This window comes from Shewanella indica, from assembly GCF_002836975.1.
Classification (GTDB): Bacteria; Pseudomonadota; Gammaproteobacteria; order Enterobacterales; family Shewanellaceae; genus Shewanella; species Shewanella indica.
Genome location: NZ_NIJK01000032.1, coordinates 1 through 57,671, shown reverse-complemented (window position 1 = coordinate 57,671; position 57,671 = coordinate 1). Strand labels below are relative to the sequence as shown.

Below are 57,671 nucleotides of genomic sequence, written 5' to 3'. Positions count from 1 at the left end.
AGTGGCAGTTGCCAGGCGTCCAGCTATCGCATTTTGGCCGATGTTCCCGCCGGATGGAGTAGTAACAGTCAGGATCTGAACCTGGCTCCGGGAGAGAGCAAAACGGTTTCTGTGACAGTGATTTCTGCTGCTAATGCTGAAGCCGGTGATTATGGGCTGACGTTCAGAGTCTTGGATAATGCTGATAGTGGTTACCAGGCAAGTACTGAAGCCTTGTTTTCAATTGCTGCTCCAGTGAATTCCGCCCCTGAAGCAGTGAATGATAGCGTCAGTATCGCCAGTAAGTCGGCGGTGAGTATCAATGTGCTTGGCAATGACACAGACGCGGATGAAGATGTTTTGCAGGTTACGTCAGTTGGTCGCAGCAGCCTGGGCACGGTCGAGCTGTTGGCTAATGGACAGATAAGTTACACACCGGGTAAACGTTTCAAGAGCACAGATAGTTTCAGCTATACCATTTCTGATGGTAAAGAGAGTGCAACCGCAATTGTGACCATCAGTTTGAGCTCGACAGATTCCGGTAGCAGCCAAGGTGGCAATAAGGGAAAGGGTAAGCACTAGTTGATTTTGGTTTTGTATGACAATCAAACTGGCTGAAGCCAAGAGTGGAAAAGCCAAGGGGTAATACCCTTGGCTTTTTGTATTGGAGAACGCCTGAGCCGGCTAGTTCTCATTGGTGCCGACTTGAATGGTCACATCGGCTGTAGATTCATCTCCTTTACTGTTAACCAGTTTCACTATCACATCACCCAGGAAGACGATAGGGTCTGTGTTTTCCAAACCGGGTTTAAATTCTATGGTAAAGGCACAGAAGTAGTCTTCTGTTCCAGAACCTGTGTAACCAAATGGATGGTTTAATGCACAGGAACCATAGTTGACGCCTTCGAAAGTGCCGCCCGAATTAATCAGTTTGAAACCGGGCATATCGGCACCTGGGAACACATCGACACCTGCAGCGGTGAGCATAGTCAGGTTGGCATTGTTCACGTCGGCATTATGCATACCCAGTACCACCAACATACTGGCGGCAAAGTCCATATCAACTGCGGGTGACCCTGGGGTAAAGGTTACGGTGGCATCATCCATGGCATCCACGGCCTGGCCATCTTCATCTGTACCGTATATGGTTGCCAGATTGGTATGTATATCTGTCCTGTTTCCTTGCACCTGCAGTGTGATGGTACAACTGGCATTGTGACCGGGATCCAGCATTAAACCAGCGAGTGGCGCCGGACCATATGGCAAGCCGTCAACAGTGTCTACTTCACATTTAGCGGTAAGATCACCAAATACAGAGTCATCCAAGGTGTTGAAGGTCACGGTATCAACAGTGTTTTGACCATTGATTTGATCTTTAACACCAAACAGGAAGGTAAACTCCACATCACGGAAGATAGAGAGGTCATCACCTGTTTCCAGTACAGAAGTAGGATCGGCACTCTTATCCAAGGTGATCATGGAAGGAATATCATTGATAACCACTGTGGCTGAGTCGGCAGCCATAGCTTCTATCATCTCATCGTCATAGGCCTTGGCAGTCACAGTATTAGTGTGAGAACCGGCGCCGGTGCCACTGATAAATTCGGTGAAGCTACATTCATAGTAACTACCGTAGGCGATATCGAGATAAGTACTACAACTCCCTTTGCCATTGAGATCACCAAACTTGTCATCTACCAAATAGAAGAGTTCAAGTGGTGAATCATAGGCTTCGGCAGTGTTATTGACCCTGACGGTATAAGTCACGTTTCCGCCTGACTCAGGAACCTGATCCGGGTTTGCAGTTTTCAACACTGTGATGGAGGGGTTCAGGTTTTCAACTTGTACCTGGACCACATTGGAGCAGTGTTCACCGTCTATGCCATTAACCGCAGCGCAGCTGTTGCTGTCGATGACGTCATCGCCGTTTTTGTCTTCCAGCGCCAGTTTAATCAAGTCATCATACAACTCGATATTAGGAGCAAGATCCGGCAAGTCCCTATCGACTATATGAACAGTAAACTGACAGCTATAAGACCCACTTGGCAGAATTTCGCCACCATTCGCCGGTTGAGTACAGTTGGAGGATTTTAGGTATACACCATCACTGGCTCCCACAGGTCCGCCTGCACTCCACAAGTTCAGTGAAGTGTCATAGGTACCATTGGCACCAATATCCACTTCATCGCTTAACGAAGTGATGAATAGTGAAGTTTGGGCATTGGGGTTGTTGAAACTCAACTCAAAAGTGTAAGTGCCTCCGGGTTCATTTTGGGTATTGCTGGTGATGAGTTTTTTATTGATCACAGGTGGGTTGGGTTTGATAAAGACGTCGATATCAAACGCATCGCAACGACACTTGGATGGTGTGCCGGGGGCAGCGGGATTGTTTTCACTGCAATCGGCACCGGTTTTGTTGTGCCAGGCGGCACAGTAATTGAACTCAGCCTTGCCTGAGTTATCATCATCGCGACAGAACAGGGTGATCTGCTCGCCGGCGTAGACATGAGTGGCATCATAACCTGCAGCTTTACTGATATCGGCACAGGCATCGAGGTTTTCTTCCAGGTCAACGCCGGGACCATTGGTACGCCCGAGCAGAATTGAACACTCATTATTGGGATCTGAGTCCTGAGCGCTCCAACTGCCTTCCGGCAGATAGACGGAATAGTCATACCTTTGATTAGCCGTAGTGGTAATGGTCACATCTGCCAGGAAAGTTACATCGTCACCCAGTACGCACTCTACCGGCGTGGTACCATCCAGGTTACGGATATTATCCACCTTACTTACCCTGACATCATTGGCTGTACAATTGAGGGCAAATCCCGCTTGTTCGGCCATACAAGCTTGATCGAACTGTTGCGGGAAGAAGGAGGCGTTGACGGGCGTCAAACTCGAGGCACCGTAAAGCGAGGCGCCGCCAATCAGGACGACACCCAGAGCCCTGATCAGCCAGTTACACTGGAATAGTTTCATCTTGCTATCCCTCCGAAGTTTGTTTGGCCACTGACAGTGGCCGCACATTTTAGTGAGCTTGCTGCAATCGAGTAACATCACCGGTTAAGGCTTCCCAAAGGAATGGCCGGATTCGCACAGCAAATATCCAAACGCCTCCCTGATAAGCAAACGTCATTCCATATAGTTAATATTTTGATTTTTATGTGTTTTCTATTTTTTGTCTGCCAGGTGTAACAGTCTGGGTGTTTCGTCTTTGGAACACTGTGAATGGCTTGCTTTAGAATCAGATGCTTGAGTATGTTTCAGCTTGTATCACTTGTTCAGTAGCTGGCCTGCGTGTAGCGCAGGCCAGTTTGTTTGGAGCTGAGGGGGGAAGTGAGTCGGTGGGATGAGGCGTCAGACTAATTATCCTGCTGTAATTTATCCAAAATGGCACTAAAGGCTTCGTAGGGATGAGCTCCTACCAATAACTTGGGTGTCTGCATCTGGTTATTACTTACTCGACCTATGATAAAACTTGGGGTGCCGGTGACGCCATATTGCTGACCGTACTGGAGATCTGCCATGACACTCGCCTTAATGGCAGGATCATCAAGGCAGGCTTCAAAGTCCGGCAGTTGTAAATCTTGCTGCTTGGCACTACTTAAATAGAGTTCAGGATTGAGCCGGGTAATATTGGCAAAAAGTTGTTCTCGCATTGGCCAGTAACTATCTTGTTTGCCGGCACAGGCTGCTGCAATAGCAGCGCTTTCGGCATTGGCGTGAAAGCTTAGCGGAAAGTTGCGAACCAGGTATCTGACCTTACCTGTATCTATATATTGCTGCTTGAGTTTGGGAAAGCTGAGATCCAAAAAGCGTTTGCAATAGGGACATTGAAAGTCTGAAAACTCCACTATGACGATTGGTGCTTCAGATTGACCCAAGGAGGGTAGCTTGCCTTGATTATCCAGGTCTGCCAAGGGCGGCAACTCTTTGGCTTTAGGGGTTGTTGATGCTGTAGCTATTTCATGGATCTCCTTGATTTGTTTTTCCATTTGGATCAGTTGGAGTTTGATCTCAGCCATAGATTGTTTAAGTTCCTGCTCTGAAGAGGACGGCTGCTGTGGCTGACATCCAGACAGCAACAGTAGTGGAAGCCAGATAAACATCAGCGGATGATTGAACATAGTGAGCTCCTTTAGTGGCTGCCACTGACTCCCTGGCAGCATCAGAGTTGAATTTGACACTTCTTTATCAAGCGATAGAAGGTCGTTCTGGAAATATTGAGTTGTCGGGCCGCAGCAGAGATATTGTGGCGGTTATCGGCAATGGCCTTGAGCAGTACTTCGGCATCCAGGTTATCCCTCTGTTTGGCCAGATCTATATCAGGGTTATGCTCCTTTATTCTATCCAGCCCCAGGGCTTTGGCTGAGATCTCTGTGCCTTCGGCCATGACGGCTGCACGGCGAATACGGTTTTGCAGTTCCCTGACATTACCCGGCCAGTTGTAATTATGAATGGCATTGAGGGCTTCGTTACTGAATACCAGTGAACTGGCATTGCCCGGGATGCTTTGCAAAAAACGTTCAGCCATGGGAATGATATCGATTTTGTACTCCCTCAGGCTGGGGACATGTAGCCGCAATACATTGAGGCGATGATAGAGATCTTCCCGAAATCGACCTTCATCGACGGCGTTTTCAAGGTCCTGATGGGAGGCAAATATCATTCGGCAGTTGACTGTCTGTGGATGGCAGGCGCCTATCCGCATAATTTGTTTGTCATCGAGAAAGTGCAACAGATTCACCTGGAGGTCCAGCGGCAGATCGGCGATTTCATCCAGAAACAGGGTGCCACCATCAGCTTGTTCCAAATGTCCTATATAGCGCTTGTCTGCCCCGGTAAAGGCGCCTTTTTCATGGCCAAACAGCGTTGATTGGATCAGACTTGCGGGCAGGGCGCCGCAGTTGAGGGTAACGAAAGGGCCTTGACGGCGATGGGACAGAAAATGCAACCATTTGGCACAAAGGCCTTTTCCTGAGCCGGTTTCACCGCTGAGAAGTACCGTATCGTCAGATTGTCCCAGTTTTTCCAGATCCCGCCGCAAGGTTTGGATCAGTGGGTGCTTGCCTTCAATCGCGGTCAGCGGGGCGCCATCAATGGCGACGGTGGGATTGTTCCTCGCCAGTTGTGACATACCCCAGGCATGCCCCAGAGAGTCATTGAAGCGGCACCAGCTCAAAGGCTTGTGGTAGTAATCGATAAAGTTTGCCGACAATAGCCAGCTACAACTTGTGTCCAATATGCCATCTGTCACCGCCAACCATTGCAATTTGGGGTGTTTTCTTTGGATCTCGGCTATTTCTCTGGCCTGGCACCTATGGCTACTGGTTTCAATGACGGCAACAATTACCCTGATGTCGTATTGACCCAGTAGGGTCAATGCATCATGGGCTCGCTGTGCCTTGAAGCAATGCCAGCCAAAGGGTGCCAACTCGGCGGCAATATCAGGCAAGCCATCGACAGGATCCAGGACCAATATGTTACGCCGACTGATTCTGGACCCTTTAGAATCGCTTGGAACATCTTGGTTCATGAGCGTTCAGATCCCTGGGCGTATCAGACTTTAAGTTTAGTCAGCTCAGGGAAGAGCCTCAAGTTACCGGGCAGGGTTTTGGTCGTCTGAAACCCCTAAATATAAGGTCTTGACCCAGCGCTCCTTGGGGATGAATTGCCAGCCCCATTCCCGCCATGCTTGGGGCAGTTCCTTGGCCTGCATCTGCTCGAGAGTCATGCCGCGCTGCTTGCCCGCTTTCATCCAATTGATGCAGTCATCCAGCATATGTTTGAACCTCAGGAGATCGGCCTTATTAGCCAGTTCCCCATGACCTGGAATAACCAGGGTATCCTGATCTATGAGTTCAAGCACGGCCGCGACATTGTCTCTGTAGCCGATGACCGAGCCGCCGTGGTCGAGATCGATAAAAGGAAACCTGTCTTTAAAGAAGAGATCGCCCATATGCACCAGTTTGCGATCCTGCCATAGCACCAGGGTGTCACCATCCGTATGCCCTGGGCCTAGGTGAATAAGTTCCAACACCTGGTTGTTGAGGTGAATTTTCAGTCCCTTGTCATAGGTGATAACAGGTAGCGCCTTCTTTTGGGTTGCTTTCTCATTCAAGCGCTTGAGCACATTCTCGTGGGCAAGAATGTTGGCGTTTTGGCCAAAGTACAGATTGCCCCCGGTATGATCGCCGTGAAAATGGGTATTGATGACAAAAGCCGGATGGTCCGGCTTGAGGCCCTGTAATGCCGCAGAAATTTTCTCTGCCAGCGGCGCAAACTGGTCATCTATAATAAGCAGTCCATCCTCCCCGGCGCTGACACCTATGTTGCCGCCAGCGCCGGTCAACATATAGCGACCCGGCAGCAATTCATGAGTGGTTATCTTGACCTCTGCATAGGGATTCTGGGCATAGGAATTGTTTTCCGCCGCGGCAGCCAAGCTGACAAGTGTAAACAGCACGAGTGATGTAAAGCTTTTAAGCAAACCTGGCATGGGAACTCCAACAAATAGTTGAGTGTTGGGATAAAGCTAGTTTGCTATTGATGTCCGGGCAATAAAAAAGCTGCAATGGCAGCTTTTTTATCTGTTCAGCGGCGCTTTTGGGCTCAGGTCCAGGGCAGCAGGCGCTGACTGAGTTTGAGCGATTGCCCGAGCCTGATGGCCGCATTATGACGCAGGCGGAAGAAGGCCTGGTAACACAGGGGCACCAAATAGAGACTGGTCAGGGTGGAGAAACTCAAGCCGCCTATGATGGCAATCGCCATAGGTGAGTATGGCGGGCCACCACCGCCTATCTGAGTGTCTCCCAGCGCCAGCGGAAGCAGGCCCAGAACTGTGGTCCCAACCGTCATCAATACCGGCCGCAAGCGGGTGACACAGACAGAGGCTATGACTTCAGACAACTGCTCCAGTGGCGGCGTCATCTGATTGATTTGATCCACCAGCACTATGCCGTTGTTGACCACTATCCCCATCAGGATCAGTATGCCTATCATGGCCATCACAGACATAGGCGTGCCGCTCAGCCACAGGGCCCAGAATACCCCTGTGATGGAGAAGAGTATGCTGGTAATGATGGCGCTCGGCAGCAGCAGCGACTCAAACAAAGCCGCCATCACTATATAGATCATGGCAATCGCCAACACCATGTTGATCAGCATGACAGACTCTTCCTCGTCCTGACGTTGAAAGCCGCCTCTGAGTGAGTAGTCATAACCATGGGGGAAGTTGACATGCTTGAGCGCCGCCATGATCTGTTTCTGCGCCTCTTCCATACTGAGGTCTTCAAGGTTAGCGCCTATGGAAAGTGCCGTCTGGCGATCATAGTGACGAATGACATCGAATCTGGGGACAATTTCCACCTTGGCCAGACTCTCCAGCGAATAGACCTTGTTGTCCTGCCGCACTATGGGCAATTGTTTTAGCCGCTCCAGCGACTGACGCCAGTCGCGTTCAAAGGCCAGTTCGATTCTGAGCTCACCGCTGGGATCGTGGCGAAATGAACGCAGTGCTGCGCCCCGCAGTGCCAGGGAGATACTGCCGGCAATATCCTTGATGCTCAGCCCCAGGCGGGCGGCCAGCTCTCTGTCTATCTGTACTATCACCTCCTGCTGGGCGCCGTTGAGCTCAGAGCGCACATCATGCAGGCCCTCTATGTTGGAGAGCAAAGGGATCACCTGTTCACTGAGGCGAACAAGCTCTGAGGTGGAGCGCCCGGTCAGTGTGACTCTGACGCCGGACTCATCGCTGCCCCAGCCAAACTGAGGCTTGGCAATGGAGAACTTGGGAAATCCTGCGCGGATCCGCTTTTTCAGCTCGGCGACATCTTCCTCCAGATCCGGCTTCAGCAGTATGGTGGAAGAGGCATCCTCGGGAGAGTAATAGCTGTAGACGGCATCTATGTGGAACTCTTCCTTATGGGCATAGAGGTAGTCTTCCATCTGGCTGACCATGGCCTCGGTGACCGCCAGGCTGTGACGTCCTTGCAACTGGTAGTTGATGTAGAAGCGCTCCTTGCTTTGGCTGTCCTGACTGTCCTGTTTCACCAACGACAGCGGCAGGGCGGTTGACAGTAACATCAGCAGTGCCAGGCAAGTAGCGGTTTTCGGGTGCCGCAGTATCCAGTTGAGACTGGTGTGGTAAGACTTCTGCAGCCGCGACTCTTTCTCGACCCGCTCAAACCTGAGTTGCAGTTTTGACAGCATCAAGGGGATCAGCGTCTTGGCCACCAACAGCGAGGCCGCCAGCGAAATGCAGATGGCGATGGCAACGTGTTCGAGGAAGATGGTCAGCTCCACTTTGACCCCGAAAATATTCGGCAGGAACACTATCGCCGTGGTCAGGGTGCCGGCCAGCACCGCCAGTGCTACCTTGTCGACCCCGTTGAGGATTGCCCGATCGCCAGTGTTGTTGGGGCTGTCATCTGTATTGTTATCGACAGCGCCATGTTGCTGCTCCTGCAACACACTCTCTGTGACCACCACGGCATTATCAATCAGCATACCTATCGCCAGCAGCAGCCCCATCATAGAGAGAATATTGAGGCTGTAGCCGAGAAAGTACATGCCGGCCAATGTCATGCAGATGGAGATGGGCACGGAGGAAACCACCACCAGGGTCATGCGCAGGTTGCGCAGGAACAGATACAGCACGGCAAAGGAGAGCAGGGCGCCCAGCAGACCGGACATCAACAAGTCCTTGAGCGACGATTTCACTCCGTGGGCCTGATCTTCCATGATAAACAGCTTGATCCCCTGAAATTGCTTGTCCTCTCTGGCGGCCTCAATCACTTTAAGCACCCTGGTCGAAACCTCCACCAGATTGGCGCCGGATTCCTTGAACACATCCAGGCCGACGGCATATTTCTTATCCAGATGGCGGCCCTCGGTGGCTTCAGGCAGGGCGAAATTGACTTCGCTGATATCGCCCAGGGTCAAACCCGGCAGCAATACCAGCGCCTTGATCTCTTCGAGATTACGGAACTCGCCCTTGGGAGACACCTGATAGACCCGGCCGTTGTCCCTCAGGTTGCCGCCGCTTATCACAAAGTTTTCTGCCGCCAGACGCTTGTGAATGGCGGGAACACTCATGCCACTGGCGGCCAGGCGCTGGGCATCGAGACGTATCTCTATCTGTTTTTGCTCCACGCCATAGAGGGTGACCTTGGAAACGCCTTCCACCCGCTCCAGTGGCCGTTTGAGCTGTTTCTCCAGCAGATCGAAGGCGCCGGAGAGTTCCCGCTCACTGGAGATCCTGATATTCAGCATAGGCATGTCGGCAGTTGAGAACTGCATGATAAACACCCGATCCACATCGGTTGGCAGCAGATGGCGCACCGCATCCACCTTTTCCCGCGCTTCCAGGCTGCGGGCGGCGACGTTTTCACCCCACTTCATTCTCACTTCTATCTCGCTGCCATCCTGGCTGGAACGTGAGCGCAGCTCATCGAGTCCACCCATGGTGGCGAGCGACTCTTCCAGGACATTGGTGATGTCGCGTTCCACTTCCGCCGGAGAGGAGCCTTTGTAAGGCACCTGGATAAAGATCCGCGGTATCTCTATCCCGGGGAACATCTCCAGCGGCAGCAAGCGGCTGGCGGCCAGACCAAAGAGCAGAATGGCCACAAAGAACATGCTGGTGGTCACCGGGCGCTTGAGCGCCAGTTTGGTCAGATTCATGCGCCTTCTCCCATGGTGGTCGGCTCGGCGTACTGTTTGCGGTCGAACAGGGCATAAAGCACAGGAATAACCACCAGAGTCAGCAGAGTCGACAGGCTGAGGCCGAAAATGACAGTGATCGCCATCGGCGCGCGTACTTCACTGCCGTCCCCTAAGCCTATTGCCATGGGCAGCAGCCCCAGATTGGTGGTCAGTGTGGTCATCAGTATGGGTCTTAAACGCGATGCTGCCGCTTGCTTGATGGCGTCGAGACGTTGTTTGCCGCTTTGCCTGAGCTGATTGATCCTGTCTACCAGTACTATGGCGTTATTGACTACTATCCCGGCCAGCATGATAAGGCCGATAAAGACGATGACAGACAGCTGGGTGCCGGTTATCGCCAGGCCGTAGATACTGCCGCTCAGTGCCATAGGTACAGCCATCAGGATAAGCAAGGGGTGCAGCAATGACTCAAACTGACTGGCCATCACCAGATAAACCAGGAATACCGCCAAGATCAGCGCTATCTTCAGCGATTGGAAAGAATGCTCCATCTCTTCATTCTGACCGCCGAATCGGCTCTGCACCGAGGCGGGTAGTGTCAGTTGGCTGAGAATGTGCTTGGCACTGGCCACAGCCTGATTGAGATCGCCATAGGCCAGATTGGCCGACACTATGGCTACCCGCTGCTGGCTGATGCGATTGATTGCCGAAGGTCCCAGAGTCAGCGAGACATCGGCCACGGCGCTCAAGGGGATGGGCTGCGGGCTGGATGGGTTGATCAGCATGGCATCGATATCGCTTATCTGATTGCGTTCATCCAACTCGCTGCGCACCAGAATATCTATCTTGCGCTCCCTCAGAGTGTATTTGCTGGCTACGGTACCGCCAACCCGCTGGGCTATGCTGGTGGCCACGGTTGGTGCATCCAGGCCAAGGGCGGCCATTCTGGCGTGATCAAAACGGATACTCAGCTCCGGCTGACCGTCACGCAGGCTGCTGCTGACATCGACAAAGCGGGGATCGCCCTCCAGCGCCTTAACCAATGAAGCAGCCGAGGTTTTCAACTGTTCCAGTTCATAGCCGGACAACTCTATCTCCAGCGGAGTCTTGAAGCTGAACAGCTCGGGATATTGGATCTGCGCTTCCAGCTCGGGAATAGTGCGCAACGTGCTGCGCAGCTTGGCGGCAACTTGGTCAAACGCGCGGTGATCGGCCAGCACCACCTGCAGCCGCCCCCAGTTTTCGCCGCCACGCCGGGTATCTGAAGTCATGAGACCACCGCTGCCGGCCTGGCTGTAGGCGTGTTTCACGTCCTCTCTGTCCTTGATAGCCAGTGCCAGACGCTGCAATACGGCATCGGTTTGGCTCACCTCACTGCCGGGAGGCAGCAGGATTTCCACATAGAATTCGCCTTGATTCATCGGTGGGATCAGCTCCATTCCCAGGCGGCTCATCAAGACGCCAGAGATGGCGGTGACCGCAATGGCCAGCGCCAGAGTGATGCCACGGAACTTGAGTGCCAGGTTCAGCAGCGGCCGATAGCCATCGGCCAGCCAGCCGTAGCAAAGGTTAAACAGTCTGGACAGCGGCTTCATCACCAGGGATACCAGCCACACCAGCAGCCGGGTGACGATTAACACCAGCGTCAGCAGCAATCTTGGCAGATAGCTGAGCAGCAACAGGAAAGGGAAGGTAAACACAGTGGCGCTGTAATGCTTGAGTTTGCCAAGCTTACCCGCCGGAGGCTGCGGTTTGTCACGCTTGACCAGTTCCGGCAACATAGTGAAGCCTTCGCGGGAAGCCAGCATAGGAATCGAGGTGAGGGCAACCAGCAAAGAGGCCAGCAGGGCGAAAGTAACGGTCAGGGCCTGATCGGCAAACAGGGCCCCGGCAATGCCGTCGACAAATACCAAGGGCACAAATACCGCCAGCGTGGTTAGGGTAGAGGCAAAAATCGCTCCGGCCACCTCTTTGGTTCCTGTGATGGCGGCCTGACGGCGATCCATCCCCTGAGCCTTGCACCTGTCGATGTTTTCCAGCACCACGATGGCGTTATCCACCAACAGCCCCACCGCCAGCGCGATACCGCCGAGCGACATGATGTTAAGACTGATATCGGCAAAATACATCATGTTAAAGGTGGCTATCACAGAGAAGGGGATAGAGATGGAGATGATCAGGGTCGGGATGATGTCTCGAAGGAACAGGTAGATCACCAGCATTGCCAGCAGACTGCCGATAAGGGCTGATGAGGTCACTTCGCTGACGGCGCTTTCGATAAACTCCGACTGATCGTAAATTATTTCAGGCACTGGCGTGGCGCTGTCTTTGGCCTCGGAGCGCATCTGTTGTAACTGGCTCTTAAGCTTATTGGCTACGGCTACCGTGTTGGCATCGCCCTCCTTATAGATGGCGAGCTCAATGGACTCCTTGCCGCCGATGCGGGTGATATCGCTGCGCTCTTTAAAGGCATCCTTCACTTCGGCTATTTCGCCAAGACGTACCAGGGTATTGCCCTTTTGATAGACAATCACATTGGCCAGCTCATCGAGGGAGTGGAACTGGTTAACGGTGCGCACCAGGTATTCGCGGTCGCCCTGGATCACCTTACCGGCAGAAAGGTTGACGTTTTCTTCGCTGATGCGATTGCGAATGGCTTCACTGCTGAGATCCAGCTGCGCCAGTTTCTGTTGATTGAGCAGAATATGCACTTCCTGCTCCAGCCCGCCGGAAAGGCGCACGGCAGCGACTCCGGAAAGTGACTCGAGATCCCGCTTAAGCTCCTCTTCGGCATAAGTCCGCAGGCGCTTGAGCTCGGCTTCTGTGGCCTTGGGGGCCGGCAGTGCCAGGCGCATGATGGGATCGAGATTGGGATTAAAGCGCAGCAACAAAGGCTTTTTCACATCCAGCGGCAATTCTATGGTATCGAGTTTTTCCCGCACATCGAGACTGGCCATATCCATCTCTGTGCCCCATTCAAATTCGAGCACCACATCGGACATACCTGAACGGGAAATCGAACTTATCTGTCTCAAGCCTTTAACAATGCCGACCGCTTCCTCGATAGGTTTGGAGATAAGCTGCTCCACCTCCACGGGTGCCGCGCCCTCGTAGAGGGTGCGTATGGTGAGTGTGGGGTAGCTCAAGTCGGGCAACAGCTTTACCGCCAGACGGGAGAAACCCACCATGCCGAACAGGATAACGGCCAGCATAAACATCCAGACGGTCACCGGACGCTTGACCGAAGTGGTAATAATAGACATAAGAGGTGGTCCTTGTGACAGTTAGTTGGCCTTGGCCAGATCCAGCGGAGCTATCACTTCCACCAATGATTGATCCTTGAGATTGTGTTGACCGCGAACCACCACCTGCTCACCCGGACTTATGCCCTCAATGATTTCCACTTTATCATCCTGGCGGTAACCCAGTTTGACCTCGCGGCGCTGCGCCTTGCCCTCTTCGATAACATAGAGCGCCTTGCGATCATCCTGATTGATGACGGCGTTATAGGGCACCACTATCACATTATCGTGGGTGTCGTATCTGAGTTCGACCCGGGTAAACATCCCGGCCTTGAGACTGGCATCCTGATTGGGGATCGAAAGGGTTACCTTGAAAGTGCCGCTGGTGGCTTCCACCACAGGGCTTATTCTGAGTACCTTGGCCGCCACTTGCTGCTGGCGGGAACTGATAACTTCGGCTTCCTGACCTATGCGCAAACTGCTCAGTTGCTGCTCCGGCAGATTGACTATGCCGTAGAGCTCATCCTGATTGACCAGATAGAACAGCTCTTCAAACTCTTTGGCCATATTGCCCTGTTTGACAAAACGTTTGGCGACCACGCCATCTATGGGAGAGCGGATTTGGCTTTCTTCCACCTGCAGTTTGGCCAAGTCCCGACGCGCCTTGGCCGCTTGCAGGTTGAATTCCAGTTTGGCCATGGCATCGGCACTGACAAACTCTCGGTTATTCATTTTCTTCAGCCGGTTGAGCTCCTGCTCGATGATTTGCACCTCGGCTTCGGCCTTATCCAGCTCATAGCGTTGACGACGGGAGTCTATCACCGCCAGCAACTGCCCCTTGTTGACTCTGTCACCTTCCTCGACTTGCAGAGTTTCTATCAGCCCGGCAATCCGGCTGACCACATGGGCTTCTTGTGGCGCTTCCAGTGTGGCTGTGGTGGCGTAGAAGGAGGAAACCTGGCCTTGAGTGACTATGCTGGTCTCGACCGGAATGGCAAAGGCTTGTTGTTGTTCTTCCTGCTGTTGTTCGCTGCAGCCGCTGGCCAGAGACCCAAGCAGTAAAACAGTGCTCAGGGTGTAGGTGAGGTTACGCTTCATGTGAAAGTCCTTATCTTGATCTTTGTTGCGATAAAGCAAAACCGGTGCCAATTTTTAATTTCATTTTAAAACAAAGGTTAATGATGTTTCAGTGTCTGCTGCATTGAGGTGTTTGATGCCAATGTAGCGAAAAAGTTTATTTTGTGATGTTTTTTGCCAGTGGTGTTCATTATAGCGTTTGGCTTTATGGCCAAGGAGTGAAGATGGGTCAGACTGAAGCCTTCATACAGGCTCATTATGTGGCTTGGACAAGTTAAGAAAGGCGATGGATTAAGATTCAAGCCGGTAAAAGGCCGTCACTCAGATGCAAGGCACAGCTGGATAGGGAATTGCTGGAAGCATGAGAAAATCCGATGACTCAAAGGCCATCGGATTGGGGTTTTTTCTGCAGGCGTCGAACGATTTTGCCAAAAAACTATATGACATTGATCGTATGGCATTGATCGTATGACATTGATTGTATGGCATTGACCATTGGGTTGGCCCAATGCAGTTTAGAAGCGGTAGCTGACGCTCAACTTGGCGTTGCGCTCGGCCCCAGGCATACCGCCAAGGAACATCGCCTTGTCATAGTAGCGGGTGTTGAACAGGTTATTGAGGTTCAGCTGCACACTCCAGTCATCAGCCTTGTAGGCAATGGCAGAGTCCCAAACTGTATAGGCGGGCACTTTGCCATCCGGGATCCCGAAGGAAGCCGAGTTGGTGCTGCGCTCGTCGACATAACGAACCCCAAAGCTGACAGACAAGGGATTTGGCAGCGCCTGCCACTGATGACTGTATGTAACCCAGGCACTGGCACTGACCTGGGGAACCCCTTTCTGGCGACTGTTGTAACTGCTGGAGTTAGGGTCATTTTTGTTGCGTGCATCCTGGTACAGACCGTTGAGGTTTATCAGCCATTCTTCGTTGAGGTGGGCGTTGAGATCCAGCTCGGCACCTGTGGTCTTATCCATGCCGTCGTAGAAGAACTCGGGTACTGAGATGTTGTAGTCAGGCGCGCCTTGTTTGTCATTGTATTCCGGGTTGCTGTAACGCAAATTGGTACGTTCACTCTGGAATAGAACCAAGGAGCCGAGCAGCTGATCATCAAAGCCCTTGAAGCGCATACCGAGATCATAGCTCAGGGACTCTGAATCCTTTCTATCTGCTGCGCGGCCACTCTGTGCGCCCGTTACGGCACCCAGCACGCTGTAAGCCGTGCGTCCCTTGGCATGGTTGATGAAAAATGACAGGTTATCGGTCGGCATATAGGTCAGACCCAGGTTGTAGGTCATGCCGTGATCTTTGCTGTCCTGCTCCGGAGTCGGGTCTTTCTTTGGCGTGCCCAGATGACTGTACTTCTGTTCAATCTCATTGAACGCCACACCCACTCTGGCTGTAAAGGTTTCACTCAGGTAACCCACATACTGCATGCCCAGGCCCCAGGCGCGGACTTGTTTGTTGTAGTTGTCCTTGAGATCAGGGTTGTAGTCCTCAAAGGCCTTGTCGCTCCAGTTGGGATTACGGATATCCAGAATATAAGGCAGTTCACCGCCGCCATCTTTGTCGTACAGTGCCCAGCTCTTATAAGCGATATCTCTGTCTTCCAGGTTGGCATTCAGCAACAGCTCACTGTCTATGCCTGCCAGGCTGAAGTTGTAGCGCATATCGGCAAAGTATTGCCAGGATTTCTCGTGGGCATCTACCTTGCGGTATTCCTGTCTTCTGGCGGCATAAGGGTATAAGACATCATCAATTACCAATGGAGCACGGGGATCGGCGTTGATCACGTCCACGGATTTGACCTTACGTTTCCAGTACACATAGTTATAGGCGCCAGTCTGGCGAATGAACCCGGACTGATAGTCTCGATACTGTAACTGCTGATTAAGTTGCAGATTGTCACTGAGGGTGATGTTGTGGTTTAACTTGAAGCGCCACTCTTCGCCTTCATTGGGCCTGCTGATGGGAGAGGCCAGGCTGGTATCGCCTATATCCAAGGGTTCGAGACCGTCGCTCGCCACCAGGGAATCAGCCAGTTGTTGCCGCTGCGCCTGGGTCAGTTGAATGCCGGCACCATTAGGGTCGTTAATCAAATCTTGCCAGCTGACTTGTGCGCCGCTCAGGCCACCGGTAGAGGCGGCGTTGTAGATACGTATCGGGTGGCCTACAGAGTCTACCTGCACAGAGTCTTTAATCCAGGCGGCCGACAGCACCAGATCTTGAGCGTTTGAAGGCAGAATTTTCAACGAGGCATAGACTTCATCTCTGTCGCTGCCGATATCACGATAGCCATCGCTACGGGCATGTTTGGCCACCAGACGATAGGCCAGGGTGTCGCTCAAGCCTCCGGTAGAGTCGAGCCCCAGGCTGTAACTGTTCCATGAGCCCAGTTCGGCGCTGACTTCTGTGCTGTCCTGAAATTGAGGTTTCTTTTCAATAAGGTTGATGATCCCGCCGGCGCTGCCCATACCATAAAGCCCGGTCGCCGGGCCTTTGAGCACCTCAACCGCTTCCACATTGGTCATGGAGCGGGTGGGATTAAAACTGTTGCCGAGTCCCGCGCCGCCGTACATACCGTCATAAGTGTAGTTGGCGTCCAGGCCACGGATCACCAGGTTATCACCTATGCCGTAGTTGTTGCCGGCTTGGGTAACACCACTGATGTTACGCACCAGATCCTGCAGCGAGTCGGCTCCCTGGGCGGCAAACAGCTCTTTATCTATCACCACCAAGGCAGCCGGGGTTTCCATCAGCGACATGTCTGATTTGGTCGCCAGTCCAGAATTCATTACCACTTTGTTCTGTTTACCATAAACGGTAATACGTTCTACATCCTGTGAAACCTGTGGTGGTTGAGTTGTTTCGTTTGCCTGTGTGGCCTGTGCCATGGTCAGTGACAGACAAGCCGTCACCGCCAGAGATATTGCGGATTGCTGCATTTGAGATCATCCCCTCGAAAGTAGGGTGCGAATGATAATGGTTTTTATTTGTGTTGCAACAAAAGTTTCAAACTGTATCGGTTGACTGGGTATTTTTTGACTAGGCCACATGGATCCGCTTTCGAGAGCCTAAAGAGGCAAGTTTTTGAAAAAAATTTAAAAAAAATCGTTTTTTTATTGAGACTGACCAAAGTACCTGCCTGTGTTGATCACTATACGCAAGTCGTGAAAAACGGATCTTGATCACATTTAATTTTAACCTTTACGTAAAGGTAATATTAAAACGATCGTTTGATTTTGGTTGTGGTTGCGTTTTTGTTAGCTATTTGTTTTTGTTGGTTATTTAAAGTTGACCCTGACGAGAGTTCGAAACGGATATTAACGGATTAGACCTAAGTTTTAATGATATTTTGTGGAAACTATAAATTTCATTTGGTTATTTAATTACGTAACAAATTACTTTGTTGCCAATGTGGTAAAGTTGTCTGACATTTTTCTGTAATCTGCAGGTTAAGTCTTTTTGTTGTTTTGATTTTTGCTTGTAAAACAATATCTTGATGTTCCATTTTTTACTTGGTCATACCAATTTTAAGTCAAGTTGAAGCCTAGGTTTTGCCGGTTTTTTCGACGTTTTGACTGTTGCAAACACAAATGTTTATCGATAGGTTTTAGTACGAAACGAACATTTGCAGGGTTTGGCAGGCTTTATTCTGCCTCCCAGGGAGACAGCAAGATGATAGCAGAGACAGTCGCACAGCAAGGGCTCAGTATAAAGGGGGCCGAAATACCACAACAGCAAAGCCTTTTTACTGAAGGTGCGCTCAACTTCCTCGAGGCTCTGTGTCGGGAGTTTGCTCCGGAAGTGACCAGTTTGCTGGAAAAGCGTGAGCAACGTCAGCTGCGGATAGACGGTGGTGAGTTACCGGACTTTTTACCGCAAACCCGAGCCATTCGAGATGGTGATTGGCAAATTCGCGGTATACCGGCGGATCTTAAAGATAGACGGGTCGAGATCACCGGGCCTGTGGATCGCAAGATGATCATCAATGCGCTCAACGCCAATGTAAAAGTCTTTATGGCCGACTTCGAAGATTCGCTGGCACCCAGCTGGCAGAAAGTGGTCGAGGGCCAAATCAACCTGCGTGACGCCGTCCGCGGTGAAATTGATTTTACCGCGCCGGAAACCGGCAAACATTATCAATTGCAGGCCAACCCTGCGGTATTGATTGCCCGGGTGCGGGGGCTGCACCTGCCGGAAGCGCATGTCGAATTCAACGGTAAGTCCATTCCCGGCTGCTTATTCGATTTTGCTTTGTACTTCTACCATAACTATCGCCAACTGCTAGCCAAGGGCAGTGGACCTTACTTCTATATTCCCAAGCTGGAAAGCCATCTTGAGGCACGCTGGTGGGCCAAAGTGTTTGCCTTCGCCGAAGAGCGCTTCTGCCTGCAGAGTGGCACCATCAAGTGCACCTGCCTGATTGAAACCCTGCCGGCCGTGTTCGAGATGGAGGAGATCCTCTATGAACTGCGCTCCAACATAGTGGCGCTCAACTGTGGCCGGTGGGATTACATTTTCAGCTATATCAAAACCTTGAAGAAGCATCCGGATCGTATTTTGCCGGACCGCCAGCAAGTGACCATGGATAAACCGTTCCTCAGCGCTTATTCACGTCTGCTGATCAAGACCTGTCACAAGCGTGGCGCGCTGGCGATGGGCGGCATGGCGGCCTTTATTCCCGCCAAGGATCCGCAAACCAATGCCCAGGTACTGGAGCGGGTTCGCAAGGACAAAGAGCTTGAGGCCCGAAACGGCCATGACGGCACCTGGGTGGCGCACCCTGGCCTGGCTGATACGGCCATGGGAATTTTCAACGAATATATAGGTGAAGAGCACGCCAACCAGCTGCATATCACCCGCGACGTGGATGCACCCATCCTGGCGGCCGAGCTGCTCAAACCCTGTGATGGTGAGCGCACCGAAGAGGGGATGCGACTCAATATCCGTATTGCATTGCAGTACATAGAAGCCTGGATTGGCGGTAATGGTTGTGTGCCCATCTATGGCTTGATGGAAGATGCAGCCACAGCAGAAATCAGCCGCGCCTCTATCTGGCAATGGATCCAGCACGGACAAAAGCTTTCCAACGGCAAGCCGGTGACCAAGGCACTGTTCAGCGCCATGTTGAAAGAAGAGTTGGCCAATGTGCGTGAAGAGCTCGGCAGCGAGCGTTTTGATAACGGTCAATTCAAGCGGGCGGCAAGTTTATTGGAAGAGATCACCACCGCCGATGAGCTGGTGACCTTCCTGACCTTGCCGGGCTACGAGCTGCTTACCCAGTAACCCAATAACCATTTACGGCAGTTGCCCGCGGGGGCTGGGGGCTGCCAAATTACCCTACGAAGGAGAGTTAAAATGACCAAGGCAACACAGAATTCACGTCAGGCGCAGATAGAAGCTTTGAAAAAGGATTGGGCTGAAAATCCACGTTGGCAGGGCGTTCGCCGTCCATTTACCGCCGAAGAGGTTGTGGCATTGCGCGGTTCAGTGGTTCCTGAAAACACCATCGCCAAGCGCGGCGCAGCCAAGTTGTGGGAGCTGGTTAACGGTGGCGCCAAGAAGGGCTATGTCAACTCTCTCGGCGCTTTGACCGGCGGTCAGGCGGTGCAGCAGGCCAAGGCCGGTATCGAGGCCATCTACCTTTCAGGCTGGCAGGTGGCGGCCGATGCCAACCTGGCGGGCACCATGTATCCGGATCAGTCACTCTATCCGGCCAACTCAGTGCCTGCCGTAGTGGGGCGAATAAATAACTCCTTCCGCCGCGCCGATCAGATCCAGTGGAGCCAAGGCAAAAACCCGGAAGATGAGGGTTATGTCGATTACTTCCTGCCGATTGTGGCCGATGCTGAAGCCGGATTCGGTGGCGTGCTGAACGCCTATGAGTTGATGAAGTCCATGATAGACGCCGGCGCCGCCGGGGTGCACTTCGAAGATCAACTGGCCTCGGTGAAAAAGTGTGGTCACATGGGCGGCAAGGTTTTGGTGCCGACTCAGGAAGCGGTACAGAAGCTGGTGGCGGCCCGTCTGGCAGCCGATGTATCCGGAGTGGATACTCTGGTGATTGCCCGTACCGATGCCAACGCTGCTGATTTGCTGACCTCAGATTGCGACCCCTATGATCGCGACTTCATCACCGGAGAGCGTACCCAGGAAGGTTTCTACCGGGTGAAGGCAGGTTTGGATCAAGCCATTTCCCGCGGGCTTGCCTACGCACCTTATGCCGACCTTATCTGGTGTGAAACCGCCAAGCCGGATCTGGAAGAGGCGCGCCGCTTTGCCGAAGCCATTCATGCCCAGTATCCGGATCAACTGTTGGCCTATAACTGTTCACCTTCGTTCAACTGGAAGAAGAACCTGGATGACGCCACCATTGCCAAGTTCCAGCAGGAGCTTGCCAACATGGGCTACAAGTACCAGTTCATCACTTTGGCCGGTATTCACAACATGTGGTACAACATGTTCGATCTCGCCTACGACTATGCCCGTGGCGAAGGCATGAAGCACTATGTTGAGAAGGTTCAGGAAGCCGAATTCGCTGCCGCGCAGAAGGGATACACCTTTGTGGCGCACCAGCAGGAAGTGGGTACAGGTTACTTTGATCAGGTGACCAATGTTATCCAGGGCGGCCAGTCCTCTGTCACGGCTCTGAGCGGTTCGACCGAAGAAGAGCAGTTTTAATCCCCTGTGTTGGCGTCCTCGGGCGCCACTTCCCCGGAAATGAACCTACGCCATTTTCGGGGGTAATTTGTGACTTCCCAGTCATTTGAGCCTTGTTGCTTGTGTTTTGGCGACTCATTGAGTCGCCTTTTTTTGTTGTAATTGTGTTATTTCTTTGAAGTTTGTGCTTTATTCATAACAAGAGTTCCATTCTCAAGCCCACCACTGGGCCAATATCGGAAAGAGTTGAGTCGTATTTGAAATCAGCTAACAAGGGGGTGGATTACTGGACCCGCAGGATCAGTGATCAGGAAATGCCCGCACTTTGCTCAACAATAAGGACATTGGAAAAACTCGCCAAGGACGATGTGTCCTCCATGGCGATTCTGGGGCGCAGCATAATGCACGACAATGCGCTCACTTCCCGTATTTTGCGGGTGGCCAACAGCGCCATCTATAACAAGGGGATAAGCCCTGTTACTACGGTCAGCCGCGCTGCTGTGGTGCTGGGGTTCGACACCATCCGCAATATCTGCATTACCGCCAAACTCCTCTCCAGTTTGCTGGAAAGCAAAAATCTGACACCCTCGGTTTACCAAAGGTTGCTGAAGTTGATGGCTCAGGCGTTTCAGGCCGCCATGTTGGCCAAGATGATGCTTGACGGCTACGATGAGGAGTTGCAGGAAGAGGTGTTTATCGCCGCGCTGCTCTATCACCTGGGTGAGAGTGCCTTTTGGAGCACGGGAGCCGAACTGGCCGAGGAACTGGATTCAGCCCTCAGCGCCGAGAGTGATGCCGTAAGTAGGCTCAATCTGGTGCGCGAAGCGCTCGGGACTTCATTCAATCAGCTCAGCCAGGGGTTGGCCCGCAGTTGGGGCCTGGGTGAACTCTTGTGCAAGTCGCTCAGTAATCCCGATGAACGCACGCCGGAAATTCGCAGTATTTTTCTGGCCAATAAACTCAGCGAAGCGCTGGCCGGCGCCTCACTCAAACCCGAGGAGCTGGAGCGGCGCCTTAAACAAGCCGCCGATATGCTAAAGCTGGATACAGATGAGTTTCGGGGTCGGGTCCTTCGCTGTTCCAACGCTACCGCCAAGTTGGCCGAAGCCTATGGTGCCAAAGTACTTATCGAGTATCTGCCGGACACAGATCTGCTGCTGCCTCCGGAGAGGTTGGCTGAGGTTGTGGTGCGCGAGGAAAATCTTGCGTTTCAGCTGAAAAAACTTAGAGAGCTGACCGGCTTTGCTGTTGAGAAGACTGATTTCAATAAGGTAGTGACCACGGCATTGGAGGGAATACTCGAGGGCATTGGTCTCGACCGCTGCGCCGTGCTCTTGCTGTCACCGAGCAGGCGCATGTTGCAACCGAGAATCGCGCTTGGGGACGGCGCCGAGGAGATGAAAAACGACTTTATTCTCGAGCTGGAAGGCCGCGGCACCTTGCTGAAGGATTGCATCGAAAATCAGCGTCTGATCTGGCAGGGCGAGGGAGCCGATAAAGCTGTACTGGGTGAACAGCTGGCGAGAAAAGTCCCCGCCAGTGGTTTTTTGCTGGCACCATTACAGGTGGATAATAAGGTGATAGGCGTCTATTACGCTGACAGAGCCAGTTCAGGCCGGGATATTCATCCTGAAGATTTTGACAGCTTTAGTCACTTCGTGCAGCTGGCCAATATCTGTTTTTCAGTTGCCTTCAGGCACTGATTTCTGCTTTTTTCGATACAGCTTTATCTGATCGGTAATTCTGGGCGCCAGGGCGTTGGGAATGGGAAAACTCAGGCTGTATTGCAGTATTTGCCAGCCTTGTTCGGTTTTAACAAGCGTGCCTGTGCCCCTTCCAAGTCCATAGGACTGGCTGTCCAGCAGTTCATCGAACACTATCACATCGCCGTGCTGCACCAGGTGGCGTGAGGAGCTTTGGTAAGTCCAGCCCTGGGTGGCACGGGCATACTGCTCAAATTCAACCATATTCCAGTATTCACTGGCATCTGTGCCGATAAATCCCGCATCAGGGCTGAAAAGGCTAAAGTAGCAGTCCCAGTCGGCATTGGCAGCACTTTGGTGCAGTTTATCCAATACCAAAGCGGCCTGAGTTTGGCTGTCATCGAGCTGGCCGCTTTGCTCTTGGCCGTTTTGATTGCCGGCTTGCGGGTTATTTGCCAAGGCTGAATGGCCGTAGATCGCTAGCAGCGCTGTGGTCAGCAACAGAGGTTTAAGGTGCAACATAATGTTCCCTATTATAATTTTTTATTATCGAACCCAGCTTAACCCAATTGGGCACAAGATGTGAGCCAAAGGAGGGGGGAAGTGTGCAATTGTACTGTTGCAAGGATGGCCTAGTGCCAATTCAAGGGATCGAGACGATAGAAGCGGCTCAGTTCCTGGTAGAGTTGCGGATAATCGGCTTTCATCTGCTGCGGTTGCTCGAAGAATACCTCGCTTATGACAGCAAAGAACTCGGCCGGATTGGTGGCGCCGTAGTAACTGAATAGGCTCGGCTCACCACGGGCGGCCTGAGCCTGCAGTTTGGCAAACTCCTGCCCCAAAACCTGCGACCACACAGGATAGGCGTTGAACTCACCGAGTCTGGGAGCGCCATTGGCATCGCCTGCTTCCTGATCCAGTTGATGGGCAAACTCATGGATCACGACATTCCTGCCGTCTGCCGGATCGGCGGCGTCATCCAGGGTATTTTGCCAGGAAAGGACGACTTTCCCCTGCCCCCAGGATTCTCCCGCCAATAACCTTTGGCTGTGCCATTCCAGGCCATTGGCATCCCGCTGCTGCTGGTGAACAATAAAGGCTGATGGGTACACCAGAATTTGTCTCAGGTTAGGGTAATAGTCGGTTTGACGATTGAGTAACAAGAGACAGGCCTGCGCGGCTATGGTTACGCGGATTTCATCATCTATCTCCAACCCGTCGCAACCGACAAACTGCTTTTCCGCCAGAAATACCTGAATGTGTTTCTTGAGCTGCAGTTGCAGGTCACTGGGCAGGGAACGGAAATAGGGCATACGTTTTTTCAGGATAGTGCGCCATTCCTTGGGGAAAGGCTTGGCGCGTATCTTGTCTCTGCGTCTGCGATCCCGCCAGGATTGGCTGAGGATCCAACCTATGGCGCTGGCGCCGGCGGCGAGGGTTATCAGAATGGCCAGCATGATCCGGCTCCATGGCTAAAGCGTCTAATCAGATCTGTGGGGGCTCAGTGGGAATAACTCAAGCTCGGCGCATGAAAAATAAGCAAAAAAAAGCTGACAGCAAAGAGGTTGAAACCTGTTATCGGCTGTCAGCAAAGGGTGGGAGTGTCAAACAGTCCACGCAGTTCAAGGGAAAGAGTTAGTCCGGCATAAACTTCTGTTCCAGCTCGCGGCGCTCTTGTGGCGCCAGGCTGTGATGATGCTTGATAAGCAAACGTATCAGGCGTGACTTGGCAATATCACAGTCGCTGGCCATTTCGGCCAGGTGGCTGATGGCCGCTTCACTCAGGGTAAAAGTCGCCTTGCGAAAAGGTTCGTGGCGACGTTTGGGTATCAGCTTTTGCTGGGTGGCTTCCTGATTGGTGGAAGCTGTATTGGAACACAGTTGCTCAACCGGCATAGTTACCGCCGCTTGTTGTGTTTGTCCCATGGCGTAATAGATGGCGCCGTCGATAAACTCATCCAGGGATTGCATGGCCATCATATGTCTGCGGGCATCAACCTCAGATGGCGTAACGTTTTTCTTCAGATCGGCCAGTCCCATACTGAGTCCTCATGCTGTTGAGTTGGTTGGTCATCAGGCGGCTGCGGATCTCAGTGGCATTCTGTGCCTGCAGCATTTCGCAGGCGATGGCACGGATCTCGGTGGCGGCCTTGCCCTTGGGCTCGAATTCAATTACCGAGCGGCCGGACTCTTCGCTGTCATCATAGATGTTGCGGCTGTAGGTAATGGCGTCCAGCACATTGATATCGTAGGTTTTACAGACTTCCTTGGCCTCGAGAATACGGCTGGCCTGGTTGGGCAGGTTAGGGCACTGGGTGATAACAAAAGAGGCGCGCATCTTGGGGTTTATCATCATGCAGGTGGCGACGATATCATCCATATGGCTGACGGTTTTAAGATCGCGGCGCTTGGGTCTAAGGGGCATAAGTACATGGGAGGCTACTGACATGGTGGCACGTAGCGCCAAGTTGTCCTGGCCGCCGCAATCGACTATCACGTAGTCGTAGTGTTGCTCCAGGCTCAGTAGATCGTTGCGGATTTTGCCATAGAGTTGCACACAGTTAATCCCGGCGAGTTTGCTGTCGTTGTTGCGGGCCTGGATCCAATCAGAGGTGGTTCGCTGAGGGTCGCAATCCACCATGATCACCGATGCGCCACACTCTACCGTGAGAAAAACGGCAATGTTTTGTGCCAGGCAGCTTTTGCCGCTGCCCCCCTTTTCACCGCCAACGAGTATGATCATTGTCTTGCCCTCTGAAAGCTTGTTCTTAAGTTATTTGTTCTTTCCCTGATGGCTTACAACTTTCCTTGGTTCGGAAATGTTCCCTACTTAATGTTTACCGTGTCGTTGCTTGTTTGCGCTCCCAAAAGCTTTCGCTGACGGAGGTGAACAGTGAACGGTAAAACAAATGTAAAAGTTAAATTGTTATTGGTCAACTTGATGATTTTTATTGGTTTTTATTGTTTTTGTGGCGTCATGTTTTTGGCGTTACCCTCTTGGGTTGTCGTAATAATGGCGGTGTTATCCATGAGTAAGGTGGCCGGAGAAATTATCAATAAAATTATGTCGTTAAAAAAATGTTGCCGCGTCATTTATTTGTTAAAACTGAACTGTGCCCGGATCCGAACCGCCAGAGTCTCTTTTATGACACCGCCAATACTGTATATAGGAATTAAAAGTATTTTTTTTAGATTTAAAAAATATAAATAAATGTGATCTTTGTCGATTGGGCTGTTAATCAAACGCTTGGGTGTCTATGGGCCGAGAAGGGAGTGGTCTTTTATTACTCTATGCCGCTTGGTGAGCTTAGCAACTGTCATTTCCTTGCCACAGAACTCTGCCATGTTGGGATGCTAGCCAGACTTTTCTCTGGACGTTCCGACCATCTGCATTTATGCAAGGAGGCATTTATGGGCCACGTACTTAACCAGACCAGTCGCTTTGAAGTTGAGGAGTGTTGTCTGGCAATCCATGAACTCTTGTTGCTTAGAGACAGGGCTGGACTGCCCGTGCATGGACTGGATGACAGTTATTTGCCTGCCAAACCATTGTTGTCCTTATGTATCAGGGAAAATCAGCAAGGTGGGCAACTGGTGGCGCTGGCTTTGGTGCGAAGCGGCTCTGCAGCTGGATCTTGTCGGGAGCCTGGACACTATCTGCTACAGGATTTTCTGGTGTTGCCCGAATTTCGCCATCTTGGACTCGGCAGCTTTTTGTTGGAGACTGTCATTGAGCGATTATCGCTTCTGGGCTCGCCTAAATGGCAACTGATGCTGGAGGTGCTTCCGGGAGATGAAGTCTTGGCACAGCGCCTGGGGTTCAAGCCTGGCGGCCATAGTGTGCCGGGAAATCTTTGGCTGAAAAGCGTAGGTTGAATTGAAAGCTTGCCTTTCTTTGTTGAAGGCCAGGCTAACGCTGCGGTTTACCCAGGTAGGCTAGTTGAGTTATCAATTCGACAGTTATTCATGTCGTGGGTCACTTATACGTCGCTGAATTGACCTCAGACAAAATTTGGCGCTGAGCCGCGCGGCTTGGCAGGCTTTCCACTCAAGTTTACTTTTCCGGAGTATACTGGCAACTTTAGCCTGAAACGGAGAGAAGATGCAGCCGGAACAGCAGTTGTTGGAAGCGATCAATCAGACCATGCCCTTTGGCAAGTACGCCGGACGCAAGTTATTGGAGCTTCCCGAGCCTTATCTGGTGTGGTTTCACTCCAAGGGGTTCCCCGAGGGCAAGCTTGGGCAGCAATTGGCGCTTATCTATGAGGTGAAGCTCAATGGTCTTGAGTCTATGCTGCGGCCATTGCTACGTACGTGAAGCTGTCAAAAGTGTGAACCCTATTAGCGATTTATGAAATAACACATGTTTTAATGGCGCAGTATTTCCAACGACAACAGGAAGCAACAGACAATGGCAAAATTGGCAAAGATCTTGGCGACCGCGGCTTTGGCTCTGGGTATATCTTCAGCCTGGGCACAAGGTGCGGTACATGAAGGCACAGTGGTCGACACCATGAATAGTGGCGGTTATACCTATGTGCAGATTAAAGAAGCCGATAAAACCTTTTGGGCGGCTGGTCCTCAGGTAGCTGTGGCCAAGGGTGATAAGGTGCAGGTGACCGAGCAGATGTGGATGAACAACTTCACCAGCAAGACCCTCAACCGTACTTTTGACAAGCTGATGTTTGTTGGTGAAATCGATAAGAAGTGATTTCATCCACTCTCTGTTAAAGTCGCGACTCTGTTCGCGGCTTTTTTTATTTGTGCTTAAGGGCTTTGCCTGAGCACAAATGTCGGGCAGAATGCCTGCAATTCAACTGTGTTGGTACCAATTCTCATGTTGCGGGTAGAGGTTTACTCTCATTCTCGTCACAGGCACTTGGGGGAGCAGATAGCCAATCTGTACCACAGTGCCGTTACTGCCATAGATGATGCCCGCTATAATGCGGCTCAGCGTCTGGCTTGGTCGGCGGCGCCGCGCTCGGGGCGATACTGGCAGCTAAGGCTCAAACGGGCTCAGGCCTGGGTGATGCTCAAGGGCAGTGAGCAAAGTCCTCTATGTGTGGGCTTTGTGTTGCTGGAGACCACCTTCCGTGAGCGAGGTTACATCGCCTGCCTTTATGTGGCGCCCGATAGCCAGCGTCAGGGTGTTGCCTCCTCCTTGCTTGAAGCCGCCAAGAAGTGGGCACTCACCCAAGGCTATCATCACCTGACAACAGATGCTTCGGCGCTGTCCAAACCTGTGTTTGAGCGTGCAGGGTTTCGTTTGCGTCACAAAAGCTATCAGGAAAAATCCGGCCAAATGTTCGGCAGCTATTTTATGAAGCTGATACTGGCGCCTTTGGTGCACGAAAGAGTTAAGTCTCCATGAACTCACCAACTGCCACTCAAATCGAGCATGGCTTTATTGTTCGCCAAGGTCGCCCTGAGGACTGCGCGGCCATCGCCGAGCTGTTTCATCTGGTGGTAAACGCCAGCACTGAGCATTACAGTCAGGCGCAATGCCAGGCCTGGTCGCCGGCAAAGCGCAGCGAAGATGAGTGGCGAAATCGTTTGCAGGGGACGGCGCTCTGGGTTGCCGAAGATGGTCGCAATTTGCTTGGATTTATTAACTTAAAGCCTTTGAATGCGCCGGGTGAAGCCGAGATAGACTGCCTTTTTTCTCACCCCAATGCCCAGCGCCGGGGGATTGCCGCCGAGCTCTACCGGCAGCTATTGAGATACGCCGTCGATTCCGGGGTGCAGTGTTTGAGGGTTGAAGCTTCTTTCTATGCCAAAGCGTTTTTCGGCAAGCAGGGCTTTACAACCTTGAAGCGCAATCAGCATCAACGTCACGGGGAAGTGTTGACCAATTTCAGTATGCTGCTGCAGTTATAACCTAAGCTGCCCTGGAAAATCACCCAAATGAAGTTCCAGGGGCGGCCTTGGACAAACGCCAAAAACGCTGCTGGTTACGGCAAATCAAACACCAGGGCGACAGTACGCTTGTTGCCGGCCTTGATGACAAACTCCTCAAGTTCGTTGATGTGAATACCATCGCCACTTTGCAGGGGTTCACCTGCCAGTTGCAGCTCTCCTTCCACCACTTGAGCATAGAAGTTGCGCCCCTTTGCCAGCTTGAAGCTCGTCTGCTCGGCAGCGGTTAGCTCCAGGCGGTAGACGCTGGCGTCCTGTTTGATGGACAGGGTGCCATCGCGGCCATCGGGAGTGACGACCGGGGTCAGGGACGAACTCTGGACAAAGGCTTTTTGCTGATAACCCGGGGTGCCACCCTGGCTACTCGGTTGGATCCAGATCTGCAGGAAATGCAGAGGTTCAGTTGCCGAGGCATTGTATTCACTGTGATAGATCCCCGTGCCGGCAGACATAAGTTGGAACTCACCGGCCGGCAGGGTTTTCACATGACCAAAGCTGTCTTTATGGGCTATGGTGCCGGAAATCACATAGCTGATGATCTCCATATCCTTGTGGCCGTGGGTATCAAAACCGGCGCTTGGTGCGACTCTCTCATCATTGATGACCCTCAGGGCCGAGACCCCCATAAACCTTGGATCGTAATAGTTGCCGAATGAAAAACTGTGTTGGCTCCTGAGCCAGCCGAAGTCGGCCCGGCCGCGCTCATCGGCATGACGTACATAAATCATAATTCAGTTCTCCTGCTGGGAAGGTGCAGACAAGTTTTTTATGTGCTCTTCACAGACTTACAGGTCAAGATGCAAGGCCTGTAAGCAGTGAATGGCTTAAAGCAAGATGTGTGCTTTACAAGAATTAATGTGTCTTGCTGGCAATCATGTTGTCGACGGACAGTTTACCGGCGCCGGAAATCGCCAGGGATACAGTGGCGGCCAGCAATGCCAGACCAAACTCGTAACCGTTGTTGGACATAAACAAACCGTTGTCCAGGTGCACTGTGACTATCGCCATCAGCATGGTGAAGGCCAACACCGCGGAAGTGGGGCGAATCAGCAAACCTATGATAAGCAGCAGACCGCCGAAAAACTCACTGGAACCGGCCATCAGCGCCATCAAATATCCGGGAGTCAGGCCGATAGAGGTCATCCATTGTCCTGTGCCTTCCAGGCCGTAACCGCCGAACCAGCCAAAGAGCTTCTGGGCGCCGTGAGCCATAAAAGTGATACCTATAGGCAGGCGCAGCGCCAGAGGCGCGAAACCGGCATCGGTGCGGAGCAGTTTTATCATCAGGTGTTTCATAATGGTGTCCTCAATGAATTTGAATAGGGTGGATAGGCTTTCCTGTCCAGTTACTGTGCAGTTTATTCTTGACCTTTGCGGCTGAAAATCGGAACATTTTGACATTGAACTTCAAAAAAATTGAACATAGGTTTTGTCATGCACTCTGTCATTAGCCTGGATGCGCTTAAAGTATTGGATGCTATAGATAGAAAAGGCAGTTTCTCGGCAGCGGCCGAGGCGCTTTTCAAGGTGCCATCTGCCTTGACCTATCAGGTTCAAAAGCTGGAGAGTGAGCTGGGAAGCAGATTATTTGAACGTAAGGGCACTCGGGCTCAACTTACCGAAGTGGGACGTTTGGTGTTGACCCAGGGGCGGGAGATCCTGGCGGCCACCGCCCGGCTTGAGGATGCCGTGAGGCAATTGGAAACCGGTTGGGAGGCGCAACTGACCCTGGCGCTGGATACGGTTTTGCCGCAGGCACCGCTGCTTTCACTAATTAAAGAATTCACTGAGCTGGGTAAACAGCTCACCGTCAGCGTGACCCATGAGGCCCTTGGCGGCGGCTGGGATGCGCTTTATTCCAACCGCGCCGATATCGCCATAGGCGTCACAGGTGAATTGCCAAGAGGTCAGTATGAACTGCAAAAGCTTGGTGAGCTGGAGTTTGTGTTTGTTGTGGCGCCTGAGCATCCCTTGGCGCAATTTGACACTGAGATAGCTTCTGAAGCCTTGTTGCAATTTCCATCTATCATAGTGGCAGATACCTCGCGCTCCTTGAGTCAGCGCTCCTGTGGGGTGTTTGACAGTCGTCAGCTTATCCGGGTGTCGTCGATGGAAGCCAAGATCACCGCACAGAAGATGGGAATAGGGGTGGGTTTTCTGCCTGTGCATTTGATCCGGGATGCGTTGGCCAAAGGTGAGTTGGTGCAGCGTGAAGTGGCCTTGCCTAGGCCTTCGCTGCCCATCTATATGGCCTGGCGAAAAGGGGAGATGGGAAAGGCGCTTGGCTGGTTTGCCGAGCGCCTGCAAGGCAGTGACTTTGGTTTATGAAGCGGTTGGTTTATGGAACCATAGGTTTATGAAGGCGGTAGGTTTATAAAGCAGTTTATAAAATGGCTTACAACCAGGGTTTAGGAGCAGAGCTTATGGCCTTGAATGGTTGCTTTGCCCGCACAGGGGCGAGGGATAACCGCGCTCAATATGCCAGCTTATTCGCCGGCTGCTTCGGCTCTGTGGCTGGTATAGTGCACATGGGGCAATAGCAACTCATCCAGTTTGGGAGCTTTTTTCAGGAAGTTGATGAAGGCGCCCGGCAATGTCAGTGATGGCATGGACTCCTGCCAGCGGGCTTGCAGCAGAGGCTCATAGCCTTCTTTCCCGGCCGTGGTGTAGCAGGTGGACACCCCGACATAATGCTGCTCTGGTGCCAGCGCTTGCCACAGGCCATTTGCCCGCAACAGCTCCAGCCGGAATAGTCTTTCTCCCTGCTGTCTGCGGCCATCATAGAAATATCTCAGCCCATAGGTATAGGGAAAACTGCCGGCGCCGGTACCACGCACACCGTTGTTGGTGGCGGCGTTGATGGCCGACTCCAGTGCCTGGTAGAGGTGTTCCCCGGCGATTTCATATTTAACCAGCGGCAATTCAAACGGCAACAGGCGCCCGAGCACATCGGCTTTGGTCAGTTGTCCTTGGGGCACAGATTGACGCACGCCGCCGGCGTTATGCAGCGCAAAGTCTACTCTTTGGTCTTTGGCTCTGGACTCCAGAAACATACTGCGGCTGACCCAGGGGGCTATTTCACTGCCGTGGGGCAGGGTGTGGCTTGGCAGACGGGTATGCACCAGAGGTTTGGATACCAGGGCAAGCACCTGATTTTCCATGCAGCTTATCGCCGGGCGGAACTCGTTGGCTATCACTTGCTCCATGGCTTCATCGTTATCATCCCAGTGAATACCTGGGTGTTGCTCCAAGATCGCCTTGGCGGCTTGATAGTCGGCTTCGGTGGCCGCCTGGGGGCCGCTCAGCAGAAACTGACGGTCCAGCATAAAGATGTTACTGCCTTCGAGTCGGGTCACCCGGCCCGTGCCATCGAACTGAATGTCGGCGAGCCCCAGGGTTTCGGCATGTTTACCGGCATGGAGGATAGGCACGCCGTTGACGCTTTCACCATAGGGCAGGCATGGCAGGCCAAAACCGCGGAAATCACCCATCAGGGTATGGGTGTGGCCGCCGACGATCAGGCTGATCCCAGGGATAGTTTCGGCCAGTAATCTGTCTTGATCCAACCCTAAGTGACTGAGCACTATGATATGCACTATGCCTTTGGCTCTGAGGGCTTCAACTGTCTTCCTGGTAGTGACAAATGCATCGGTAAATTCGGTATCGGGATCCGGCCTGGCGATGGCTTTCATTTGATCCAGAGTAATACCAACTATCGCCAGCTGCTTGTCGTGGAAAGGTTTTATCAGGCAGCGGCCGATGCCTGAGGTAGTATCCAGATCATAGAGGTTGTCCAGCCCTCGAAGACGCCCGGGCTTATCTTCAGCTTCGCCGCTGAGATCCATATTGGCCGCTAGCACAGGGAAGCCGACCTCTTTGATAAAACCGGCCAGCAGAGCGTTGCCATCGTCAATATCATGGTTGCCTATGACCATGGCATCGGGTGCCAACATCTTTAGCAGTTTGGCGTTGGCCCGGCCTTTGAACTGGCTGTAATACAAGGTGCCCTGGAAACAATCGCCGCCGTGGAGCAGGATAAAAGGCTGGTTTTGTGCTTGGGCAGCGTCTCTTGCGGCCTTGACCTGAGCCGAGATCCGAGCGTAGCCACCACTGTGGCTGTGAAGATCAAACTCGCGTCCCTGAGAGTCAATCTTGAACTGAACCCGGCTGGGATCCAAGTGTGAGTGGGTATCGTTGAGATGGGCAAGTCTTAAAACATAATCTGTGTGCATATCATCCTCATTCTGCGAGCGGGGATTGTACACCTCCAGAGGCAGATGAAAAAGGGGGAGCCTGAGCTCCCCCAAAATGATGACTGTATTGATGGGTGGGTCGTTAGTTAGCCTGTCACACTATCTCCCACTAGGATGACATTTGTGTTAAAGCGCTGAATTAATAATCTGCAATCAGAGCCCTTGGGATTCGCTGACCGGCTCTCTGTCATCCGAGAGGCGGATCCCTTTGTCTTTCATGCGACGTTTCCAAAGTCGCCTTGCCAGTTGCTGCATGTCGGTGGCCGGGTCGTTAATATCGACAATCTCCAGCCCCAGCAAGGATTCGATTATGTCTTCCAGTGTCACCAGCCCCTGACCGCTGCCGTACTCGTCAACCACCATGGCTATCTGAGCGTTGCGTTTGATCATCAGTTCAAACAGCGGCAGGATGCGGGCGGTTTCCGGCACTATCACCAAATTGCGCTTGAGGTTCCCTAGGGGCGCATCTGGGTTATCCCGTTCACTCAGCAGCACATCGGTACGATTGACATAACCTATAATGTCGTCGTGATCCTTGTCGAAAATAGGCACCCGGGTGAAAGGCTTGTTGATGTGCTGGCTGACAAATTCATATTGAGTCAGGGCGGCCGGCAGAGTGAACATCACGGTTCTTGGAGTCATGATGGCGGTAACCGGCATCTCCTTGACGCTCAACATCTGGGTCAGAATTTTACTTTCCTGTTCATCCAGTTCACCGGATTCATGGCCTATCTTGGCCATGGCGCTCATTTCCTGACGGATATACTGGCCAGAGTCACCTTTGCCGAGCAAACGGGTAACCTTATTGGACATCCAGATAAGCGGCAGGGTGATGCGTTCCATCCACACCAGGGCAACAGACACACTGGGGGCCATGGCTCGCCAGTAGTTGGCACCTATGGTTTTGGGGATGATTTCGGAAAAGAATAGAATGAGGAAGGTCAGTACCCCGGAGAATACCCCCAACATCTCATCGCCAAACACTTTGGCGGCCTGAGCACCGGCCACGGCCGCACCTACGGTATGGGCTATGGTGTTGAGTGTCAAAATGGCGACCAGAGGAGATTCGACATTGTCTTTCTGTTTTTGAAGACGTTCGGCAGCGTCCGGGTTGGACTGGCGCTGCGACGCGATATAGCTGGGCGTTACCGAAAGCAGCACGGCTTCAAACACACTACAGAGAAAAGAGACGCCGATGGCGACCAATACAATAACGATAAGCGTTAGCATAAGGGGGGAATTATCACTCCGATGCAAAGGCCAACATTAGCCCAGCGCTATTCTATCATAGAGCTTGTGAGCTGAAGCTTAATTTTATGCTCGGTAGAGCGAAAGTAGGGTATAAGGGGAACCGCTGAATTACTGGCTATAGTTGCGGCCTATCTGTATAATTCGCCGCCCTGCTGCAGGTTTTGGTGTTGAGGAAAGTCAAATGAGTGAAAAAAAGATCAATCTTTTGGATCTTGATCGTAAGGCAATGCGTGAGCTTTTCGTCGAGTTGGGCGATAAGCCGTTTCGTGCCGAACAGCTGATGAAGTGGTTGTATCACTTCGGGATCAGTGACTTTGACCAGATGACCAATATCAACAAACACCTGCGGGCCAAGTTGAAAGAGCGCTGTGAAGTGGTAGCGCCGGAGATCTCCAGCTATCAGAAGTCGGCCGATGGCACCATCAAGTTTGCCATTAATGTCGGCGAAGGTCAGGAAGTGGAAACTGTCTATATTCCGGAAGATGATAGGGCGACTCTGTGTATCTCATCCCAGGTGGGATGTGCGCTGGAATGTACTTTCTGCTCCACGGCTCAGCAGGGCTTTAACCGTAACCTGACAGTGTCTGAAATTGTCGGCCAGATCTGGCGGGTATCCCACTTCCTCGGTTTTCAGAAGGAAACCGGTGAGCGCCCGGTCACCAATGTGGTGATGATGGGCATGGGTGAGCCCTTGCTGAATCTGGCCAATGTGATTCCGGCGATGGATATCATGCTGGATGACTTTGGTTTTGCCCTGTCCAAACGGCGGGTAACGGTTTCGACATCCGGCGTTGTACCTGCGCTGGATAAGTTGGGCGACGCCCTCGATGTGGCGCTGGCGGTCAGTATCCATGCCCCCAATGACGAGCTGCGTAACGAGTTGGTGCCTATCAACAAGAAGTATCCGCTTAACGAATTTTTGGCTGCTATTCGTCGTTATATCGCCAAGTCCAACGCTAACCGTGGCCGGGTCACACTGGAATATGTGATGCTGGATCATATCAACGACAGCACAGAGCAGGCCCATGAGTTGGCCAAACTGATGAAGGATACTCCTTGCAAGGTCAACCTTATTCCGTTTAATCCTTATCCGGGATCTCCTTACGGGCGTTCTTCCAACTCCCGTATCGACAGGTTTGCCAAAGTGCTGATGGAATACGGTCTGACTGTAATAGTGCGTAAGACCCGCGGCGATGATATCGATGCCGCCTGTGGCCAGTTGGCCGGTGATATACGTGACAGAACCAAGCGTCTGGCGAAAAAACGCATGCAAGCCAATCAAATTTCGGTCACAATGGATTAACTCTTTGTTTGTCCAGATTTATAGGTTTGCCAATGAAGCACGGATTGCCAGGTTTAACGCTCGCGTTACTGCTAGGGGCCATGTTGCCCGGATGTGTAACCGAGCGAACTTATGCCGGCACGGACATTCCGGTCTCGCAACGCCAGTTTGATAAAATTGCCGCCGCCAAGGAACGGACGCAGCTAGGCCTGACCTATCTGCAAAAAGGTAACTCCCAACAAGCCAAATATAATCTAGACAGAGCCATGGAATACGCCCCTCACCTTGAGGATGTGCATATTGCCATGGCTTATTATTATCAAACCGTGGGTGAAGTGGTGAAGGCTGAGCAAGCTTATGAAGCCGCCATAGATACCCGCAATGCCAGCGGCGACTCGATGAACAACTTTGGGGTATTTCTCTGCCAGCAGCAGAAATATGCCAAGGCAGAGAAGATGTTCCTGATGGCAATCGACAACCCCAGATATACCCGCACCGCCTCCAGCTATGAAAACCTGGGTATTTGCAGTCGGGATGCCGGGGAAAGAGAAAAAGCGCGACACTATTTTGAGATGGCGCTAAAGTATGAGCCCAGAAGACAGGTCTCATTACTGGAACTGACAGAATTGGAGCTTGACGCCCATAACTACGCCGCGGCCAGAATGCAATTGGAACGCCTCCACCGAGTAGTTCCTGAAACCGCGGAAAGCTTGGCGTTGGGCATTCGCATTGAGCAAGGGTTAAATGATGACGCGGCCGCCAAGCGATATGGAATATTGCTGCAGGCCAAATTTCCGGCGTCTCCCCAGGCTAAACAATACCGGGCAAGTATGCACTGATGACAGAGTTGAATAACCAAGTCAACAAGGATGAAGACGAGAACCCAAAGGTTCCCGGGCAAGAGGATACGCTCGGGTCATTACTGAAAAGCGCACGCGAACAAAAAGGTATCACTGTAGAAGATGCGGCTACCAGGCTGCACTTGCGCCCCTGCATAGTGACCGATATTGAAGCAGACTGTTTCAGCAATATCGATTCCTCCACCTATGTCCGCGGCTACGTGAAGAACTATGCCCGCATATTAGGCGTGGATAAAGAAGCTATCAACAATTGCCTGGCACGGCAGGTCCCCAAGGTGACTGAGCCGGCGATGCAGAGCTTTTCGCGCAAGACCAGCCGTCAGGCTACCGACAGCCGTTTGATGCTGGTGACTTACCTTATCGGTTTTCTGCTGCTGGCCCTGCTGGTGGTGTGGTGGCTGCAAAAACCTTCTGTGGTTTCCGATGTCGATTTCTCCCAACCTACGGCAGAAGAGGTGCAGCAGGCCAGAGAGTTTGAATCGCGTCAGGCACAAATAGCAGAAACCGAACTTCCGCCTGAAACTTCAACCGAAACACCTACCGCTGAAGTAGAGAAGAGTCTTGTTGAGGATAACAATACTGATGAAGTCAACTCTGGTGTTGTTAACTCAGATGTCGATATGACCGAGCAACCGGTGGCAACAGAGGCAACGCAGGCTTCTGTCGGTATCGAGCTTGATGGCGACTGCTGGATTAAACTTACAGATGCCAACGGCAAAACTTTGATAGATGGCTTGAGATCGCCAGGACAAACCATCAGGGTACAAGGCAAGGCGCCTTTTAAACTGGTCTTGGGCGCACCGCAGACAGTGAGTCTGACGTTTAACGGCCAGGCTGTGAGCCTTGCCGATTTCCCCAGCGGCCGGGTAGCCAGACTGACCCTGCCACAGGCATAATAGCACCAAGCAGGATAATTGAAGTGGCGCACTCATGGCGCCGAGTCAACAGAGCAGAATACGATGTACAGTGAAAATCCCATAAAACGCCGTCCTTCCACCCGCATCTATGTCGGCAATGTTCCCATAGGTGATGGCGCTCCGATTGCCGTGCAATCCATGACCAATACCCGCACCACAGATATAGAAGCCACAGTAGCGCAAATCCGGGCGCTGGAAACTGTGGGCGCTGATATCGTACGGGTGTCTGTGCCTACCATGGATGCCGCCGAGGCGTTCAAGCTTATCAAGCAGCAGGTCAAGGTGCCGCTGGTGGCCGATATCCATTTCGACTACCGCATAGCGCTTAAAGTGGCGGAATACGGTGCCGACTGTCTGCGTATTAACCCAGGCAACATAGGCAATGAAGAACGTATTCGTGCCGTGGTTGAGTCTGCCCGTGACAAAAATATCCCAATCCGCATCGGTGTAAACGGCGGCAGTCTTGAAAAAGACTTGATGGACAAATACAAAGAGCCCACCCCGGAAGCCTTGCTGGAATCGGCAATGCGCCATGTGGATATTCTCGACAGGCTCAACTTCGACCAGTTCAAGGTCTCGGTGAAGGCATCGGACGTGTTCCTGGCCGTGGAGTCCTACCGTTTACTGGCGAAACAGATTAAACAGCCATTGCACCTTGGGATCACCGAAGCCGGTGGTGCCCGTGCCGGTGCCGTAAAATCGGCTGTGGGCCTGGGTATGCTGCTTGCAGAAGGCATAGGCGACACTTTGAGAGTGTCCCTGGCAGCCGATCCAGTAGAGGAGATCAAAGTTGGTTTCGATATCCTCAAGTCGCTGCGCATTCGCTCCCGCGGAATTAACTTTATTGCCTGTCCATCCTGTTCAAGACAAGAGTTTGACGTGATAGGCACGGTCAACGCCCTGGAGCAACGCCTGGAAGATGTGACCACTGCCATGGATGTCTCCATCATAGGCTGTGTGGTCAATGGACCGGGGGAAGCCCTGGTGTCTCATATTGGCCTTACCGGCGGTAACCGCAAGAGCGGTTATTATGACGAAGGCGAGCGTCAGAAAGAGCGCTTCGACAATGACAATCTGGTCGATGCCCTTGAAGCCAAAATTCGCGCTAAGGCGCAAATGATGGAAAACCGTATTTCAGTCAAAGAAGCCGAATAATCCCTGATGACGTGAATGTGAACTGGCCAGCGCTGGCCAGTTTTACGTTTGCCGGTGAAGCGCCTATAATGGCTGGCATTTTTGAATTTTTAGCCCCAGAGCAAAACGAGTCGAGATAGTGGCAAAACAGATCCAAGCGATTCGCGGAATGAATGACATTCTGCCAACCCAAAGCCCCGTATGGCAAAAAGTGGAGGCGGTACTGCGCGCCTCGGTTGCCTCTTTCGGTTACAGTGAAATCCGCACACCTATCGTTGAGAACACAGACCTGTTCAAGCGTTCGATAGGGGAGGTGACAGATATTGTCGAGAAGGAGATGTACACCTTCGCCGATCGCAACGGTGACAGTCTCACCCTGCGTCCGGAAGGCACCGCCTCGACAGTTCGTGCCGGTAACGAACATGGCCTCTTGTACAACCAGGAGCAGCGTCTGTGGTATATGGGCCCCATGTTCCGCCACGAGCGGCCACAGAAAGGGCGCTATCGTCAGTTCCATCAGTTCGGGGTTGAAGTTTATGGCATCAAGAGCGCCGATATTGACGCCGAAGTGCTGATGTTGTCTGCCTCTTTGTGGCAGAAGCTTGGATTGACCGAACATGTTTCGCTCGAGCTGAACACTTTGGGTGACAGCGACGAGCGCGCCGCCTATCGTGAAGCGCTGGTGGCCTTCCTCGAGCAACATAAAGACAAGCTGGACGAAGACAGCCAGCGGCGCATGTACAGCAACCCACTGCGGGTACTGGACTCAAAAGATCAGCAGGTTCAGGCCTTGCTGGCCGATGCCCCGGCGCTGATGGATTACCTGGGTGAAGACTCCAAGGCACATTTTGCCCGCTTGTGTGAACTCCTGGAGGCCGTTGGTATCCAATACAGGGTTAACCCACGCTTGGTACGCGGATTGGATTACTACAACCGCACCGTATTTGAGTGGGTCACCGATAGTTTAGGCGCTCAGGGCACTGTGCTGGCCGGTGGTCGTTACGACGGTCTGGTGAGCCAGCTTGGCGGTAAAGAAACGCCGGCAGTGGGCTTTGCCATGGGGCTGGAACGGATTGTTCTGCTGCTGGAAACCCTGGAGCTGAACGCCGATGTTGCTGCCGAAGTGGATGTCTACGTGACCGCCATGGGCGATGACTGCGTAATTGAGGCGATGAAAATTGCCCAGGAACTGCGTGAGAAGCTGCCCAAGCTTAAGGTGATGAGTCACTGCGGGGGTGGCAACTTCAAGAAACAGATGAAAAGAGCCGATAAGAGCGGCGCGGGTTTTGCGCTGATTATCGGTGAGACCGAACTGGCCAATAACAAGGTGGCGGTGAAACCGCTGCGGGGTGATGGCGCTCAGCAGGATGTTGAACGCCAGGCCCTGGCCGACTATTTGGCAGAACTGATTAAATAATTTAGAGGGGAAGTGCGGGTGGAAATCTACAGCACAGAAGAACAACAAGTTGAGGCGATCAAGCAGTTCTGGAGAGACTATGGTGTTTCGATAGTCGCTGGTGCCGTAATAGGTCTGGGTGGCCTTTATGGCTGGAACTATTATTCCGATGTCAAAGTCGAACGTGCCGAAGCTGCCTCTCAGGCTTTTAACCAGGCCTTGATGCAAGGCGGTGATGAAGCCACAGTGATGGCTGCCGCTGCCGAATTTGACAAGCAGCACGCCCAGGCCGGTTACTCGGCGCTGATGCAACTGATTGTTGCCAAGAGCGCGGTAGAGGCCGGTGACCTGGCAAAAGCTGAAGCTGCCCTCAAAACCGTGATTGCCGCCAAGCCGGGTGATGCCCTGACAGCGGTTGCCACACTGCGTCTGGCACGAATTCAGGCTGAACAGGGCCAGGTTGCTACCGCTTTGACCACGCTTGAGCAGGTTAAAGATAGTGCCTTTGCTACCCAAAGAGATGAATTCAAAGGCGATCTGCTGTTGCGTCAAGGGGAAACCGACAAGGCGAGACTCGCTTACCAGGAAGCCGTTAAAAATGGCGGCGTGACAACCAGTCCGGCGCTGCAGATGAAACTCGATAACCTGAATCAGGCATAAGGAAGGCCAATGAAGTCGTGGTGTAAAACTCTTTTGGCCTGTGGCATGGCCATAGGCGCACTGACGGGTTGTGCTTCCAGCGATGTGGAAGAAGAACCTGTAAGCCCGCTGCTGGAGCTCAACGCCAGCGTATTCCCAGAGGTCAGTTGGAGTGCTTCGGTTGGCAGTGGTGTTGGCGATTATTACTCCCGCCTGCGTCCGGCAGTGCGCTACGGCAAAATTTTTGTTGCCGACCGCTATGGTGAAGTAACCGCCTTTGACGAGAGCAGCGGCGAGAAGGTCTGGAGCACAGACTTCAGTGAAGCATTCCGTGATGGTGCCCTGAAAAAGAACAAGGGCGCTCGTCTGGCATCCGGCGTGACCGCGGCCCGTAACAAGGTGTTTGTCGGTGGAGAGAGCGGCCTTTTGGCGGCGCTTGACGCTGAAACCGGTGAAGTGCTTTGGCACGCCGTAGCAGAAGGCGAACTATTGTCCTTGCCCGCAGTTGCCGAAGACATGGTGGTGGTCAACAGCAGCTCAGGCTCGCTGGATGCCTTTAATGTCGACACAGGTGAAAAGCTTTGGAGCTATGAAGCTTCCTTGCCAAACTTGACTCTGCGCGGTAGCAGTTCTCCTGCGTATGCTCAGGGTGGTTTCTTTGTTGGTACGGCCGATGGCAAGGTCGCAGTTATTATCAAAAGCAATGGCCAGCCAGCTTGGGAGCAACCGATTTACACCCCTAAAGGCGGTAACGAATTCAGCCGTATGGCCGATGTCGATATGACGCCGCTGTTGTTGGGTGACAACCTGTACGCCGTGAGCTACAACGGTAACCTGGTGAGCATGGATATGCGCAGTGGCCGTATTGTCTGGTCGCGCAAGTACTCCAGTTTCCACGAGCTGGACAGTGCGGGCTTGAGTCTGTATTTGGTGGACGATCACAGCCGTGTATACTCAGTGGACAGACGTAACGGTCTGGAGCTTTGGAGTAACTCGGATCTGACCAACCGGGATCTGACTGCTCCGGCCGTGTTCCAGGACTATGTAGTGGTAGGTGACTTTGAAGGTTATCTGCACTTTATCGATCGCAGCAACGGCCAAATTGTCGGTCGGGTGCAGGTCGATAGCTCGGGCCTGTTCAGTCAACCTCTGGTGGTTGACGACAAAATTTATCTGCAGACCCGGGATGGCAAAATTGCCACAGTAACTCTGCCCTGATCCCAGGCTTTGATACTGCCAAGCCCCTGGGAGTGCGTTCCGGGGGCTTTTTATTGAGAAGTTTTAAAGAGGCAAAAAGATGATTCCTGTAGTGGCCCTGGTAGGGCGACCCAATGTCGGTAAGTCGACCCTGTTCAATCGTCTGACCCGCACCCGTGATGCACTGGTGGCGGATTACCCAGGCTTGACGCGGGATCGTAAATACGGTCGTGCCTATCTGTCAGGTTACGAATTCATCCTGGTGGATACCGGCGGTATTGACGGCACCGAAGAAGGCATAGAAACCAAGATGGCCGAGCAATCGCTGGCGGCTATCGAAGAAGCGGATGTAGTGCTGTTTCTGACGGATGCCCGCGCCGGTTTGACCGCGGCCGATCAGGCCATAGCCCAACATCTTCGCAGTCGGCAAAAGACCACCTTTGTGGTGGCCAACAAGATTGACGGTATCGATGCCGATTCCGCCTGCGCCGAATTCTGGGCCCTGGGCCTGGGTGAGGTGTATCAGATGGCGGCGGCTCATGGCCGTGGTGTTACCAATATGATTGAGTATGCGCTGGCTCCTTTTGCCGAGGCGATGGGGATTAACCCGGATGCGCCCGAGGAAGAGAAGGTCGACGAGCGTCAATACACAGAAGAGGAAGCCGAAGCCGAACAAGCCAGACTGCAGGACTTGCCTATCAAGCTGGCGATTATCGGCAAGCCCAACGTGGGCAAGTCGACCCTGACCAACCGCATCCTCGGTGAGGAGCGGGTAGTGGTTTATGATGAGCCGGGCACCACCCGCGACTCCATTTATATTCCAATGCAGCGTGAAGGCCGTGAGTACGTCATCATAGATACCGCCGGGGTGCGTCGCCGCGCCAAGGTGCATGAAGTCGTTGAAAAGTTCTCGGTGATTAAAACCCTGAAAGCGGTTGAAGACGCCAACGTGGTGCTCTTGGTTATCGATGCCCGTGAAGGTATCGCCGAGCAGGACCTTGGTTTGCTGGGCTTTGCCCTCAACGCCGGTCGGGCGCTGGTGATTGCGGTCAACAAGTGGGACGGCATAGACAACGACGTCAAGGAAAGGGTCAAGAGTGAGCTGGACCGTCGTCTGGGCTTTATCGACTTTGCCCGCATTCACTTTATCTCGGCGCTGCATGGCACAGGTGTGGGTCATCTGTATGAATCTATCGAAGAAGCTTACGACAGCGCTACTCGCAGGGTGTCCACTTCGCTGCTGACCAAGATCATGCAGATGGCGCAGGACGACCATCAGCCGCCTCTGGTCAATGGTCGCCGGGTCAAGCTCAAGTATGCCCACGCCGGTGGTTACAACCCGCCTATCGTGGTGGTACACGGCAACCAGGTATCCAAGCTGCCGGACTCCTATAAGCGTTATATGATGAACTACTACCGCCGCTCGCTGAAGGTTGTGGGTACGCCCATCCAGCTGCGCTTCCAGGAGGGGGCCAACCCCTTTGAAGGCAAGGGGGAGAAACTGACCCTGAGCCAGGAAAGACGCCGCAAGCGGATGATGGCGCACATTAAAAACAAGAAATCCTGATAGGGTTTTCGCAAAACAAAGCCGGGTTAGTCCCGGCTTTGTTGTTTTTGATGACCAATATTACACATTAATTCAGTGAGCTGTGTTTAATGAAGGGCCTGTGAACTGGAATAACATCTGCGAACGATTCACAGGTATTTTCCGTTCGGTTCCCTTCTCCGGCGAGGAGCATTTATCTGATTGATGCTATTCCTCTATGATGGCTTCAATTCTTGAGAGCAGCGCGCCCTGTTTCAACTGGGTACGCATCTGCTCGCCGACCACTGCGTCCTGGCTGTTTTCGAGGACTTTCCCGGCTTCGTTCTTGCTGATGCTGTAACCTCTGGACAGAGTCGATAGTGGGCTGACACTTTCCAGCGAATGGGCGCCGGCCCCCAGGCGTGCCTTGGCCTCTTTCAGTTTATCGGCTATGGCATCCTGCAACTGTTGACCGAGATAATTCAATCTGTTGCCTTCCAGGCTCAGCTTGTGGGCCGGACTCTGGGCTTCGAGGCGGCTCTTGAGCTGTAGCTGTCTGTGTTCCAGCCGGTGCAGGCGATTGTTGATGGCGGCCGTCATTCTCAGTTGCTGCTCATCAAACTGCTGTACCAGCTGTTCCAGCCGCCGCTTGGGATCCTGGCGTTGCAATTTGTGATCCAGCAGTGACAGCTGTTGGCGTTTGGCTAAGTGCCAGTGTTGCCAGCCCTGGCGCAGCCTGGCCATGGCAGTGGTCAGCTTTTGCCGCTTGTTGTCGACATCCTGGGATACCAGCTCGGCGGCGGCCGATGGGGTAGGGGCACGCAGATCGGCGACATAGTCACTGATACAGGTATCCACTTCATGGCCCACCGCTGAAATTACCGGCAGGGCGCTGTTGTAGATGGCGTGGGCCAGGTTTTCATCGTTGAAACACCACATATCTTCCAGGCTACCGCCGCCGCGGGTCAGCAGTAACAGATCCACCTCCAGCCTCTGGTTGGCCAAGGTGAGTGCCTCAATAAGCTGGTTGGCGGCAGTGTCGCCCTGAACCTGTGAGGGGTAGATCACCACTTCGATGGAAGGATCGCGGCGTTTCAGTACATGCAGTACATCGCGTATGGCGGCGCCAGTGGGGGAGGTGATCACCCCGATGCGCTGGATGTTGGCCGGTAGTGGTCGTTTGGTCTCGGCGGCAAACAGGCCTTCGGCCGCGAGCTTCTGCTTCAGCGCTTCATACTGCTGCGCCAGCAAGCCATCACCGGCAGGCTGCATGGTTTCGATAAGCAGTTGATAATCGCCCCTAGGCTCATAGACACTCAGGGCTGCCCGCACCAGCACTTGCTGGCCGTTGACCGGGCGGAAGGTCACATTCTGATTGCGGCCACGGAACATGGCGCAGCGAATTTGTGAGTGGTTGTCCTTGAGTGTCAGATACCAATGGCCCGAGCTTGGGCTGGCAAAGTTGGAAATTTCGCCATTGAGCCAAATCCTGCCGAGGTTTCCCTCCAACAAGGCACGAACTTCGGCATTGAGGCGGGAGACGGTATATACCTGTTTTTTGAGCTCTGGCATGGAATTTGCGTTCAAATTGGAATTTTTCTCTATTTTCCCATTTACCACCCCGGGGTTGCAAGGTATAATGCCGCCGCAATATTTCACCTTCAATCTAACCCCCGGGGAGATGTTGCAATGCTACGATTAATTAAAGAAGCGCTTACCTTTGACGATGTGCTGCTGGTTCCGGCCCACTCGACCGTTCTCCCTAATACCGCCAATCTCAAGACCCGTCTGACCGACAAAATCGAACTGAATATCCCCCTGGTGTCCGCTGCAATGGACACAGTGACCGAAGCCCGTTTGGCAATCGCCATGGCGCAAGAAGGTGGCTTGGGCTTTATTCATAAGAATATGAGTATTGAACAGCAGGCCGAAGAAGTTCGTAAAGTGAAGATCTATGAAGCAGGTGTGGTTCAACAGCCTGTAACAGTAACACCTTCCACGACACTGGCCGAGCTTAAGGTATTAACCGAAAAGAACGGATTTGCCGGCTATCCGGTAATCAATGACGCCAACGAACTGGTGGGTATCATCACTGGCCGTGACGTGCGCTTCGTGACTGATACCAACCGCCTGGTTTCTGAAATCATGACCCCGAAAGAGCGTCTGGTGACTGTACCTGAAGGCACCAAGCTGGATGAAGTACAAAAGCTGATGCACTCCAACCGTATTGAAAAAGTGCTGGTTGTGAATGATGAATTCCAGCTTAAGGGCCTGATCACTGTTAAAGACTTCGAGAAAGCCGAGCGTAAGCCCAACGCCTGTAAAGATGAGCTGGGCCGTCTGCGTGTTGGCGCCGCTGTTGGTGCTGGTCCAGGTAACGAAGAGCGTGTTGATGCGCTGGTCAAAGCCGGTGTTGATGTACTCTTGATTGATTCATCCCACGGCCATTCTGAAGGGGTACTGCAGCGTATTCGCGATACCCGTGCCAAGTATCCGGATCTGCAAATCGTTGGCGGCAACGTGGCGACCGCCGAAGGCGCCCTGGCGCTGGTAGAAGCCGGTGTGAATGCGGTTAAAGTCGGTATTGGCCCTGGCTCTATCTGTACTACCCGTATCGTTACCGGTGTGGGCGTACCGCAAATCACTGCGGTTTCCGATGCCGCTGCTGCCGTTAAGCATCTGGGTATCCCAGTGATTGCCGATGGCGGTATCCGTTTTTCAGGCGATCTGGCCAAGGCGCTGGCCGCCGGTGCATCTTGCATCATGGCAGGTTCCATGTTTGCCGGTACCGATGAGTCTCCAGGTGAAACTGAACTCTACAAGGGCCGCGCTTATAAATCTTACCGAGGTATGGGCTCACTGGGCGCCATGTCTCAGGGCTCTTCCGATCGCTACTTCCAGAGCGACAACGCCGCCGACAAACTGGTACCTGAAGGTATTGAAGGCCGTGTTCCCTATAAAGGCAAAATCAAAGAGATTATCCATCAGTACATGGGCGGTTTGCGTTCCTGTATGGGGCTGACAGGCTGCGCCACCATTCAGGAATTGGGCGATAAGGCCCAGTTCGTCAAGGTGACTTCTGCCGGTATGGGTGAATCCCACGTTCACGATGTGACTATCTCCAAAGAAGCGCCGAACTACCGTTCAGGCGTTTAACAAATTCGGGGCGGCATGAGTGTCGCCCTTGGTTTATAAGCAGATAAAAACTGTGCCTGTTACGGCAGGCACTGCAATCAAACTAAAGAGATAAAGGTTATCAATGAGCAATATTCATGAGCACAAGATACTGATCCTTGATTTCGGATCCCAGTATACCCAGCTGATTGCCCGTCGTATCCGCGAAATTGGCGTCTACTGTGAACTCTGGGCCTGGGATGTCAGTGAAGAGCAGATCCGCGAGTTTGCCCCTCAGGGCATTATTCTGGCCGGTGGTCCCGAGAGTGTCACCGCTGACAATTCTCCCCGTGCCCCTGAGTATGTGTTTAACGCAGGCGTGCCTGTACTGGGTATCTGTTACGGTATGCAGACCATGAGCGAACAGCTGGGTGGCAAAGTTATCCAGGGCATAGGCGAGGGCGAGTTCGGTTACGCGCAAATCGAACTGCTGGCCGAATCTGCACTGTTCAAAAACATCGAAGATGCCGTTAACGAAGCCGGTCGTCCATTGCTGGATGTATGGATGAGCCACGGTGACAAAGTCTCGGCTATCCCTGAAGGCTTTGTCGCGGTTGCCAAGACCGAAACCTGCCCATTCGCCGCCATGGCCAATGAAGCCAAAGGTTTCTACGGCGTGCAGTTCCACCCTGAAGTGACCCACACCCGTCAGGGCAAGCGCATGCTGGAGCATTTCGCGCTGGAAATCTGTGGCTGTGAAGCCAAGTGGAAACCCGCTTCCATCATCGAAGACGCCGTTGAGCGCCTGAAAAAGCAGATAGGTGACGACGAAGTGATCCTGGCGCTTTCCGGTGGGGTTGACTCCTCTGTTACCGCCATGCTGCTGCACCGCGCCATCGGCGACAGACTCACCTGTGTGTTTGTCGACAACGGCCTGCTGCGTCTGAACGAAGGCGAGCAAGTGATGGAGATGTTCGGCGACCACTTCGGTCTTAACATCATCAAGGTTGAAGCCGAAGACAGATTCCTCAATGCCCTCAAAGGCGAAAACGACCCAGAAGCCAAGCGCAAGATCATCGGCCGGGTGTTTGTGGAAATCTTCGACGAAGAAGCCGGTAAGTGCGTTAACGCCAAGTGGCTGGCCCAGGGCACCATCTACCCCGATGTCATCGAGTCTGCCGGCAGCGCCACAGGCAAGGCCCATGTGATCAAGTCGCACCATAACGTCGGCGGCCTGCCGGAAGATATGGAGCTGGGGCTGGTTGAGCCGCTGCGTGAACTCTTCAAAGACGAAGTACGCAAGATTGGCCTGGAGCTGGGTCTGCCTTACGACATGCTCTATCGCCACCCATTCCCTGGCCCAGGCCTGGGCGTACGGGTACTCGGCGAAGTCAAGAAAGAGTACTGCGATCTGCTGCGCCGCGCCGATGCCATCTTCATCGAAGAGCTGCGCAAAGCCGAACTGTACGACCGTGTCAGCCAGGCCTTCACTGTGTTCCTGCCGGTTCGCAGCGTAGGTGTAATGGGCGATGGCCGCAAGTACGACTGGGTTGTGTCTCTGCGCGCCGTGGAAACCATCGACTTTATGACTGCCCATTGGGCTCACCTGCCGTACGACTTCCTTGGCCGGGTGTCCAACCGCATCATCAATGAAATCGACGGTATCTCCCGCGTGGTGTACGACATCTCAGGCAAGCCACCGGCAACGATTGAGTGGGAGTGAGGCTATTATCTAGCCTATTGTTTTATTTGATTTAGTGAGTGCCATTGATGATATTGACTGCATTATCAATGGCATTTTTTATGGTTTAAGGCCGACGCTGAATCGAAGATATAGCAAATACCATGTGACCGTATCAGCAAATGCCATGGTATCGACAACCGGGTGCAATGCAGCGCTGTGCTGATGCCATCGATGCTCGCTTTGATCAGAACCGCTCTCTCGACCCATGCCCCAGATCGTTAAATATGCGCCAGAGGAGCACCTCGTGATAGAAATTGTGAACAAGACAGCCGCCACTCGGAATCGAAATATCCATATAGGTGAATAAAGTTTGCGGAAAATACGCTGAGAAAATAGAAAAGCGTCAATGAAGGGACATAGGAATGGCGATTAACGGAGAGAACGGTGTTAGTGCAGCCACCGTGGATGAACTACTCAAGCAAGGCCTTCGGATACCGAACTATCAACGCCCATACAGTTGGGATGTATCGACTGCTCTACAACTGGTGGATGATATCAGCGAAGCTCTTCGAGATACCGAACGAAAAGATATTCCCTATGTTTTGGGTGCAATCATTCTTCACGATGATGGTGAGTATCTCAATGTAGTCGACGGGCAGCAGCGCCTGCTGACTTTGCGAATGATTCTTGCGGCCTTAGATCCGATAAATCATCAAATTTCGATGTCTGGTAACAGCGAAACTCCTGTCTCCCTAGTTTGGATAGAGCTTCAAAGGCGCCTGTCGCAGTTGGAAGATAAAAAAGAGTTTTTGGATTTTATCTGTCACAAATGTCAGTTGGTGCGTATTGTGACGGACGATATTGATGAGGCATTTCGTGTCTTTGATTCCCAGAACTATCGCGGCAAACCGCTTGCCCCTCACGACTTGCTCAAAGCACACCACCTACGCGAAATGCACGATGAGTCCGCTGCTATGAAAGTGGCTGTCGTTGAGGCTTGGGAAGCCGTAAACGATGAGGATCTGGACAGGCTTTTTTCTACTTTTTTATACCGGATATCCAAGTGGTCACGAGGCGAAAGCTCGCTCGAATTTACTATTCGGGACATCGGCATGTTCAAAGGCATTTCATCACGATCCCACAGGTCATTTTCGCCAAATCTGCGATATCACCTTGCAGCACAAGCCGCTATGCCACTTCTAAGTGCATGGTCGGTATCCTCTACACATGATGCACGAAATGCCGGGCGCAGCCGCTTTCAGCTTGATGCCCCGATAATCGCAGGACGCTCATTTTTCGAGATGGTGACATTCATGCTTGACGAATTGAAGATACTGGAACAAGAGGTTATTGACAGAGGTTTCAAAAACTTTGGCCCATCTCAAAGTCGCTACCGCTACGTGTACGAATTGTTCATTGCCGCGCTGCTTTGCTATACAAACAAGTTTGGCGATGAAGATGTAGATGAAGTGCGAAATAGGTTATTCGCATGGGCATATGCCTTGCGGGTCGAGTTACTTCGTGTGCAATTTGTATCTGCTGACAACCGAGCGCGAGGTAAAAACGATGCAAATAAATCGCCTTTTGTTTTGCTACGTAATGCGATGACTGGAAGTGTTGTCCGCAAACTTCCAATAGCAAGTAAGCCATACAGCGATAACCACGAAAAGGAACTCGTTGCTTTTATCAAGGGGCTGCAATGAGCAAGAAGGAGTTGAAACCTGAACTGTTAACAGTAGGCAAGTTATTCACTGACAATTATCTGATTCCTATTTATCAACGGAACTATGCTTGGCGGGCCGAACAGATTGAGCAACTTATTAGCGATATTCAAGACTCGGTGGTAGGGGGCCAGGACAACTATTTTCTTGGGAACCTTGTTGTAATCAAGCGGGGTAGAGAGGATGAGTTCGAGGTCATAGATGGACAACAACGACTTACAACCCTCTATCTGCTTCTGACCTTCCTGGAGCAAGACGGTGAGGGTGAGAAGCCCTCGGTTGGCCATGCAGGCCACTTGCAATATGAGTCGCGCGCACGGGCAACTGAGGCCCTGCTGCGAGTAGCACAGGAGGCGGCTAAGGAGCACGCTCGACCGCAGAGCTCCACGAGTAATGCAGATGCTGGCATTCATGAAGGCTACAGCATCATCAATCAGTTCTTCAAACAAAATGAAAACCTTAATCGCTCACGCGAAAAATTCTCCGATTTCTTGCTAACGAAGGTGACTGTCGTCCGTGCCTCGCTGCCACCCAATACCGACCTCAATCGCTACTTCGAGATCATGAACACTCGTGGGCAGCAACTCAAGCAGGTTGATATTGTTAAGGCTCGCCTGATGAGCAAACTGCCCAATCAATATGAACGCGAATGCTTTGCGTGGGTTTGGGATTCCTGTGCTGACATGGATTCTTATGTCCAGATGTCTCTGACCCGTGGTGACACAAGTTTGCGAAACAAAGTATTTGGTGATGAATGGTCCTGGCTGGAGGTGACCAGCTTCGCTTCGCTAATGGAAAGTCGTCCGCAATCCGGCATCAATTCATCAAGGCAATCCTCCGAAGGGGTATCGTTGTCCTTGGATGAGGCGTTGTCAAAATACGCTAAAGAGCTCGAGTCAAATTCCACTGAAGACGAGGGCAACGAGCGGTTTCGTTCGACTATTGAGTTTCCGGCCTTTCTGCTACACGTTCTAAGAATTATGAAAGGCGATGAGGTCGAAGACGAAGGCCTGCTTGACGACAAGCGCCTCATCAAGTCATTTGACGACGCCGTAAATAATGTACCCGATGCTAAAGCCGATTGGGTGCGTAGTTTTGCATTTATGCTTCTCAAGTGCCGCAACCTCTTCGATGGCTTCATCTTGAAGCGTCAATTCACGGCAAACATCGGTGACGATGGCGATTGGTCTCTCCAGCGACTGAAAAAAGGAGGCGGGGACAAGAAGCCAACCCCGACGTACATCCATGTTTTCTCGGCCAGCAATGGAAGCTTAGAGGAGGACGGGAGTGCTGACCCACATACCCGAGATGTATTGCTGCTTCAGTCCATGCTTCGGATTACCTACACTTCTCCGCGAACGATGCACTGGATTACCAAAGTTCTTCGCTGGCTCTCCGTTAAAGCCCCTCGAGACGTGAAACATGCGGATCTTGCCGATTTGTTGAAGGGATATGCCCGCAGCAAGGTTAAAGAGACATTCTCCTTTGAGAAAGATCAGCAACCACAAGGGTTTGGTATCAGCCGTATCGTCTTTTCGTATCTCGACTATCTTCTGTTGAGTGACTCCTCAAAACGAGATTTCAAATTTCAGTTCAGAACTTCCATTGAGCACTTCTATCCACAGCATCCTGACAAAGAACAGTCGGGCGCGGTTGTTTCAGGTTCTAGCCTTAACCTGCTTGGCAACCTCGCGCTCGTAAGCGTCAGCGCGAACTCAAAATTCAGCAATAGCCTCCCCAGAGCGAAGGCCGAAAACTTCAAGGATACAATTGAACTTCAAAGTCCCAAGCTCAAGAGAATGGCGGAAATCACCCGAAATACAAACTGGGACGATCAGCAGATAACAGCACATCACGAAGCGATGGTGACATTGCTTCGTGATGATGTAAGTCTGGTGGAGGCAAGCGGAAGATCCAACCCAGGGCGTTGACTTCTTTGAATAACCGCTTTTGGACGAATATCCTTTGTGGTGTGCAAGTTGTCAGTCTAAAAGCGTTTTGCGTCGGGCGACACGATCAGTACAGTCTCCAAGTTTTCTTACCATGGTATTTTGTATGGTATCGACATGCAGAGATAATGCTATTTTATTGATTTTATAGTGTTTTAAGACAGCATTAATCATCGAGTGGGAATAAGCCCTCTCGGGATATCTATTTAAAAGGCGCTTCGGCGCCTTTTTCTATTGGTACTTATATCAGCCTTAAATCGTGGGATTTGTGAATACTTTTATAGGTTTTTTTGGGGCAGTGCTGCACAACACCGGACACGCCCTGAAGGTGAAAGCCATTGCCGACAAAATGAAGCTATTCCAAAACAGGTTGGCCGGTCGTGCATATAAGGACATGACGCGATCGGTCGATCAAATCGACAAAATGAGACGCTGGCCGTTTGGCAGCCACAAGTAGAAAGCACACGGGCCGGTGATGGTGATCCGGCCTGCATTTTCACATACATCTGACCGATATGGTGATCACACGATACATGGTAAAGCTGTAGCTCGTTTCTGGACAAAAATGAGCCAGTGACCGCTAAATTAGCAACCAATTAATTAACACAGGTATAGCAAAGTCATTTGACATACCGTCTAGTGTTGATGGTACAAGTTCAGTTTGTGAATATTCTACGTTCTGGAATATTCGCTTATCTTCTTCTCAAACTCTCTAACTAGCCCTTTGGGTACTCTAAGGTTAACCGTATCAGGTTGTTCTACCTTGTATACCCCTTGATAGTTGAGAGCGCATACTCTTACAATCTCAAACAATGATTCAATCGGGTCGATACCGTGTTCATCAACAAATTTAGGGTATTTGCCATGGTTTGAGAATATTGATATTTCCCCATGTACAAACTTACTCCTCAATTCGTAAATAGTTTTTATTTTTGATTCGATTCCTACGATATCACAAGCATCTCTACTCACCCCACCAACTATAGAAGCCTTGTTATTTCTTTCTGTACCGTACAGTGCATCTAACGCAATAAATTGGTTTAGGAACCTCTCTCGTTTATCATGGGTCCACCCATGAGCGATAAAAGATAGTGCAGATTTCATTCTCTTAGTGGGAGAAGAAAAAATCTTCCGTAGATTGCCAACAACTTCATCGCTCAGGTTTATCTCATAAACAGAAGGTAGGTTAGATCTTATTTGGCGAGTGGTAATGCTCGTAGGATCAAAAGAATTTATTCTACAATCAACTGTATCTTGATTGATTCTCAAAGGACCATCGATAGTCGCGCATAGTGCACCAAATAACCTGTCTAGCTCTTCGACAGCTTCATTTATTGAGCGTGCATAAACCAAAACAGCAGAACTATCAGGCAGTAGCTTATACCTCCCGATAGGATCACGGAGCAAATCTTTATCATCCAGTGCTTCTAAAGGAAAGTTTATTCCAGTTCGCGCTCTCATATCGCCAAGTAGGCTTTCTATTTGACCTGAACCATAAATACATAAGTTATTAGTGAGCCTATGCACCCCGTCTGTATTAGCATACCGAATAGTGTAGACGTATGGTTTAAGAACCTTTTGAGAGTCGATGTGGTCTACAAACAAAGCACTTAGATTATTGCGATGGTGTTGTGAGAATATGGTACTTACTGGCTCATCCAGACTAGTTAACGATAAAAAATCCGCATCAATAGTATTAAATGCATACGAGCAGAATTTTAGAAGTATCTCCTTTGCACTCTGGATATTACTGATACCTAATTCACGACCTAACTCTTTAATCAGTCTGCTAGCACATTTGTTTACATCTTCATCATTATATTTAAGCCAGAAAATGATATCTCCAGCCATGGGTTTACCTATCTGAATAGATGGAACTCCATCCTTGGGACAGTAAAAGAATGCGTTAGACAAATCGGCGGTTATGCTGCTAGCGAATGAAGTATCCAATGATTAGATCCTGTAAATTACCATCAATATGATAGACGTATTATTGCATATTAAGAGATTTAGATTAATTGAGTCAAAGAAGAAAATCTATTATCGTACGAGCACTCGCTATCACACACAATTTCTGGAGGTTTTCTGGCACTGGGCCTCTACCGCCAGCCATGAGGAAAAGTACTGCGTTTCCAGTGGCACGATCTACCACTGAGTAAATGCGTTAACAAGGAATGGGGCAAAAGTGTGTTTCGGGCTTTAGCAACAAGAGTCAGTACCACTTACTCTGACTCGATATTGAGGTAGCGTTACTTGGTCGAGCGAAAATACAGGACAGCCATATCTTTTTGATGTTTCAAAAATACAGGACAGCCATATCTTTTTGATGTTTCACACTGATGCTAAACCCGCGAGGTGATCGCCAGCGTGTCAAAGGATTACAGCAGCCCAAAAACGTGGCTGGGCAGTGAAGATGAAAACGTGCTCAAGCTGCTATCTGAACTCATGGAAACGGTAGCCGAGCTGGCAACCATCTGTGCCAGTCATACCCACAGCACCAGCCCGGCACCTAATGAGGCTGGAGACGGCGAGTGCAGCAGCCGCGCAAAAGGCCAGGCTAGACCCAATCACCAAGTAAGCCATAGACAACCCAGTATTTACTCGATACCGGCTCAGCTCCCACCAGGAACCTGAGCCGTTTTTCATATCAGCCCACAGTAAAGCCCCACCCAACAATCAAAACTGACGATGCTGCAGCACAGACGCGGCTGGCTATTCTGGCCACGTAAATCACCACCTACGCAATTCTACGTCACGAAATTCGCACTCTTCCTCACCCTCCTGCGCAGTTTGCACCTCAATTTTTTTTCAGTTTTGAATTTGTTCAGTTTATGGCGCCACCAAGCGCAGACACTGGGCCTGAGAAAGGATGGAAGATCTGAAAAGATCGCGGTTAATTTCACTGTTTTACAGTTCCACTAGGTTGGATTGACCATGGATGCAGGAGTGAAAGCCGCAGCAGCACGGGGTTTTGCGTGGATTACGTGAGGGTATGAGAGAAAGCCAGAAAACGGCGGCCATACTAAAGCAGTTGATCAATAAGACATTGAGAGGATCCAGAACTGAAAAGAAGGGAAGTGGCAGCACTCCGCAATTTCTCTGCTGCCACTTTGCTGCCATTTTCAATAAATCGGCAAAGAAAAAGGGTTAGCATTTCTGCTAACCCTTTGTTTTATTTGGTGGAGGCGGCGTCCTCTGAACAGGGCTTTTATTGCATTGATACTAATGGATTATTTAAAGTTCAGTTTTTGTGTGTGTTACCAAATGGGTTACTAAAATCTAAAGTGTCCATTTTTTGAACTCATTCTCGGTCAGATTCTGGCAAACGCCATATTGAAGTTTTTCGGGTGCTGATGAAACCGGATGTGGCCTTTTCGATTCAGTCTCACACGCCCTTGAAAAGGTGGGGTGATGTAACCCCAATTCCCCCCACGGGAGAAATACAGCACATAGTCAATCTTATCCTTGGGCCACTGGGAATCCACCTCAGTACTCTCATCATTGGTTTGTAATGAATTTACCTGGATACGGTAAAACTGTCTGCCATCGGATATGAGTATATCCGTTTTACTGCCATGGTCAGTAAGGGACATAGCACCCGCTCGCATGTAATCCGTTAACGTAATGCAGAAATACTCACAATTACACTTTCAAACTTGAAGCTAACTGTTTGTTTTTATATGTTAATTATAAATTTTGCATTAAATGCAATTATTACGGCCATACTTATATCCATACCAAATGATAAATATATCCATCATTATATCCATTTAACTATCCACCATAGTGGCCATAAATCATGTATCTATATGAAAAATGGATGTTTTATTAATTGTTGTTAGAGCTATAGTTTGAGGTGTCATCACATATGGGGCATTAGTATGAACACATCAGCACATGCGATTCAGAGAATGGGTCAACGTGGAGTAAGTCAAATTATGGTCGATTTGGTCATGGAGTTTGGGTGCTGTGAATATCATAAAGGCTGTGAAATATATCTCATGACCAAATCTTCTTGTAGGAAGGCTAATACTTATCTTGGCCACCAGTTTGCAAAGCTGTTGTTATCAAAATTAATTGGAGTTTATGTTGTTATAAGTGGAGATACAATATTAACCGTTGCAAGGAAAAACAAGCATTTCAAAAAGAATAGAAAGTAATAGGCAAAAAGGGTAGTAGATATGAAAAGTGAAAAGAAAACCAATGCCATAGATTCCAAAGAATCATTGCGTGGTGAAAATACCAATGCAGAAAAGCTTCAGGATATGGAACTGGAAATCAAGGTTATTGCTGAAAAAGAAAGAGTTATCAGTAATAAGTTTAAGAGCTTTAGAGGGAAAATCCCCTCTAATGATAGAAGATTAATGGCCTACAGATTTAACTCTATAGCTTCTAAATATGGGTTGACAGCATCCAAGGTTGACTTTTCAAAAGACTATGGGAGCGAACAGGCATTTAATGTTGATTTCTCCAGGTGTCGTTTAAATAGCATCGATAATAAGAAGAAAAGGATCACTGGTGATACATCAATTTGGCTTAGGTTTATTAATTATTTACAAAAAAAAATGAGCAGCGATAGACGTTACGTTTCATTGGACCGTCTGTTAAGTGATCTTATTAAAGATACTAGTTTTTTAGGTGGTAAAGAGAAGTTAGGTTTGACAGAGATGATTGAAGAGCAAGTTTACAATATGGCAGATATAGTTGATGAGAAATATAGCTTGATTCCATTTTATAAAGAGGCGGCAAGATTGCAAGTAGAGTATTTTGTTGAAAATGGTACTCTTTTAGAAGTGGACATAAACTTTGCTGGTGTTGACCTGTTTAGTCTGACATCAAGTCAATTGTTTTGTTTGGTAGAGAAATTGGACCCAGATTTGCTTAATAAACCATTATCTTCATTGTCAAAAGAAGAGTGGAATAAAATCGTTGTTGATGATTTAGGTTTGGATATATTGAGAAATTTATATTCTGAATTACTTAAATATGGCTATATTCAAGGATGTGAGTTCGAAGATGTAGCTGAGGATGTAGATGAAATTTTACCGGAAGAGTTCGACCTTGACAGACTAAGTCGGAGTTCATTGCGAGCTTTGTTAGATTACTTTGAAACCCAATTGAAAATTTCAGGGATATCCGAATTAAAATTTAAATCATTTCAAAAAGGCGATTGGGAGTTGTTGAGTGGTTGCATACTTGAGGTGTTTGTTTTTAAACGTATAAGTTATTATTTGGATAGGTTTGAATTTCGGTGCTCTAAGTATTTTGAACTCACAGAGGAAGATTCTTCCATAGTTAAGAAGATAGTCAATTATGGGTGTGGTGAGGATGTTTTTCTGAAGCAATTTCCTCACATACTAATAGGTATATGTGAATATGATATATTGGATCATCCTAACTCGTATGTTCCTACATATAAATATGCGCAAGAAAGTGCCAAATTATTGAGTGAAGCTAGAAAGCTAGTTAGCCAACGAAAAGATATCCCTAATAATTTTTATGGATTGTTGTATTTTGTTCTAATGCCAGATCTAAATAACGGGCGAATGCTGCCTTGTTTTTTTTCTGATATTGATGGATTTTCACTTTTAACTCTCAATGATTTTATTTATTCAAGTGTTGATGATTACGATGGCACAGAAATCCCAGAATATAGATTTTTTACAGATATTGGTTCCAGTGCTTTTCCATCTGTAAGATTGTTTAAAGATGTTTTTCATGAAAATTTTAAAATGATTATGGAAGAGATGATGCTAACTGCTGAGTATGCTTTAAAGAAAAATCCATATGTAAATAGAGATGAGTCTTTTAAGGAAGATATTAAAGATATGAAAAGATATTTTTATAGTTATTCAAAGCCAATATTTTAGGAGTGAATTATGGACGCCAAGTTTGACGCGTTACTAAAAGGTTTTTATTCAGAGGCTAGTTTGGTTTGTGGTTCGGAGGGGGTGTTCCAATCGATTTTTTATCATGAGGCCAGGAAGCATTTTGATCAAAGCCAGATCTGGCGCGAACAACCAGTCAATGGCGGCGCTATCGATTTTTGTATTGATAGTGGTGAAAAGATATTTGCCATTGAGATTAAAGCGGGTGCCAATGGTCATCGAAACTCCTTAGCTAAGATGAAAGAGGTTGAAAGTAAAGGTAAAGGACTTAGTCACGACCTCAGTAAGCTACAGTTTTTTGCTTCAGAATCCACTAAGTCTGTAGAAACCTGGTTGATTTGTGTTGACTTATCTCCATTGGGAATAGCATTTAACAACAATGATATCATTTACTATTCCGAGCTTGCATCCTCATATGGAGCAAATTTTTCATATGCATCACAGTTAGAAAGTTTATTTTATTGCTGGAATGAAAATGGAAAACGTTGCATAGGATTAAATAATTCTAATTCTGAGAGCGTTTCATCTATACAGGATTTGAGGGTGTTCAAAATTCTGTGTCACGTTAAAAATCACAGATCGATGTGAGCATCCAGTCGTCCTTCAAAATGGATGGAC

The 57,671-nt window shown here is 51.0% G+C and carries 44 protein-coding genes (1 of these 44 running past the window's edge); 26 read left to right on the top strand and 18 right to left on the bottom strand.

The window, feature by feature from the left end:
* Window positions 1-561, top strand: the end of a protein-coding gene (locus CX650_RS10730) for an NEW3 domain-containing protein (RefSeq protein WP_101095803.1). 2,385 nt of this gene lie to the left of the window's left edge; the window shows 561 of its 2,946 coding nt (coding positions 2,386-2,946); its start codon lies beyond the left edge, outside the window; its stop codon occupies window positions 559-561.
* A gap of 102 nt (window positions 562-663) precedes the next feature.
* Here the strand turns inward: CX650_RS10730 and CX650_RS10725 are convergent, their stop codons facing one another.
* The 8 genes from CX650_RS10725 to CX650_RS10690 all read right to left on the bottom strand — a co-directional run bounded on the left by CX650_RS10725 (window position 664) and on the right by CX650_RS10690 (window position 16,906).
* Window positions 664-2,958: a hypothetical protein gene (locus CX650_RS10725; RefSeq protein WP_101095802.1), complete on the bottom strand. Its 2,295-nt coding sequence runs from the start codon at window positions 2,956-2,958 to the stop codon at window positions 664-666.
* A gap of 383 nt (window positions 2,959-3,341) precedes the next feature.
* A complete protein-coding gene (locus CX650_RS10720; protein WP_071477426.1) occupies window positions 3,342-4,106 on the bottom strand; it encodes a DsbA family protein in 765 nt (254 codons plus the stop codon).
* A 41-nt stretch (window positions 4,107-4,147) separates the two neighbouring features.
* Window positions 4,148-5,515, bottom strand: a complete 1,368-nt coding sequence (locus CX650_RS10715) for a sigma-54-dependent transcriptional regulator (RefSeq protein WP_101095801.1) — start codon at window positions 5,513-5,515, stop codon at window positions 4,148-4,150.
* Window positions 5,516-5,578: 63 nt separating this feature from the next.
* The gene (locus tag CX650_RS10710) at window positions 5,579-6,478 is read right to left on the bottom strand and encodes an MBL fold metallo-hydrolase (protein WP_101095800.1); all 900 of its coding nucleotides are present in this window, start codon (window positions 6,476-6,478) and stop codon (window positions 5,579-5,581) included.
* Window positions 6,479-6,591: 113 nt separating this feature from the next.
* Window positions 6,592-9,663, bottom strand: a complete 3,072-nt coding sequence (locus CX650_RS10705) for an efflux RND transporter permease subunit (RefSeq protein ID WP_101095799.1) — start codon at window positions 9,661-9,663, stop codon at window positions 6,592-6,594.
* Window positions 9,660-12,908, bottom strand: a complete 3,249-nt coding sequence (locus CX650_RS10700) for an efflux RND transporter permease subunit (RefSeq protein WP_101095798.1) — start codon at window positions 12,906-12,908, stop codon at window positions 9,660-9,662. Before CX650_RS10700 ends, CX650_RS10705 begins: the two co-directional genes overlap by 4 nt.
* Window positions 12,909-12,929: 21 nt before the next feature.
* Window positions 12,930-13,985 carry an efflux RND transporter periplasmic adaptor subunit gene (locus tag CX650_RS10695; protein ID WP_101095797.1) on the bottom strand — a complete coding sequence of 352 codons (1,056 nt, stop codon included), beginning with the start codon at window positions 13,983-13,985 and terminating at the stop codon, window positions 12,930-12,932.
* 494 nt (window positions 13,986-14,479) lie between these two features.
* Entirely contained in the window at window positions 14,480-16,906 is a 2,427-nt protein-coding gene (locus CX650_RS10690) for a TonB-dependent receptor (RefSeq protein WP_101095796.1), read from the bottom strand.
* Between the two features lie 733 nt (window positions 16,907-17,639).
* Here CX650_RS10690 and aceB point away from each other — a divergent pair.
* The 3 genes from aceB to CX650_RS10675 all read left to right on the top strand — a co-directional run bounded on the left by aceB (window position 17,640) and on the right by CX650_RS10675 (window position 22,327).
* On the top strand, window positions 17,640-19,250 hold the full coding sequence (gene aceB, locus CX650_RS10685; RefSeq protein WP_071477420.1) for a malate synthase A: 1,611 nt from the start codon (window positions 17,640-17,642) through the stop codon (window positions 19,248-19,250).
* A gap of 72 nt (window positions 19,251-19,322) precedes the next feature.
* Window positions 19,323-20,645, top strand: a complete 1,323-nt coding sequence (gene aceA / locus CX650_RS10680) for an isocitrate lyase (protein ID WP_039035087.1) — start codon at window positions 19,323-19,325, stop codon at window positions 20,643-20,645.
* Between the two features lie 293 nt (window positions 20,646-20,938).
* Window positions 20,939-22,327, top strand: a complete 1,389-nt coding sequence (locus CX650_RS10675) for an HDOD domain-containing protein (RefSeq protein ID WP_101095824.1) — start codon at window positions 20,939-20,941, stop codon at window positions 22,325-22,327.
* Here CX650_RS10675 and CX650_RS10670 read toward each other — a convergent pair.
* The 4 genes from CX650_RS10670 to CX650_RS10655 all read right to left on the bottom strand — a co-directional run bounded on the left by CX650_RS10670 (window position 22,307) and on the right by CX650_RS10655 (window position 25,070).
* Window positions 22,307-22,849: a nuclear transport factor 2 family protein gene (locus CX650_RS10670; protein WP_101095795.1), complete on the bottom strand. Its 543-nt coding sequence runs from the start codon at window positions 22,847-22,849 to the stop codon at window positions 22,307-22,309. The two genes, CX650_RS10675 and CX650_RS10670, sit on opposite strands and share 21 nt — an antisense overlap.
* A gap of 110 nt (window positions 22,850-22,959) precedes the next feature.
* The gene (locus tag CX650_RS10665) at window positions 22,960-23,784 is read right to left on the bottom strand and encodes a M90 family metallopeptidase (protein ID WP_101095794.1); all 825 of its coding nucleotides are present in this window, start codon (window positions 23,782-23,784) and stop codon (window positions 22,960-22,962) included.
* Window positions 23,785-23,962: 178 nt separating this feature from the next.
* A complete protein-coding gene (locus tag CX650_RS10660) occupies window positions 23,963-24,367 on the bottom strand; it encodes a hypothetical protein (protein WP_039035084.1) in 405 nt (134 codons plus the stop codon).
* Window positions 24,327-25,070 (bottom strand): AAA family ATPase, encoded by a 744-nt coding sequence (locus CX650_RS10655; RefSeq protein ID WP_039035083.1) that lies wholly within the window; start codon window positions 25,068-25,070, stop codon window positions 24,327-24,329. Before CX650_RS10655 ends, CX650_RS10660 begins: the two co-directional genes overlap by 41 nt.
* A 668-nt stretch (window positions 25,071-25,738) precedes the next feature.
* Here CX650_RS10655 and CX650_RS10645 point away from each other — a divergent pair.
* The 5 genes from CX650_RS10645 (at window position 25,739) to CX650_RS10625 (ending at window position 28,204) form a co-directional block, all read left to right on the top strand.
* On the top strand, window positions 25,739-26,203 hold the full coding sequence (locus CX650_RS10645) for a GNAT family N-acetyltransferase (protein ID WP_039035082.1): 465 nt from the start codon (window positions 25,739-25,741) through the stop codon (window positions 26,201-26,203).
* A gap of 226 nt (window positions 26,204-26,429) precedes the next feature.
* Window positions 26,430-26,645, top strand: coding sequence for a DUF3820 family protein (locus tag CX650_RS10640; RefSeq protein WP_101095791.1), 216 nt, complete (start codon window positions 26,430-26,432; stop codon window positions 26,643-26,645).
* Between the two features lie 93 nt (window positions 26,646-26,738).
* Window positions 26,739-27,038, top strand: a complete 300-nt coding sequence (locus tag CX650_RS10635) for a hypothetical protein (RefSeq protein ID WP_039035081.1) — start codon at window positions 26,739-26,741, stop codon at window positions 27,036-27,038.
* 108 nt (window positions 27,039-27,146) lie between these two features.
* The gene (locus tag CX650_RS10630; protein ID WP_229800087.1) at window positions 27,147-27,698 is read left to right on the top strand and encodes a GNAT family N-acetyltransferase; all 552 of its coding nucleotides are present in this window, start codon (window positions 27,147-27,149) and stop codon (window positions 27,696-27,698) included.
* Entirely contained in the window at window positions 27,695-28,204 is a 510-nt protein-coding gene (locus CX650_RS10625) for a GNAT family N-acetyltransferase (protein WP_101095789.1), read from the top strand. The genes CX650_RS10630 and CX650_RS10625 overlap by 4 nt, the downstream gene beginning before the upstream one ends.
* A gap of 74 nt (window positions 28,205-28,278) precedes the next feature.
* Here CX650_RS10625 and CX650_RS10620 read toward each other — a convergent pair whose 3' ends face one another.
* Both CX650_RS10620 and CX650_RS10615 read right to left on the bottom strand, forming a co-directional pair.
* Entirely contained in the window at window positions 28,279-28,971 is a 693-nt protein-coding gene (locus CX650_RS10620) for a pirin family protein (RefSeq protein ID WP_101095788.1), read from the bottom strand.
* Window positions 28,972-29,095: 124 nt separating this feature from the next.
* On the bottom strand, window positions 29,096-29,539 hold the full coding sequence (locus CX650_RS10615; protein WP_101095787.1) for a DoxX family protein: 444 nt from the start codon (window positions 29,537-29,539) through the stop codon (window positions 29,096-29,098).
* 138 nt (window positions 29,540-29,677) lie between these two features.
* Between CX650_RS10615 and CX650_RS10610 the strand changes: the two genes are divergently transcribed.
* On the top strand, window positions 29,678-30,571 hold the full coding sequence (locus CX650_RS10610; protein WP_101095786.1) for a LysR family transcriptional regulator: 894 nt from the start codon (window positions 29,678-29,680) through the stop codon (window positions 30,569-30,571).
* A gap of 158 nt (window positions 30,572-30,729) precedes the next feature.
* Here CX650_RS10610 and CX650_RS10605 read toward each other — a convergent pair whose 3' ends face one another.
* Together CX650_RS10605 and CX650_RS10600 are read right to left on the bottom strand one after the other, a co-directional pair.
* A complete protein-coding gene (locus CX650_RS10605) occupies window positions 30,730-32,475 on the bottom strand; it encodes a bifunctional metallophosphatase/5'-nucleotidase (protein WP_101095823.1) in 1,746 nt (581 codons plus the stop codon).
* Between the two features lie 174 nt (window positions 32,476-32,649).
* Window positions 32,650-33,726 (bottom strand): CNNM domain-containing protein, encoded by a 1,077-nt coding sequence (locus tag CX650_RS10600; protein WP_101095785.1) that lies wholly within the window; start codon window positions 33,724-33,726, stop codon window positions 32,650-32,652.
* Between the two features lie 202 nt (window positions 33,727-33,928).
* Here CX650_RS10600 and rlmN point away from each other — a divergent pair, with 202 nt between their 5' ends.
* The 8 genes from rlmN (at window position 33,929) to der (ending at window position 42,739) form a co-directional block, all read left to right on the top strand.
* Window positions 33,929-35,050: a dual-specificity RNA methyltransferase RlmN gene (gene rlmN / locus CX650_RS10595; protein WP_039035076.1), complete on the top strand. Its 1,122-nt coding sequence runs from the start codon at window positions 33,929-33,931 to the stop codon at window positions 35,048-35,050.
* A gap of 32 nt (window positions 35,051-35,082) precedes the next feature.
* Window positions 35,083-35,868 (top strand): type IV pilus biogenesis/stability protein PilW, encoded by a 786-nt coding sequence (gene pilW, locus CX650_RS10590; RefSeq protein ID WP_039035075.1) that lies wholly within the window; start codon window positions 35,083-35,085, stop codon window positions 35,866-35,868.
* Entirely contained in the window at window positions 35,868-36,785 is a 918-nt protein-coding gene (locus tag CX650_RS10585; RefSeq protein WP_101095784.1) for a RodZ domain-containing protein, read from the top strand. The genes pilW and CX650_RS10585 overlap by 1 nt, the downstream gene beginning before the upstream one ends.
* A gap of 63 nt (window positions 36,786-36,848) precedes the next feature.
* Window positions 36,849-37,961, top strand: coding sequence for a flavodoxin-dependent (E)-4-hydroxy-3-methylbut-2-enyl-diphosphate synthase (gene ispG / locus CX650_RS10580; protein WP_071477412.1), 1,113 nt, complete (start codon window positions 36,849-36,851; stop codon window positions 37,959-37,961).
* 118 nt (window positions 37,962-38,079) lie between these two features.
* Window positions 38,080-39,357 (top strand): histidine--tRNA ligase, encoded by a 1,278-nt coding sequence (gene hisS, locus CX650_RS10575; protein ID WP_025009765.1) that lies wholly within the window; start codon window positions 38,080-38,082, stop codon window positions 39,355-39,357.
* Window positions 39,358-39,375: 18 nt separating this feature from the next.
* Window positions 39,376-39,996 carry a YfgM family protein gene (locus CX650_RS10570; RefSeq protein ID WP_039035071.1) on the top strand — a complete coding sequence of 207 codons (621 nt, stop codon included), beginning with the start codon at window positions 39,376-39,378 and terminating at the stop codon, window positions 39,994-39,996.
* Between the two features lie 9 nt (window positions 39,997-40,005).
* Window positions 40,006-41,193, top strand: coding sequence for an outer membrane protein assembly factor BamB (gene bamB, locus CX650_RS10565; RefSeq protein WP_101095783.1), 1,188 nt, complete (start codon window positions 40,006-40,008; stop codon window positions 41,191-41,193).
* A gap of 79 nt (window positions 41,194-41,272) precedes the next feature.
* Complete coding sequence (der, locus tag CX650_RS10560; RefSeq protein ID WP_039035069.1) at window positions 41,273-42,739, top strand: ribosome biogenesis GTPase Der; 1,467 nt, start codon at window positions 41,273-41,275, stop codon at window positions 42,737-42,739.
* 186 nt (window positions 42,740-42,925) lie between these two features.
* On the opposite strand, the gene xseA is transcribed toward der, so the two are convergent.
* Window positions 42,926-44,269 (bottom strand): exodeoxyribonuclease VII large subunit, encoded by a 1,344-nt coding sequence (xseA, locus tag CX650_RS10555; protein WP_101095782.1) that lies wholly within the window; start codon window positions 44,267-44,269, stop codon window positions 42,926-42,928.
* Window positions 44,270-44,386: 117 nt separating this feature from the next.
* Between xseA and guaB the strand changes: the two genes are divergently transcribed.
* The 4 genes from guaB (at window position 44,387) to CX650_RS10535 (ending at window position 51,147) form a co-directional block, all read left to right on the top strand.
* Window positions 44,387-45,853: an IMP dehydrogenase gene (gene guaB, locus CX650_RS10550; RefSeq protein ID WP_028779199.1), complete on the top strand. Its 1,467-nt coding sequence runs from the start codon at window positions 44,387-44,389 to the stop codon at window positions 45,851-45,853.
* A gap of 103 nt (window positions 45,854-45,956) precedes the next feature.
* Window positions 45,957-47,534, top strand: coding sequence for a glutamine-hydrolyzing GMP synthase (gene guaA / locus CX650_RS10545; RefSeq protein WP_028779200.1), 1,578 nt, complete (start codon window positions 45,957-45,959; stop codon window positions 47,532-47,534).
* Between the two features lie 383 nt (window positions 47,535-47,917).
* Window positions 47,918-49,198 (top strand): DUF262 domain-containing protein, encoded by a 1,281-nt coding sequence (locus CX650_RS10540; protein ID WP_101095781.1) that lies wholly within the window; start codon window positions 47,918-47,920, stop codon window positions 49,196-49,198.
* The gene (locus CX650_RS10535) at window positions 49,195-51,147 is read left to right on the top strand and encodes a DUF262 domain-containing protein (RefSeq protein ID WP_101095780.1); all 1,953 of its coding nucleotides are present in this window, start codon (window positions 49,195-49,197) and stop codon (window positions 51,145-51,147) included. The genes CX650_RS10540 and CX650_RS10535 overlap by 4 nt, the downstream gene beginning before the upstream one ends.
* A 690-nt stretch (window positions 51,148-51,837) precedes the next feature.
* Here CX650_RS10535 and CX650_RS10525 read toward each other — a convergent pair.
* Window positions 51,838-53,016, bottom strand: coding sequence for a HEPN domain-containing protein (locus tag CX650_RS10525; protein ID WP_157823018.1), 1,179 nt, complete (start codon window positions 53,014-53,016; stop codon window positions 51,838-51,840).
* 516 nt (window positions 53,017-53,532) lie between these two features.
* Here CX650_RS10525 and CX650_RS10520 point away from each other — a divergent pair.
* The 4 genes from CX650_RS10520 (at window position 53,533) to CX650_RS10500 (ending at window position 57,641) form a co-directional block, all read left to right on the top strand.
* On the top strand, window positions 53,533-53,799 hold the full coding sequence (locus tag CX650_RS10520; RefSeq protein WP_189484316.1) for a hypothetical protein: 267 nt from the start codon (window positions 53,533-53,535) through the stop codon (window positions 53,797-53,799).
* A 1,247-nt stretch (window positions 53,800-55,046) separates the two neighbouring features.
* Window positions 55,047-55,325 (top strand): hypothetical protein, encoded by a 279-nt coding sequence (locus tag CX650_RS10510; protein WP_101095777.1) that lies wholly within the window; start codon window positions 55,047-55,049, stop codon window positions 55,323-55,325.
* A gap of 21 nt (window positions 55,326-55,346) precedes the next feature.
* Entirely contained in the window at window positions 55,347-57,035 is a 1,689-nt protein-coding gene (locus CX650_RS10505) for a hypothetical protein (protein WP_101095776.1), read from the top strand.
* A gap of 9 nt (window positions 57,036-57,044) precedes the next feature.
* Window positions 57,045-57,641, top strand: a complete 597-nt coding sequence (locus CX650_RS10500) for a hypothetical protein (protein ID WP_101095775.1) — start codon at window positions 57,045-57,047, stop codon at window positions 57,639-57,641.
* Window positions 57,642-57,671 lie beyond the last annotated feature (30 nt).

Coding starts and splice junctions, on each gene's coding strand:
- aceB (WP_071477420.1), top strand. CDS start 17,640: ATGATAGCAGAGACAGTCGCACAGCAAGGGCTCAGTATAAAGGGGGCC.
- CX650_RS10640 (WP_101095791.1), top strand. CDS start 26,430: ATGCAGCCGGAACAGCAGTTGTTGGAAGCGATCAATCAGACCATGCCC.
- guaA (WP_028779200.1), top strand. CDS start 45,957: ATGAGCAATATTCATGAGCACAAGATACTGATCCTTGATTTCGGATCC.
- CX650_RS10660 (WP_039035084.1), bottom strand. CDS start 24,367: ATGGGACTGGCCGATCTGAAGAAAAACGTTACGCCATCTGAGGTTGAT.
- CX650_RS10670 (WP_101095795.1), bottom strand. CDS start 22,849: ATGTTGCACCTTAAACCTCTGTTGCTGACCACAGCGCTGCTAGCGATC.
- CX650_RS10535 (WP_101095780.1), top strand. CDS start 49,195: ATGAGCAAGAAGGAGTTGAAACCTGAACTGTTAACAGTAGGCAAGTTA.
- pilW (WP_039035075.1), top strand. CDS start 35,083: ATGAAGCACGGATTGCCAGGTTTAACGCTCGCGTTACTGCTAGGGGCC.
- CX650_RS10715 (WP_101095801.1), bottom strand. CDS start 5,515: ATGAACCAAGATGTTCCAAGCGATTCTAAAGGGTCCAGAATCAGTCGG.
- bamB (WP_101095783.1), top strand. CDS start 40,006: ATGAAGTCGTGGTGTAAAACTCTTTTGGCCTGTGGCATGGCCATAGGC.
- CX650_RS10585 (WP_101095784.1), top strand. CDS start 35,868: ATGACAGAGTTGAATAACCAAGTCAACAAGGATGAAGACGAGAACCCA.
- CX650_RS10655 (WP_039035083.1), bottom strand. CDS start 25,070: ATGATCATACTCGTTGGCGGTGAAAAGGGGGGCAGCGGCAAAAGCTGC.
- CX650_RS10610 (WP_101095786.1), top strand. CDS start 29,678: ATGCACTCTGTCATTAGCCTGGATGCGCTTAAAGTATTGGATGCTATA.
- CX650_RS10615 (WP_101095787.1), bottom strand. CDS start 29,539: ATGAAACACCTGATGATAAAACTGCTCCGCACCGATGCCGGTTTCGCG.
- CX650_RS10605 (WP_101095823.1), bottom strand. CDS start 32,475: ATGCACACAGATTATGTTTTAAGACTTGCCCATCTCAACGATACCCAC.
- rlmN (WP_039035076.1), top strand. CDS start 33,929: ATGAGTGAAAAAAAGATCAATCTTTTGGATCTTGATCGTAAGGCAATG.
- CX650_RS10505 (WP_101095776.1), top strand. CDS start 55,347: ATGAAAAGTGAAAAGAAAACCAATGCCATAGATTCCAAAGAATCATTG.
- CX650_RS10725 (WP_101095802.1), bottom strand. CDS start 2,958: ATGAAACTATTCCAGTGTAACTGGCTGATCAGGGCTCTGGGTGTCGTC.
- CX650_RS10500 (WP_101095775.1), top strand. CDS start 57,045: ATGGACGCCAAGTTTGACGCGTTACTAAAAGGTTTTTATTCAGAGGCT.
- CX650_RS10705 (WP_101095799.1), bottom strand. CDS start 9,663: ATGAATCTGACCAAACTGGCGCTCAAGCGCCCGGTGACCACCAGCATG.
- CX650_RS10510 (WP_101095777.1), top strand. CDS start 55,047: ATGAACACATCAGCACATGCGATTCAGAGAATGGGTCAACGTGGAGTA.
- CX650_RS10690 (WP_101095796.1), bottom strand. CDS start 16,906: ATGCAGCAATCCGCAATATCTCTGGCGGTGACGGCTTGTCTGTCACTG.
- ispG (WP_071477412.1), top strand. CDS start 36,849: ATGTACAGTGAAAATCCCATAAAACGCCGTCCTTCCACCCGCATCTAT.
- CX650_RS10695 (WP_101095797.1), bottom strand. CDS start 13,985: ATGAAGCGTAACCTCACCTACACCCTGAGCACTGTTTTACTGCTTGGG.
- CX650_RS10700 (WP_101095798.1), bottom strand. CDS start 12,908: ATGTCTATTATTACCACTTCGGTCAAGCGTCCGGTGACCGTCTGGATG.
- CX650_RS10625 (WP_101095789.1), top strand. CDS start 27,695: ATGAACTCACCAACTGCCACTCAAATCGAGCATGGCTTTATTGTTCGC.
- CX650_RS10675 (WP_101095824.1), top strand. CDS start 20,939: ATGCCCGCACTTTGCTCAACAATAAGGACATTGGAAAAACTCGCCAAG.
- CX650_RS10720 (WP_071477426.1), bottom strand. CDS start 4,106: ATGTTCAATCATCCGCTGATGTTTATCTGGCTTCCACTACTGTTGCTG.
- CX650_RS10600 (WP_101095785.1), bottom strand. CDS start 33,726: ATGCTAACGCTTATCGTTATTGTATTGGTCGCCATCGGCGTCTCTTTT.
- guaB (WP_028779199.1), top strand. CDS start 44,387: ATGCTACGATTAATTAAAGAAGCGCTTACCTTTGACGATGTGCTGCTG.
- xseA (WP_101095782.1), bottom strand. CDS start 44,269: ATGCCAGAGCTCAAAAAACAGGTATATACCGTCTCCCGCCTCAATGCC.
- CX650_RS10635 (WP_039035081.1), top strand. CDS start 26,739: ATGGCAAAATTGGCAAAGATCTTGGCGACCGCGGCTTTGGCTCTGGGT.
- CX650_RS10620 (WP_101095788.1), bottom strand. CDS start 28,971: ATGATTTATGTACGTCATGCCGATGAGCGCGGCCGGGCCGACTTCGGC.
- CX650_RS10645 (WP_039035082.1), top strand. CDS start 25,739: ATGGGCCACGTACTTAACCAGACCAGTCGCTTTGAAGTTGAGGAGTGT.
- CX650_RS10710 (WP_101095800.1), bottom strand. CDS start 6,478: ATGCCAGGTTTGCTTAAAAGCTTTACATCACTCGTGCTGTTTACACTT.
- CX650_RS10665 (WP_101095794.1), bottom strand. CDS start 23,784: ATGCTGGCCATTCTGATAACCCTCGCCGCCGGCGCCAGCGCCATAGGT.
- der (WP_039035069.1), top strand. CDS start 41,273: ATGATTCCTGTAGTGGCCCTGGTAGGGCGACCCAATGTCGGTAAGTCG.
- aceA (WP_039035087.1), top strand. CDS start 19,323: ATGACCAAGGCAACACAGAATTCACGTCAGGCGCAGATAGAAGCTTTG.
- CX650_RS10540 (WP_101095781.1), top strand. CDS start 47,918: ATGGCGATTAACGGAGAGAACGGTGTTAGTGCAGCCACCGTGGATGAA.
- CX650_RS10525 (WP_157823018.1), bottom strand. CDS start 53,016: ATGGCTGGAGATATCATTTTCTGGCTTAAATATAATGATGAAGATGTA.